At 71.5% G+C, this 57671-nt stretch carries 38 protein-coding genes and 4 pseudogenes (1 of these 42 running past the window's edge); 20 read left to right on the top strand and 22 right to left on the bottom strand.

The genetic code is table 11. The annotated features are described in order from the left end of the window. Positions 1-152 carry the 3' portion of an oxygenase MpaB family protein gene (locus tag ACZ4VK_RS30025; RefSeq protein ID WP_468358793.1) on the top strand. The gene continues 1012 nt to the left of window position 1, outside the view, so only the last 152 of its 1164 coding nucleotides appear in the window; its start codon lies off the left edge, out of view; it ends in the stop codon at positions 150-152. A 156-nt stretch (positions 153-308) separates the two neighbouring features. Here the strand turns inward: ACZ4VK_RS30025 and ACZ4VK_RS30020 are convergent, their stop codons facing one another. The 7 genes from ACZ4VK_RS30020 to ACZ4VK_RS29990 all read right to left on the bottom strand — a co-directional run bounded on the left by ACZ4VK_RS30020 (position 309) and on the right by ACZ4VK_RS29990 (position 10831). Next, the gene (locus tag ACZ4VK_RS30020) at positions 309-941 is read right to left on the bottom strand and encodes a hypothetical protein (RefSeq protein WP_468358790.1); all 633 of its coding nucleotides are present in this window, start codon (positions 939-941) and stop codon (positions 309-311) included. Then, positions 938-5473, bottom strand: coding sequence for an SNF2-related protein (locus ACZ4VK_RS30015; protein ID WP_468358787.1), 4536 nt, complete (start codon positions 5471-5473; stop codon positions 938-940). Before ACZ4VK_RS30015 ends, ACZ4VK_RS30020 begins: the two co-directional genes overlap by 4 nt. Before the next feature lie 274 nt (positions 5474-5747). Further along, positions 5748-6839: a FecCD family ABC transporter permease gene (locus tag ACZ4VK_RS30010; RefSeq protein WP_468358784.1), complete on the bottom strand. Its 1092-nt coding sequence runs from the start codon at positions 6837-6839 to the stop codon at positions 5748-5750. After that, positions 6836-7804 carry a FecCD family ABC transporter permease gene (locus tag ACZ4VK_RS30005; RefSeq protein WP_468358851.1) on the bottom strand — a complete coding sequence of 323 codons (969 nt, stop codon included), beginning with the start codon at positions 7802-7804 and terminating at the stop codon, positions 6836-6838. The genes ACZ4VK_RS30010 and ACZ4VK_RS30005 overlap by 4 nt, the downstream gene beginning before the upstream one ends. A gap of 79 nt (positions 7805-7883) precedes the next feature. Continuing rightward, positions 7884-8936: an iron-siderophore ABC transporter substrate-binding protein gene (locus ACZ4VK_RS30000; protein WP_468358781.1), complete on the bottom strand. Its 1053-nt coding sequence runs from the start codon at positions 8934-8936 to the stop codon at positions 7884-7886. 252 nt (positions 8937-9188) lie between these two features. Beyond that, the gene (locus ACZ4VK_RS29995; RefSeq protein WP_468358778.1) at positions 9189-9857 is read right to left on the bottom strand and encodes a MarR family winged helix-turn-helix transcriptional regulator; all 669 of its coding nucleotides are present in this window, start codon (positions 9855-9857) and stop codon (positions 9189-9191) included. 26 nt (positions 9858-9883) lie between these two features. Next, complete coding sequence (locus ACZ4VK_RS29990; RefSeq protein ID WP_468358775.1) at positions 9884-10831, bottom strand: methionyl-tRNA formyltransferase; 948 nt, start codon at positions 10829-10831, stop codon at positions 9884-9886. Positions 10832-11068: 237 nt separating this feature from the next. Here ACZ4VK_RS29990 and ACZ4VK_RS29985 point away from each other — a divergent pair, with 237 nt between their 5' ends. The 4 genes from ACZ4VK_RS29985 to ACZ4VK_RS29970 all read left to right on the top strand — a co-directional run bounded on the left by ACZ4VK_RS29985 (position 11069) and on the right by ACZ4VK_RS29970 (position 28571). After that, positions 11069-12436: a lysine N(6)-hydroxylase/L-ornithine N(5)-oxygenase family protein gene (locus ACZ4VK_RS29985; RefSeq protein WP_468358772.1), complete on the top strand. Its 1368-nt coding sequence runs from the start codon at positions 11069-11071 to the stop codon at positions 12434-12436. A gap of 111 nt (positions 12437-12547) precedes the next feature. Further along, positions 12548-13606, top strand: coding sequence for an iron-siderophore ABC transporter substrate-binding protein (locus ACZ4VK_RS29980; protein WP_468358769.1), 1059 nt, complete (start codon positions 12548-12550; stop codon positions 13604-13606). 131 nt (positions 13607-13737) lie between these two features. Then, positions 13738-28365 (top strand): amino acid adenylation domain-containing protein, encoded by a 14628-nt coding sequence (locus ACZ4VK_RS29975; RefSeq protein WP_468358767.1) that lies wholly within the window; start codon positions 13738-13740, stop codon positions 28363-28365. Continuing rightward, positions 28362-28571, top strand: coding sequence for an MbtH family protein (locus ACZ4VK_RS29970; RefSeq protein WP_468358764.1), 210 nt, complete (start codon positions 28362-28364; stop codon positions 28569-28571). Before ACZ4VK_RS29975 ends, ACZ4VK_RS29970 begins: the two co-directional genes overlap by 4 nt. A 159-nt stretch (positions 28572-28730) precedes the next feature. On the opposite strand, the gene ACZ4VK_RS29965 is transcribed toward ACZ4VK_RS29970, so the two are convergent. Further along, positions 28731-30686, bottom strand: coding sequence for an ABC transporter ATP-binding protein (locus ACZ4VK_RS29965; RefSeq protein ID WP_468358761.1), 1956 nt, complete (start codon positions 30684-30686; stop codon positions 28731-28733). Next, positions 30683-32380, bottom strand: coding sequence for an ABC transporter ATP-binding protein (locus tag ACZ4VK_RS29960; RefSeq protein ID WP_468358758.1), 1698 nt, complete (start codon positions 32378-32380; stop codon positions 30683-30685). The genes ACZ4VK_RS29965 and ACZ4VK_RS29960 overlap by 4 nt, the downstream gene beginning before the upstream one ends. A gap of 286 nt (positions 32381-32666) precedes the next feature. Between ACZ4VK_RS29960 and ACZ4VK_RS29955 the strand changes: the two genes are divergently transcribed. The 5 genes from ACZ4VK_RS29955 to ACZ4VK_RS29935 are packed head-to-tail and all read left to right on the top strand — an operon-like array spanning position 32667 to position 37594. Next, positions 32667-33764 carry a FecCD family ABC transporter permease gene (locus ACZ4VK_RS29955; RefSeq protein WP_468358848.1) on the top strand — a complete coding sequence of 366 codons (1098 nt, stop codon included), beginning with the start codon at positions 32667-32669 and terminating at the stop codon, positions 33762-33764. Further along, a complete protein-coding gene (locus tag ACZ4VK_RS29950; protein ID WP_468358755.1) occupies positions 33761-34864 on the top strand; it encodes a FecCD family ABC transporter permease in 1104 nt (367 codons plus the stop codon). The genes ACZ4VK_RS29955 and ACZ4VK_RS29950 overlap by 4 nt, the downstream gene beginning before the upstream one ends. Continuing rightward, positions 34861-35757 carry an ABC transporter ATP-binding protein gene (locus ACZ4VK_RS29945; protein WP_468358752.1) on the top strand — a complete coding sequence of 299 codons (897 nt, stop codon included), beginning with the start codon at positions 34861-34863 and terminating at the stop codon, positions 35755-35757. The genes ACZ4VK_RS29950 and ACZ4VK_RS29945 overlap by 4 nt, the downstream gene beginning before the upstream one ends. A gap of 26 nt (positions 35758-35783) precedes the next feature. Then, a complete protein-coding gene (locus ACZ4VK_RS29940) occupies positions 35784-37358 on the top strand; it encodes an amidohydrolase (protein WP_468358749.1) in 1575 nt (524 codons plus the stop codon). Positions 37359-37387: 29 nt separating this feature from the next. Further along, positions 37388-37594 carry a hypothetical protein gene (locus ACZ4VK_RS29935; RefSeq protein WP_468358746.1) on the top strand — a complete coding sequence of 69 codons (207 nt, stop codon included), beginning with the start codon at positions 37388-37390 and terminating at the stop codon, positions 37592-37594. A 244-nt stretch (positions 37595-37838) separates the two neighbouring features. Here the strand turns inward: ACZ4VK_RS29935 and argB are convergent, their stop codons facing one another. The 3 genes from argB to ACZ4VK_RS29920 form a co-directional block, all read right to left on the bottom strand. Beyond that, positions 37839-38732: an acetylglutamate kinase gene (gene argB, locus ACZ4VK_RS29930; RefSeq protein ID WP_468358744.1), complete on the bottom strand. Its 894-nt coding sequence runs from the start codon at positions 38730-38732 to the stop codon at positions 37839-37841. A gap of 188 nt (positions 38733-38920) precedes the next feature. Next, the gene (locus tag ACZ4VK_RS29925) at positions 38921-39652 is read right to left on the bottom strand and encodes a hypothetical protein (RefSeq protein WP_468358741.1); all 732 of its coding nucleotides are present in this window, start codon (positions 39650-39652) and stop codon (positions 38921-38923) included. Positions 39653-39798: 146 nt separating this feature from the next. Further along, positions 39799-40494, bottom strand: a complete 696-nt coding sequence (locus ACZ4VK_RS29920) for a beta-glucanase (protein ID WP_468358845.1) — start codon at positions 40492-40494, stop codon at positions 39799-39801. A gap of 253 nt (positions 40495-40747) precedes the next feature. On the opposite strand from ACZ4VK_RS29920, the gene ACZ4VK_RS29915 reads away from it, so the two are divergent. Then, positions 40748-41431, top strand: a complete 684-nt coding sequence (locus tag ACZ4VK_RS29915) for a hypothetical protein (RefSeq protein WP_468358738.1) — start codon at positions 40748-40750, stop codon at positions 41429-41431. A gap of 101 nt (positions 41432-41532) precedes the next feature. On the opposite strand, the gene ACZ4VK_RS29910 is transcribed toward ACZ4VK_RS29915, so the two are convergent. After that, positions 41533-43101 carry a pectate lyase family protein gene (locus ACZ4VK_RS29910; RefSeq protein ID WP_468358734.1) on the bottom strand — a complete coding sequence of 523 codons (1569 nt, stop codon included), beginning with the start codon at positions 43099-43101 and terminating at the stop codon, positions 41533-41535. Between the two features lie 513 nt (positions 43102-43614). On the opposite strand from ACZ4VK_RS29910, the gene ACZ4VK_RS29905 reads away from it, so the two are divergent. Next, positions 43615-43791 (top strand): hypothetical protein, encoded by a 177-nt coding sequence (locus tag ACZ4VK_RS29905; protein ID WP_468358731.1) that lies wholly within the window; start codon positions 43615-43617, stop codon positions 43789-43791. Between the two features lie 320 nt (positions 43792-44111). Here ACZ4VK_RS29905 and ACZ4VK_RS29900 read toward each other — a convergent pair whose 3' ends face one another. Beyond that, positions 44112-45257, bottom strand: coding sequence for an SMI1/KNR4 family protein (locus ACZ4VK_RS29900; RefSeq protein WP_468358727.1), 1146 nt, complete (start codon positions 45255-45257; stop codon positions 44112-44114). A 210-nt stretch (positions 45258-45467) separates the two neighbouring features. On the opposite strand from ACZ4VK_RS29900, the pseudogene ACZ4VK_RS29895 reads away from it, so the two are divergent. Next, a pseudogene (locus ACZ4VK_RS29895) lies at positions 45468-45749 on the top strand (IS5/IS1182 family transposase); the annotation flags it as partial. A gap of 17 nt (positions 45750-45766) precedes the next feature. Here ACZ4VK_RS29895 and ACZ4VK_RS29890 read toward each other — a convergent pair. Continuing rightward, positions 45767-46114, bottom strand: coding sequence for a hypothetical protein (locus ACZ4VK_RS29890; RefSeq protein WP_468358724.1), 348 nt, complete (start codon positions 46112-46114; stop codon positions 45767-45769). A 1-nt stretch (position 46115) separates the two neighbouring features. Between ACZ4VK_RS29890 and ACZ4VK_RS29885 the strand changes: the two are divergent. Continuing rightward, a pseudogene (locus ACZ4VK_RS29885) lies at positions 46116-46387 on the top strand (transposase); the annotation flags it as partial. A gap of 107 nt (positions 46388-46494) precedes the next feature. Here ACZ4VK_RS29885 and ACZ4VK_RS29880 read toward each other — a convergent pair. From ACZ4VK_RS29880 to ACZ4VK_RS29870, 3 genes and pseudogenes are all read right to left on the bottom strand, one after another. Beyond that, positions 46495-47004: pseudogene (locus tag ACZ4VK_RS29880) on the bottom strand (transposase family protein); the annotation flags it as partial. Between the two features lie 38 nt (positions 47005-47042). Then, the gene (locus ACZ4VK_RS29875; protein WP_468358722.1) at positions 47043-47639 is read right to left on the bottom strand and encodes a hypothetical protein; all 597 of its coding nucleotides are present in this window, start codon (positions 47637-47639) and stop codon (positions 47043-47045) included. A gap of 94 nt (positions 47640-47733) precedes the next feature. Continuing rightward, positions 47734-48183: a hypothetical protein gene (locus ACZ4VK_RS29870; protein ID WP_468358719.1), complete on the bottom strand. Its 450-nt coding sequence runs from the start codon at positions 48181-48183 to the stop codon at positions 47734-47736. Between the two features lie 559 nt (positions 48184-48742). Here ACZ4VK_RS29870 and ACZ4VK_RS29865 point away from each other — a divergent pair. Beyond that, positions 48743-49230: pseudogene (locus ACZ4VK_RS29865) on the top strand (GNAT family N-acetyltransferase). 188 nt (positions 49231-49418) lie between these two features. On the opposite strand, the gene ACZ4VK_RS29860 reads toward ACZ4VK_RS29865, so the two are convergent. Further along, positions 49419-49883: a MarR family transcriptional regulator gene (locus ACZ4VK_RS29860; protein ID WP_468358716.1), complete on the bottom strand. Its 465-nt coding sequence runs from the start codon at positions 49881-49883 to the stop codon at positions 49419-49421. Between the two features lie 173 nt (positions 49884-50056). On the opposite strand from ACZ4VK_RS29860, the gene ACZ4VK_RS29855 reads away from it, so the two are divergent. Together ACZ4VK_RS29855 and ACZ4VK_RS29850 are read left to right on the top strand one after the other, a co-directional pair. Next, positions 50057-50440, top strand: coding sequence for a VOC family protein (locus tag ACZ4VK_RS29855; protein ID WP_468358842.1), 384 nt, complete (start codon positions 50057-50059; stop codon positions 50438-50440). A gap of 506 nt (positions 50441-50946) precedes the next feature. After that, positions 50947-51657 carry a hypothetical protein gene (locus ACZ4VK_RS29850; RefSeq protein ID WP_468358713.1) on the top strand — a complete coding sequence of 237 codons (711 nt, stop codon included), beginning with the start codon at positions 50947-50949 and terminating at the stop codon, positions 51655-51657. A gap of 292 nt (positions 51658-51949) precedes the next feature. Here ACZ4VK_RS29850 and ACZ4VK_RS29845 read toward each other — a convergent pair whose 3' ends face one another. The 3 genes from ACZ4VK_RS29845 to ACZ4VK_RS29835 all read right to left on the bottom strand — a co-directional run bounded on the left by ACZ4VK_RS29845 (position 51950) and on the right by ACZ4VK_RS29835 (position 54070). Beyond that, complete coding sequence (locus ACZ4VK_RS29845) at positions 51950-52579, bottom strand: DUF4291 domain-containing protein (RefSeq protein ID WP_468358710.1); 630 nt, start codon at positions 52577-52579, stop codon at positions 51950-51952. A gap of 4 nt (positions 52580-52583) precedes the next feature. Next, positions 52584-53342, bottom strand: a complete 759-nt coding sequence (locus ACZ4VK_RS29840) for an IS5 family transposase (RefSeq protein ID WP_468358707.1) — start codon at positions 53340-53342, stop codon at positions 52584-52586. 116 nt (positions 53343-53458) lie between these two features. Beyond that, positions 53459-54070, bottom strand: coding sequence for an SMI1/KNR4 family protein (locus ACZ4VK_RS29835; protein ID WP_468358704.1), 612 nt, complete (start codon positions 54068-54070; stop codon positions 53459-53461). Positions 54071-54166: 96 nt separating this feature from the next. Between ACZ4VK_RS29835 and ACZ4VK_RS29830 the strand changes: the two genes are divergently transcribed. From ACZ4VK_RS29830 to ACZ4VK_RS29820, 3 genes are all read left to right on the top strand, one after another. Then, a protein-coding gene (locus tag ACZ4VK_RS29830) for an IS5 family transposase (protein WP_468358839.1) occupies positions 54167-54962 on the top strand; the annotation gives its coding sequence in 2 pieces (ribosomal slippage) (positions 54167-54504 and positions 54503-54962; 798 coding nt in all). Positions 54963-55196: 234 nt separating this feature from the next. Continuing rightward, positions 55197-56705 carry a DUF4246 domain-containing protein gene (locus tag ACZ4VK_RS29825; protein WP_468358701.1) on the top strand — a complete coding sequence of 503 codons (1509 nt, stop codon included), beginning with the start codon at positions 55197-55199 and terminating at the stop codon, positions 56703-56705. A 442-nt stretch (positions 56706-57147) separates the two neighbouring features. Continuing rightward, positions 57148-57522: a VOC family protein gene (locus ACZ4VK_RS29820; protein ID WP_468358698.1), complete on the top strand. Its 375-nt coding sequence runs from the start codon at positions 57148-57150 to the stop codon at positions 57520-57522. The last annotated feature ends 149 nt before the right edge of the window (positions 57523-57671 follow it).

Below are 57671 nucleotides of genomic sequence, written 5' to 3'. Positions count from 1 at the left end.
GCGACAACGCCAAGAAGGCAACCGGCGTCAACCCCTACGACAACATCCTCGGCATCGCCTCGAAGGCGTTCAACGAGGTCGAGAAGTACGCCCTGACCCACGACAAGGACGACCAGCCCCAGATGCACCAGGAACTCGGCGACAACCGCTGACCCCGAGCCGCCGGCCGCGGGCGGCCTGCCTGGAGCGCCAAGTTGGCCGTGTCGGAGGACGGGGTGGGCGGCCAGGGCCGGTTGCGTCGGTCCTGGCCGCCCTTTCCCGCGACGGTTCGGTGTCGGTGCCGCCCGCACCTGCCGTCCGCCCGCCCGTCACCTCCGACCGGGCGGCCTGAGGGCAGCGCGGGCCGCCCGGTAGGCCGTCGCCGGGTCCGGAGACGGCTCGGCGGCCGGGTGCCAGGTGCCGTACCGCTCGACGTACGGGTGCCAGCGGAGGTCGGGGCCGTACCGCAGCTGGACGCGGGCGGGCGGGTCGGTGAGACGGTTGTGGTGGCGTTCCACGGGGGCGGTGGGGGAGGGGCGGAGCGGCTGGACGGCGTGCTCGGCCGCGGCGAGGACGTCGGGTTCGGCTGGCTGCGGCGCGAGGCAGGTGGCGACGGCGGGCCGCCCCCCGAACCGGTGCGCCATCACGAGCAGTCTCAGCTGCCCTGCGGAGACGCCGAGTTGCGTGGCGGCGCGCTCCAGATGGATGTCTCCGCTCCGGGCGACGAAGCGCACGACATCGGCGGTGACGTCGTCGACGTCCCCGGCGTCGGGAGGGAGGGCGCCGGGGCACGCGGAGCCGTCGAGGAGGGCGGCCGCGCGGTCGGCGGCGTCGGCGACCAGCGCGCGCAGCGCGTCGAGGGCGGGGAGCGGCGGCGGGGGCGCATCGCCGAGGCCGTCCAGTACGGAACCGATGCCGGGAGGGTCCCCGTCGGGGAGCGGTCCTGCCGCAGAGGAAGTCATTCCCGGCCTCCGAGGCTTACGAGGTCCGCGAGCTCGCGGTCGCTGAGCCGGGCGAGTCCGGTGTCCCCGGCGCCGAGCACGGTGTCCTGCAAGGCCCGCTTGTGTGTGAGGAGTTGGTCGATCCGGTCCTCGATCGTGCCGCGTGTGATGAGTCGGTGGACGGTGACCGTCCGCCGCTGTCCGATCCGGTGGGCGCGGTCGGTCGCCTGGTCCTCGACCGCCGCGTTCCAGCTGCGGTCGAAGTGGACGACATGGCTCGCCCTGGTCAGGGTGAGGCCGGTGCCGCCCGCCTTGACCGAGAGCACGAACAGCGGTGAGCGGCCCGCCTGGAAGGTGTCGACGAGCTCCTGCCGCTGCCGGGTGTCCAGACCGCCGTGGAGGAACAGCGGGCGATGGCCGAGGTGGGTGAGGTGCTCGGTGAGCAGCCGGCCCATGGTGACGTAACTGGTGAAGACGAGCGCCGCCTCGCCCCGGCCGGTGATCGTCTCGACGAGCTCGGCGAGCGCCTCCAGCTTGGCCGAGCGGGCGGTGAACTCCGCCGTGCGGGAGGGCCCGGGGTGCTCCTCGCCCCAGTAGTGGGCGGGATGGTTGGTGATCTGCTTCAGTGCGGTGATCAGTTTGAACACCAGTCCGGAGCGGGCGAGGGAGGGGCGGTCCGCGAGCTGTTCCATCGTCTCGCGGACGACGGCCTCGTAGAGGGCGACCTGCTCGGCGGTGAGTTCGACGATCCGTCGGGTCTCGACCTTCGCGGGCAGCTCGGGGGCGACCTGCGGGTCGGTCTTCCGGCGGCGCAGCAGGAACGGCGCGATCAGCCGGGCGAGAGCCCGGGCGGCAGGACCGTCGGGGTCGCGTTCGGCGGCGGCCGCGTACCGGGACCGGAAGTTCTTCAGGGGCCCGAAGAGGCCCGGGTTGACCCAGTCGAGCAGGGTCCACAGCTCCGACAGGTTGTTCTCCACCGGCGTCCCGGTCAGGGCGAGCCGGGTGGCCGAGGCCAGGGCGTGCAGACGCCGGGCGGTGGACGAGGCGTGGTTCTTGGCGTGCTGCGCCTCGTCCGCGATCACCAGGTCCCAGTCGCGGGAGGCGAGCGCGGTGTCGCGGCGCAGCACGCCGTACGTGGTGAGGACGACGGTCCGGTCCCCGGCGGCGTCGAGGCTCCGCCGGGTGCCGTGGTAGACGGTCACGTCGAAGTGCGGGGCGAACCTGCGGTACTCCCGCTCCCAGTTGGTCACGAGCGACGACGGGCACACCACGAGGACCGGGCCGCGGTGCCCGTTCTCGTACCGGTGCAGGGTGTACGCGATCGCGGTGAGGGTCTTGCCGAGCCCCATGTCGTCGGCGAGGACCGCGCCGAATCCGGTCCCGCCGGTGTGCGAGAGCCAGGCCAGCGCCCGTTGCTGATAGGCGCGGAGCACGGCGCGGAGGCCGTCCGGCGCGGGAACCGGGGGCGCGTGCTCGCCCCGGCGCAGGACCTCGACGACACCGGCGAGGTCGCCGCCCGCCCGGCACGGCACCGTACGGCCGTCGACGTCCACGGTGCCGGTGAGGGCGGCGGTGAGCGCGTCGATGCCGGCGAGCGGACCGAGCTCCCTGCGGCGCACGCGCGCGACCGTGAGCGGATCGAGGAGCACCCAGCGGCCCCGCACCCGGACGAGGGGGCGGGCCGCCTCGGCGAGCGCGTCCATCTCGGCCTCGCTCAGCACGTCGCCGCCGAGGGCCAGTTGCCAGCGGAAGTCGAGGAGCGCCTGGAGGCTGAAACGGGGGGCGCCGCTGGTGAGGGCCGTTTCAGGGGGCTGGGGTCCACCGTCCGCGCCGACGCCGGTCTCCGGGTTGACACCGGTTTTCGGGCTGAGTCGGGTCTCTGGGCCGGCACCGGCCCCGGCGCCGGTCGCCGGGTTGAGTCGGGTCCCCGCGCCGGCACCGGTCCCCGCGCCGGCACCGGTCCCCGTGCCGGCACCGATCCCCGCGCTGGCACCGGTCTCCGGTCCAACGCCGGTCCCCGCGCCGACGACCGTGTGGGCCGAGAGTCGGTCGCGCAGTCCGGGCGGCCAGCGCAGCACGAGACCTTCGGCGGCCAGCTCGGCCTCGGCTTCCAGGAGCCCGACGATCCCCGCCGTGTCCGCGACCAGGCGCTCGGGGGAGGTGAGGAGCCCGGACAGGGCCGCGCAGTGGCGGACCGAGCGCTCGACGCACCGTCGTACCCGCTCCCGCAGCTGATACGGCTCGACGCCGCCCACCGCCTCCTGCCCCGTCCCGAGGCGGGACGCGGCGACCTCGTGGTCCGGCCCGGCGGGGTCCGCGACGACCACGAGGAGACGGCCGGTCAGCCGCCCCGCGACGGCCTCGTCCTCGGACGGTTCGGCGAACTCGACGACGAGCCCGGGGCGCGGGCCGGTGTCGAGCCGGTCCTCGACCATGTCCAGCCACGGCTGGACCTGTTCGGCCTCCTCCTCGGCGAGCCGGCCGCCGGTCGGGGCGAGGAACGGTCCGGTGCCGAAGAGGGCGGCCGCCGGGGGCCGGAGCATCGTGTCGGCCAGGGCGTCGAGGAACGCCGGTACACCGGCCACGGCGTCGGCGTGCGGAGCCGTACGGCGCATCAGTTCTTCCACGGCCCGGGCGGTGGCGGCGGGCAGCGGTCCCATCCGCCACCGGTCCGCCCCGTCCGGGGAGAGCGCCGGACGTACGCGCCCGGCGGCGACGGCCTGGAGCCCGAGGCGGGCCGCCTGTTCCCACGTCGACGCGGTCTGATGCCACCTGGCGTCCCGGTCCCGGCGCAGCAGTACGGGGAGGGCGTGGGCCAGCGGCACCCGCCACCCCGTCACCGGTGCGGACGCTGAGTCCTGAGGCGCGACCGGCGACCGGCGCGTCACGGACAGCGGCGCGGGCAGCTCGGCGTCCGGCATCGGAGCCCCGTCGGCCCGGTGGAGCAGCAGCCCGGCCGGTTCACCGTCGCCCTGGTCCGGGAGGAAGGCGAGGGCGCACCCCGCCGCGAGGGCCTCTCCGACGACCTCGGCGGCCGGGACGCGCGACACGGGGGCGGGGGTCGTCGCAGGGGCGGGAGGGGGCGGCACGGCAGGCGTGGGCCGTGGCCGGGGCAGGGCGGCGGGCGAGGGAAGGGGCACGGCGGGCGGCGGCGTCACGGTGGGACGGGGCGGGGTGACGGCGGACGGTGGAGGCACGGGCGGCCGCGCCGGGGCGCCGGCGGACGGCGGCGGATCCACGGCATGCCGCGGCGCGACGAGGGTGGCCGGTGGAGTACCGGCGGTCCGCGGCGGATTCACGGCGGCCGGGCCGTCCGACGGCTTCGTCGCCTGCGCCTGCGTCGGGAGCGTCCGCGCCGCGTCCGCCGCGACCAGCTCCTCCATCAGCGCCGACGCGGCGGCGATGCGCGCGTCCCCCCTCGTCTTCGCCCGGCGCGTGACGCGCACCTCCGCTCCCGTACGCACCAGCGTGCACGCGTAGGTGCAGGCCACGCTCTTCGGGCCGGCCGTGAACGTCGACTCCGGCCTGGAGATGATCTCCAACTGGGTGTACTTGTTCAGGTACTTCACCGGATCCTGGCCCGCGGGCACCGGCTGGATCCGTGCCGCAGGACGCGACCCCCCGTCGTCCGGGTCCCGTTCCTCCTCGGGCACGGGCAGTCCCGTGAGTTCCGCGAGGAGGGCGACCGCCCCGAGGTGGACGGCCTGCCGGCGGTCGCGTGCCGTGCGCTCGGCGCCCTCGACCGCGGGACCGTCCGGGCCGTCCCAGGTCCAGCGGCAGGAGAAGCCCCCGTCGGACGGGACGACCGTGTGCCGGGGCTCCGCCCCCCGTGCGTCCGCGTGCCAGCGCAACAGCGTGGCCGCCGAGGCCTGCATCCGCGCGGCGAGCCGCAGGGCGCAGAGGCGCGGCTCCCGCCAGGCGGGCCCCCGCGCGCCGAACAGCAGGACCTGGAGGTCGCGGTGGCGCAGCCGGGCCGATCCCGCCCTGCGGACGACCTCGGCCGTGAGGTCGTCGCCGGGTTCCCCGGTGAGGACCCGGGTGTGCAGCAGCGACTCGAAGGCCTCCGTGCCCATGCCCGGCACGGTGAGCCGCCCGCCCCCGGTCTCTCCCGCGGGTTCCTCGACGCCGGCGAGCCGGCGGAGCATCGCGTGGGCGGCGGACCGGCGGGCGAGCGACGCCGTCGGGGCGCTCCGCGCCGGGCCCGTCACCTGGGCGTCGGCCGGACCGAGCCGTACCGCCGCCGTGTGCCGCACGTGCCCGGTCTCCAGGTGCTCCGCGGACTCCTCGTACGTCAACGGCGGCCAGAACTCGATCTGCGCGTGGGCCGTGAGCACCTGCTGCGGAACCTCCGGCGCGTCCTCCAGGGCCCTGACCGCGAGCCGACGGGCGGTCAGCCATCCCGGGTGGTCGTCCGTCACCAGGAGCAGCATCCGCAGATCCGGTCGCGTCAGCCGTCCCGCCCGCGCCAGGCCCTCCGCCTCGGACGCGAGCCCGGCGTCGAACCGGCCCGCCACGACGGCCTTCTTGGCCCGCTCGTGCCAGGGGGGCCGCACGGCGGTTCCCGTGGGAGCACCGGACTGCCGGACACCGTCGGCCGGCTGAGGACGACCACCCAAGAGGAGAACCTCCGTACGCGGAACGTGAGGGAACGTGCGCGCACAGTATACGGAGCCGGGATGGACCTTGATCCGCCAACGGGCGCCGGACGGGCCCCGGTTGCCCGCGTTCCGGACGCTGTCCCACCGCCCGGAACGGCGGACCGCCCCGCACACCGGAGGGCGTACGGGGCGGTCGCGTCGATCGGCCCGGGACGGGCGGGGCACCGGGTCAGGCGGGGCGCTTCCACTCGCGGAGCAGCAGATAGCCCAGGTAGGCACCTCCGACGGCCATCGTGTACAGGCCGACCGGCAGGTCGTCGAAGAGCGGCAGCTGCTGTGCGGTGAGGTCGGCGAGGACCAGGAGCAGCGCCCCGAGCAGGGTGGACATGACGAGGTGCGGGCCGCCGCCGCGGGTGACGCGCTTGGCGATCTGCGGCGCCGTCAGGGAGACGAACGCGATGGGCCCGGCCACACTGACCGCGCCCGCCGAGAGCACGATCGACAGGACGACAGCCGAGGTCGCGGTCCGGCCGGGACGGGCGCCGAGACCGGTGGAGAGGTCGTCGCCCATCTCACCGACGCTCAGGGGCCGCGCCAGGAGGGCCGCGAACGGCAGGCAGACGAGCAGCACCGTCCAGATGGTCGCCGCGTCCTCCCAGGAACGGGCGTTCAGGCTGCCGTTGACGTACGCGGTCAGGGCGCTGGCCTTGTCGCGCTCGACGGCGTAGACCACGTACTGGGTCAGCGCCGTCGCCATCGCGGCCACGCCGATGCCGGCCACCACGAGCCGCCCCGGGCTGCGGAACCCGGTGCCGGTGGCCAGGAACACGATCGCCATCGCGAGGACCGCGCCGAGCAGCGCCCCGACGGCCACCGGCAGGACGTCGGGCAGGAAGAGGGCCGCGGCCGCGGCTCCCGCCCCGGCGCCGGCGCCGAGCCCGATCACATCGGGGCTGCCCAGCGGATTGCGCGTGACGGACTGGAACAGCGCCCCGGACAGGCCGAAGGCCGCGCCGGTGGCGATGGCCACCACGAGCCGCGGGCCGCGCAGCCTGTTGAGGACGAAGGCGTTCTTGCCCGTGGCGTCACCGGCGAGGGCCGACGGCAGGTCGGGCAGGCCGATGCCGAGCCTGCCCATCGACAGGGTGGCCACGGCCGCCCCGCAGAGCAGCAGCAGCGTCACCACGGCGGCGACGACGGTGGCGCGGCGCACGGGGACGGCGACCCAGGGGCCGATCCGCAGCACTCCGCGGCCCGCGGGCCGCACCCGCTCCGTCGTCACGGTGCTGTCGGGGGCGGCGGTCCGGTCGGCGGTCTTCATGCCGCTCCCCTCATACGGCGAACGGCGAAGAGCAGGGCGGGGGCGCCGACGAAGGCGGTGACCACACCGACCATGAGTTCCTGCGGGCGCAGCAGGATCCGGCCGACGACGTCGGCGAAGAGCAGCAGCGTGGGCCCCGCGAGGCAGGTGAACAGGATCTGGGCCCGGAAGTCGGCGCCCACGAGGACCCGCACCACGTGCGGGACGGCGAGGCCGACGAACGCGATGGGCCCGACGGCCGCCGTCGCGGCGGCCGCGAGCAGGGTCGCGGCGAGGAGCCCGGCACCCTTGACGCGGGCCGGACTGATGCCGAGGGAGGCCGCCTTGTCGTCGCCCATCGCCATGGCGTTGAGCCCCGGCGCGAGCAGCAGGGCGAGCAGCAGGCCGACCGCGGCGAACGGCAGGACCGCCCAGAAGGCGTCGGATCCGCGCCCGCCGAGCGCGCCCACCACCCAGTACCGGTAGGTGTCGAAGACCCTCGGGTTCGACAGCGCGACGGCCTGGATGAACGCGGCGAGGACGGCGGAGAGCACCGCGCCCGCGAGCACCAGGCGGACCGGTCCGCCACCGCCGCCCGCGGTGCCGATGACATGGACGACGACTCCGGTCACGAGCGCGCCGGCGAGGGCCCACCAGATGGTCTCCCGCTGTCCCGCGGCGCCCAGGAACGCGGTGGCGGCGACGATGCTCGCGGACGCGCCCGCGTTGATGCCGAGAAGGCCCGGCTCGGCGAGCGGATTGCGCGTGATGCCCTGCATCAGGGTTCCGGCGACACCGAGGCAGAGGCCCGCGAGCACGCCGAGGGCGGTGCGCGGGTAGCGGCTCTCGACGACGGTCCGGGTGTAGCCGTCGCCGTCACCGGTGATCACCCGCAGGACGTCGCCTGCGGACGTCGGCTTGCTGCCGAACATCACGCTGGCGAGGAGCGCGAGGGCGAGCAGGACCAGGCAGAGGACGGCGGCCATGACATGCCGGCCGAGGCCCCGCCGTACGACGGCGGGGCCTTGGCCGATCCGGGTGAGAGTGGTCACGCTGGGTCCGCTGTTACTTCCCGGCCTTGGCGACGGCCTTGTCGATCATCGGGAGGTAGCGCTCGATGCTGTACGGCACCGTCAGCGGGTTGATCATCGACGAGGCGGTGACGAAGGGCTGGTCGTGGCTGTAGACGAGCGCGTCCTTCTTGACGGCGGGGATCGCCGCGTAGAGGGGCTGGGCCTCGATCTCCTTGCGGGACTTGTCGTCCATGTAGAAGGTGAAGGCGATGTCGCTCTTGGCCAGCTTGTTGGCGTTCTCCAGGCCGATGAGCGCGGAGTCGGTGCCGTCGGTCTCCTTGAAGGTGTTCACGACCGGGTCGACCTTGAGGCCCAGCTTGGAGACCATCGCGACGCGCTGCTCCTCGGGCTTGAAGATGCCGAGGGTGCCGGGGCCGGTGTTGTAGATGTACGAGAACGTGACGTTCTTGTAGTTGGGGCGGGTCGCGGCGGCGTCGGCGAGCTGCTTGTCGATCTTCGCCGTGAGCTCCTTGGCCTTCTCCGGCTGACCGAGCGCCTTGGAGACGATCTCGATCTGCTGGTCCCAGTCGGTGCTCCACGCCTTGTCGGGGTAGGCGACGGTCGGCGCGATGTCCTTGAGGATGTCGTACTGCTTCTGCGTGATGCCGGACCACGGGGCCAGGATGACGTCGGGCTCCAGCTCGGTGATGGCCTCGATGTCGAGCTCCTCACCGCCGTTGAACTGCTTCGGCAGCGTGGCGCCGGACTTCTTCACCGCTTCGTGGATCCAGGGCAGGTAGCCGGTCTTGTCGCTGCCCCAGGGGTAGCTCTCGATGCCGACCGGGACGTTGCCGAGGGCGATGGCGGTCTCCGCCGAGCCCTGACCGAGGGTCACCACGCGCTTCGGCTTGTCCTTGATGACGGCCTCGCCGAGGGCGCTCTTGATGGTGACGGGGAAGGCACCCGCCGGGGCCTTGTTCGCCGACCCTGCCGCGTCGTCTTTCTTCTCGTCCGAGCCGCACCCGGTCACCATCAGGCCGAGCGAGACCGCGGCGGCGCCCGCCACGAGGACGCGACGGTGCAGGGGGGTGAACACAGAAGGCATGGTGGATCCTTGTCTCCGGGCAGGGATGTACGGAGCCGCCGACGGACCTCCCGCATGCGGGGCATCACCATCGCGGCTCTTGTTAGGTGAGCCTAACCTATTACTGTCCGGAGTCGAGCGCCAGGAGGTCACGGTGTGATCAACGCGGTGGTGCCGGTGCCGGAGGCCTCTCCCGCGGGCTCGCCGACGTCCGGAGGGGCGGGCTCGCCGACGTCCGGTGAAGGGGCGGGCGGCAGGGGCCGCCCGCCCCGGTCAGGGCGACGACCCGGGACGCTCGCGGGCCGGGTCGGCCGGCGCCGGTTCGAGATGGCCGTGCACACGGCGCAGCAGGGAGGCCAGTTGTTCGCGTTCCCCCGCGTCGAGAGGGGCCAGGATCTCGTCGTCCGTGGACGCGATCTCCGCGCTGAGGCTCCGGAGGGACGCCTCGCCCTCCTGTGTGAGCCGTACGACGACGCGGCGCCGGTCCACGGGATCCCGGACGCAGTCCACCTGCCCGGCACGGACCAGATCGTTGACGATCTTCACCAGGTCGCTGGCGTTCATGGCGAGCCGCCGCGCGAGGGCCGTCTTCATCTGCGGACCCAGGTCGGAGAGGAGCGCCATCACGGTGAGGTGCCAGAGACGTAACCCCCGGGCCTCCAGTCTCTCCGTCAGCCTGCGGCGGGCGGCCCGGCCGACGGCGTACATGAGGTACGCGTTGAGGTCGAGCACGCTGGGCGGCGTCATGCTCCGCGAGGGCGGAGTGACGCCCTGGGCCGGCGGGACGGCGCCGGCGCCCGGGAGCGGGCCGAGGGTCAGGCCGGCGTCCGCGAGGGACCGGAACACCTTCGCCCAGTCCGTCGGCCCGCTGGAGATGCCGACGACGGCGAACGTCGCCCCCGAGAGGTCGTGGGTGACACCGGAGACGACCGGCTGCTCCATCGGCTGCTCCTCGCTCACCCCGGCGGTCAGGGTCGGCTGGTGAGGTAGCCGCCCATGGAGGTGAAGTACTCGGTCGCCGGCAGCTCGCGGCCGTCCTCCGTCCGGACGCGGGTGACGGCCAGGCCGTGGTTGCGGCCCGTGCGCGCGTCGGCGCCGGCGACGATCACGACGCCGTCGCCCTCGCGGTAGAAGACACGTCCCGGCGTGCCGCCGTAACGCCCCTCGGAGACCACGGCGGAGAGGACTTCGAGGCGCTTGCCCCGGTGGAAGGTGAAGGCGCTCGGGTAGGGCGCCGACTGGGCGCGGACCAGACGCTCCAGGACCTCGGCGGGCCAGTTCCAGTCGATCCGGATGTCCTCCTCGGCCCGCTTGTGGAAGAAACTGGCCTGCGAGCGGTCCTGCCGGGTGAACTCGGCCTTCCCCGAGGCGATCTGGTCGAGGGCGCCGATCGTGACGGGGGCGATGAGGTCGACCGTCTTGTGGAAGAGGTCCGTCGCCGTGTCCTCGGGTCCGACGGGGACCGCCCGCTGCTGGACGATGTCGCCGGCGTCGAGCACCTCGTCCATCATGTGGGCCGTGACGCCGACCTCCGGCTCGCCGTTGATGAGCGCCCAGATCAGCGGGGAGAAGCCGGCGTACTTGGGCAGCAGCGAGTCGTGGATGTTCAGGGTCCCGTGGCGCGGCAGGCTGTAGATGTGCGGCGGGATCCACGTGCGCCAGTTGTTGGCGACGATGATGTCCGGGTCGGCCTCCTTGAGCCGCGCGAACAGCTCCTCGTCGTCGGGCCTGTTGCGGATGACGACCGGGACGCCGTGCTCCGTGGCGAGGTCGGCGACGGAGTCGCTCCAGATCTTCTCGTAGGCGTGCTCGCTCTTGGGGTGCGTCACGACGAGCACCACGTCGTGTTCGGAGTCCAGGAGTGCTTGGAGGGTGCGATGACCCCAGGTCTGGTAGCCGAACATGACGACCCGCATCGGGTTCCTCCTCGGAAGAGCGAATGACCGTCAGAAGTAAAGCAAGGCTTACCTAACAGCGCAACTGGCTTGATCTATGCGGTCGTTGAAAAGAATCGACTGCGGCTTGTCCGTTTTGACCCGTCGACAGCATCGTCAGATCAGGTTAGCTTTACCTAAGTTCTGCGCGGCTGCCGCAACTCCGGTGTGCCCGAAGCCCGTTCCCCCTCAGACTCTTTCCCGCACGATGGGAGTGACATGTCGCAGGTTCCTCCTGGTGACGCACCTCTGGTCCACGACCTCATAGGCATCGGCTTCGGGCCGTCCAATGTGGCCATGGCGATAGCGCTCAGCGAGCACAACGCACGCGTCGGAAGGCAGGAAGCGGTCACCGCCCACTTCTTCGAGCGCCAGCCCCGGTTCGGCTGGCACCGCGGCATGCTGATCGACGACGCGACCATGCAGGTGTCCTTCCTCAAGGACCTGGTGACGCTGCGGAACCCGACCAGCGAGTACAGCTTCCTCTGCTACCTGCAGAGCAAGGGCCGGCTGATCGACTTCGTCAACCACAAGAACCTCTTCCCGCTGCGCGTCGAGTTCCACGACTACTTCGAGTGGGCGGCGTCCAAGGTCGACGACATGGTCTCCTACGGCCACGAGATCGTCTCCGTCGAACCGGTCGAACGCGACGGCGTCGTGGAGTACCTCGACGTGACCGCCCGCTCCGGCTCCGAGCTCGTGGTGCACCGCGCCCGGAACCTCGTCCTCGGTACGGGACTCCGCCCCCGCATGCCGGAAGGCGTCGAGCGCAGCGACCGCGTCTGGCACAACTCCGACCTGCTCGCCAAGGTGGAGGCCCTGGAGGGCACGTCACCCGAGCGGTTCGTCGTCGTCGGCGCCGGACAGAGCGCCGCCGAGAACGTGGCCTATCTGCACCGGCGGTTCCCCGAGGCCGAGATCTGCGCCGTCTTCTCCCGCTACGGCTACAGCCCCGCGGACGACAGCGCCTTCGCCAACCGGATCTTCGACCCCGACGCCGTCGACGAGTACTTCACCGCCCCCGACGACATCAAGCGGAAGCTGATGGACTACCACGGGAACACCAACTACTCCGTGGTGGACATCGACCTCATCGACGACCTGTACCGCCAGGCCTACCAGGAGAAGGTCCTCGGCACCGAGCGGCTGCGCTTCCTCAACATCTCCCGGCTCACCGGCGTCGTGGACGGCCCGGACAAGGTCCAGGCCTTCGTGACCTCGCTCGTCACCGGCGAGGAGACCGTGCTCGACGCCGACGTCGTCGTCTACGCCACCGGATACAGCCCCGCCGAACCCCTCGGCCTCCTCGGCCCCGTCGCCGACCGCTGCCACCGCGACGACCAGGGCCGCGTGCGCGTCCAGCGGGACTACCGCCTCGCCACCGACCCCGAACTGCGCTGCGGCATCTACCTCCAGGGCGGCACCGAGCACACCCACGGCATCACGTCCTCCCTGCTCTCCAACACGGCGATCAGGGTCGGCGAGATCCTCGCCTCGGTCCTCGACCGGGGCCCGGCCACGGACTCGCCCGTCCCCGCCCCCGACGAGGTGCGGCCCATGGCCGACGGCGTCGGCACGGCGCGCTAGCGCGCGACCCCCGCTCCCCCCCCCCACGCCACAACGCCACGTCCCACCGGGCGGCCCCCTTCGCACCCGGCGGGCGTGGCACGCACTGTGAATCCCCCGAAAGGAACGTCCGTGTCCGCTGGTGCACGTCCCGCTCTGGCGCGGTTCGCCAGATCCGCTCCCCGTGTGGCCGCCGTCGCGGTGGCGGCACTCGCCCTCGCCGCCTGCGGCGGTGGGACCGAGAAGTCCGAGTCGCCGTCCGCCACCACCTCGGCATCGGCCGACGGGGGCGGCAAGTCCGCCGCGTTCCCCGTCACGGTCGAGCACAAGTACGGCTCCACGACGATCGACAAGGAGCCGAAGACGATCGTCACCCTCGGCCTCTCCGACCAGGACGCCGTGCTCGCGCTCGGCGTCAAGCCGGCCGGCGCCGTCGACTGGTTCAAGGAGAAGCCGTACGGCAAGTGGCCCTGGACCAAGGACAAGTGGGGATCCACCCAGCCGCAGATCGTGGGCGAGCGCGACGAGTACAACATCGAGAAGATCGCCGCGCTCAAGCCCGACCTCGTCATCGCCCAGTACTCGGGGATGAAGAAGGAGCAGTACGACACGCTCTCCAAGTTCACCAAGGTCGTCGCCCAGCCCAAGGACCACCCCGACTACGGCGCCCCCTGGCAGCTGATGACCCAGCAGATCGGCAAGGCGCTCGGCAAGGACGCCGAGGCCGGCAAGCTGATCACGGACATCGACGCCCGGTTCAAGGCCGTCCGTGACAAGCACCCCGAGTTCGCCACGAAGACCCTCGCCGTCGCCGACAGCTTCGAGGCCGGCAAGTACTCGGCGTTCACGAAGACCGACCCCAAGTCGATCTTCTTCTCCGAGCTCGGCTTCAAGCTGAAGCCGGAGCTCGACACCCTGGCCAAGCCCGGCTGGAACGTCGCCGAACTCAGCGCCGAGAAGCTCAACGTCCTCGATGTCGACCGGCTCGTCTGGGTGACCTCCAGCACCGAGGCCAACGACCGCATCAAGGCCGAGCCGCTCTACAAGAAGCTGAAGGTCCACCAGGAGAAGCGCGACCTCTTCGTGCCCTACCAGGACCCGGACATCGGCGCCGCGTTCTCCTTCAACACCGTTCTCTCGATCCCGTACGCCATCGACGAGATCGAGCCGCTGCTGGCAGCCGTCAAGTGACGCCGCCCGCCAGCTGACGCGCCACCAGCAGGAGCCGACCGGACCGACGGCGTGGCGAGGTTCCCGCCACGCCGTCGGTGTCCTGTGGGCCGTCTCCGCCCCGCACCCCCAGGGAAAGGCCACTTCGTACGATGTTTGACGTCGAGTCGGACCGGAAGCCCACCTCCGGCCTCCCCGTCACCGGCGGGCAATCCGGCATCTGGCTGGCCCAGCAGATCGAACCGGACAGCTCCGCCTACAACATCGTGTTCGCGCTGCACCTCCGCGGCGCCCTCGACCTCGACCGCCTCGCCGCCGGCGTCCGCCGGGCCCTGGAAGAGGCCGAGTGCCTGCACGTGAGCATCGCCCCCGGCGAGGACGGGCCGCGCCAGACGCTCCGTACCGTCCCCTTCGACCTTCCCGTCGTCGACCTGCGCGCCGCCGCCGACCCTGACGAGGCCGCCGCCGCGTGGATGGCCGCCGACCGCGACCGGCCCGTCGACCTCGCCCGCGACCCGCTCTTCGCCCACGCCCTGCTGAGGCTCGCCGACGACCGGGTCCTCTGGTGCCAGCGCTACCACCACATCGTGATGGACGGCATGGGCGCCGCCCTGATCACCCGGCGCGCGGGCGAGCTCTACACCGACGCGGGCACCGGACGTGCGGGCGAGCCCTACACCGACGCCGGCACCGGGCGTGAGGGCGAGCTCTACACCGCTGCGGGCACCCGGGACCGGGTCCCCGCGCCCCTCGACCGCGGCCTCTCCCGTCTCGTCGCCGCCGACCGCGCGTACCGCACCTCCGAGCGGTACGCCGCCGACCGTGCCTGGTGGCTGGAGCGGATGGCGGACCGGACCGAGCCCGTACGGCTCGTCGACCGGGCCGCAACCCCCATGACCCGGAGAATCCGGCGCACCACCGCACTGTCCACGGCGACCACCGAGCAGCTGACCGCCGCCGCCCGGCGCGCGGGCGTACGGCCGTCCCGGATCCTGCTCGCGGCCGTCGCCGCCCATCTGCACCGCGCAGGCGGCGAACAGGACCTCGTCCTCGGCCTGCCCGTCACCGCCCGCGAGGACGAGGTCTCCGCGCACGTCCCCGGCATGGTGTCCAACATCGTCCCGCTGCGCCTCACCGTCCGCCCCGCCACCACCGGCGCCGCCCTCGTGGCACAGGTGCGCGACGCCGTCGCCGACGCCCTCGCCCACGGGCGGTACCGCGCCGAGGACCTGGCCAGGGAACTGGGCCTCGTCGACGGCGTACCGGAACTCGTCGGCCCCACCGTCAACATCCTGCCCCGCTCCGGAGACCTGCGCTTCGACGACCACGAGGCCGAACTGCGCCCCGAGTGGCTCGGACCGGTCAGCGACCTGGCGTTCAGCTTCGCCGAGGGGCCGGACGGCCGGGGCCTCACCCTCCACCTCGACGCGGACGCCGACGTCTGCGACCAAGCCACGCTCGCGGACCACGAGCGCCGCTTCCTCACCCTGCTCGGCACCTTCACCGAGGACCTCGACCGTTCCGTGGGCCGTATCGAGCTCACCTCCGAGGCCGAACGCGCGCTTCTCATCGACCAGTTCGGCACCGCGCCCCGCGAGGCACCGGAACTGTCCTGGCCCGCCGCCTTCGAGCGGCAGGTCCGCCGCGCCCCCGACGCCGTCGCGCTCGTCTGCGAGAACCGGGAACTGACGTACGCCGCACTCGACGACGCCGCCGACCGGCTCGCCCGCCTCCTCCGCTCCCGGGGCGTCGGCGCCGAGGACGTGGTCGGCGTGGCCCTGCCCCGCTCACCGGAACTCGTCGTCGCCCTGCTCGCCGTGATGAAGGCGGGCGCCGCCTACCTGCCGCTCGACGCGGACCACCCCCGTGACCGCATCGCCTACATGCTGTCCGACGCCGGGGCGCGCACCGTCGTCACCGTGCGCGCACTCGCCGGAGAGCTTCCCGATACGGCCGGCGTCACCCTCCTCGAACTCGACGCCCCGGCCACCGCCGACGCCCTCGCCGCCCCCGCCGACCCCGAGCCGCTGCCGCAGGTCGCCCTCGACCAGGCCGCGTACGTCATCTACACATCCGGCTCGACGGGCCGCCCCAAGGGCGTCGTCGTCCCGCACGACGGCGTCGGCAGCCTCATCGCCACCGCCACCGACCGGATCGGCATCACCGCCGAGAGCCGGGTCGTGCAGTTCGCGTCCGTCGGCTTCGACGTGACCGTCTGGGACCTTGTCATGTCCCTCTGCGTCGGTGGTCGGATCATCGTCGTCCCCGCCGAGCGCCGTGTCGCCGGCCCCGCGCTCACCGAGTACATCGCGCGCCATCGCGCCACCCACATGATCCTGCCGCCCTCGCTGGTCTCCGCGCTGCCCCAGGAGTGCGAACTCCCGCACGGCGCGGTGCTCGTCGTCGGCACCGAAGCGGTGCCGAGCGAACTGATCGCCCGCTGGGACGGACGCCTCCGGGTCGTCGTCGCGTACGGCCTCACCGAGGCCACCGTCAACTCCACGCTCTGGCTCGCCGACCCCGACCGGCCCGGCCCCGCGCCGATCGGACGCCCCGACCCCAACACCCGCGCCTATGTCCTCGACACGGCCCTGCGGCCCGTCCCCGTCGGCACGGAGGGCGAGCTGTACGTCGCGGGGCGCGGACTCGCGCGCGGCTACCTCGGCCGCGAGGGCCTGACCTCGGAACGGTTCGTCGCCGACCCGTACGGCGCTCCCGGCACCCGGATGTACCGCACCGGTGACCGGGTCCGCTGGGGCGCCGACGGCAACCTGGAGTTCCTCGGGCGAGCCGACGGACAGATCAAGATCCGCGGGCACCGGGTCGAACCCGGCGAGATCGAGAGCGCCTTCATGGCCTGCCCGGGCATCGCCCAGGCCGCCGTCCTGGCCCGCGAGGACCACCGGGGCGTCAAGCGGCTCGTGGCGTATCTGGTCCCGGAGAGGGAGAACGAGACGGAGGCGGAGACGCTCACCGAGACCGAGACCGAGTCCGTCACCGTCACCGACACCGGCGCGGCGGTGACCGCCGCACGCGCGCGCGTGACGGACGCGCTGCCCGACCACATGGTGCCCTCGGCCGTCGTCGTCCTCGACGGCCCGCTGCCGCTGACCCCCAACGGCAAGCTCGACGCCAAGGCCCTGCCCGAGCCCCGCTGGACGTCCCTGACCGGCACCGACGCCCCGAGCACCCCCGCCGAGACCTCGCTCGCCGCGCTGTTCGCCGAGGTCCTCGGGCTGCCGGCGGTCGGTGTCCACGACAGCTTCTTCGAACTGGGCGGTGACAGCATCGTCGCCATCCAGCTCGTCAACCGCGCCCGCGAGGCCGGGCTCGCGATCACGCCCCGCGACGTGTTCAGGAACCGGACCGTGGCGGCCCTCGCCAGGACGGCCGGCGAGGCCGTCACCGCCCCGGCGCGGCGGGTGGACCTCGACGCGGACGCGCTGCCCGTCTCGCCGCTCCAGGAGGGCTTCTTCTTCCACGCGGAGTACGACCGCCGGTCCGCGGACCTCTACCTCGTGCAGGAACTCCTCGACCTGGCCGGTCCGGTCGCACCGGACCGCCTCCGCCGCGCCCTCCAGCTGCTCCTGGACCGGCACCCCCTGCTGCGCGCCTCGTTCCGCCAGCTGCCCGGCGGCGAGGTCGTCCAGCGGCTCGCCGACCGGGTGAGCCTCCCGTGGCGGGAGGCCGACACCGCCACGACCTGCCTGGACGACATCCTCCGCGCCGACCGCGCCGAATCGTTCCGGCTCGACCGGCCGCCGCTCCTGCGCGCCACCCTCATCAGGGAAGGACAGCGTCACCGGCTCCTGCTCACCCTGCACCACATCGTCGCCGACGCCTGGTCCGTCTCCGTCCTGCTGCGGGAGCTGACCGCCGCCTACCGGGGGGCCGAACTGCCCGCGCCCGCAGCCCCCGAGCCGTATCTCTCCTGGCTGGCCTGCCGCGACCTGGACGCCGCCCGCGAGGCCTGGCGCCGGGCGCTCGACGGCCTCGCGGATCCCGCCCGGCTCCCCGCGCTCTCCACGAGCGACGGCGCGGCCCGGACGCCCGCCCGTCCCGAACACGTCGACACGCGGCTGCCCCAGGACCTCACCGACGCGCTCACCGGCTACGCGAGGACCCACGGTCTGACCTTGAGCAGCGTCTTCCACGGCCTGTGGGGTCTGCTGCTCGGCGGCCTCACCGGCGGTCAGGACGTCGTCTTCGGCACCACCGTGTCCGGACGGACGACGGAGGTCCCAGGCCTCGGCTCCGCCGTGGGCCTGTTCATCAACACCGTGCCCGCCCGGGTGACCCTTCGCCCCGAGGAGACGCTCACCGCGCTCCTCCGCCGGGTCCAGGACGAACACTCCGCCCTGCTCGACCACCACCACCTCGGACTCGCCGAGATCCAGCGGATCGCGGGCGGCGGCGAACTCTTCGACACGCTCGTGGTCTTCGAGAACCACCCGACCGGGGATCACCCGACCGGGGATCACCCGACCGGGGATCACCCGACCGGGGATCACCCGACCGGGGACCACCCGGCCGGGCAGGGTGCCAACGGGCCGCTCATCACCGGCGTCGAGGTCCTCGACGCCGTGCACTACCCGCTCGCGCTCGTCGTCGAGCCCGCCGACACCGGTCTGCTGCTGCGGTTCAAGCACGACGCGGCCCGCCTGGACCAGGTGGAAGTGGCCGTCCTCGCCACCCGGTTCACGGCCCTGCTGCGGACCGTGGTCACCGAACCCGGCCGCACCGTCGCCCGCACCGACCTGCTCTCCGCCCGTGAGCGCGCGCACCTCACCGAGCTCAACGCCACGGCGCACCCGGTGCCCGAGGCGACCCTCGCCTCCCTCTTCGCCACGTGGGCGGCCCGCACCCCGGACGCCCCCGCCGTCGTCTTCGAGGGCACCACCCTCAGCTACGCCGCACTCGACCGCCGGGCCGAGACCCTGGCCCGCCGGCTCCGGGCACGCGGTGCGGGCCCGGAGCAGTACGTCGCCGTCGCCGTCCCCCGCTCGGCCGAACTGATGGTCGCGCTCCTCGGCGTCCTCAAGGCGGGCGCCGCCTACCTCCCCGTCGACCTCGACTACCCCGCGGACCGGGTGGCGTTCATGCTCGCCGACTCCGGCGCGCGCCTCGTCGTGACGACGGCCGAGGCCGCCGGCCGGCTGCCCGGCGTACCCGGCATGGAGACCCTCGTCGTCGGCGCGGAGGACGACGAGACCACCGCTCCCAAGACCACCGCTCGCGAGATCACCGACCGCGAGACCACCGCCACCGCGACCACCGCTCCCCACACCACCGCTCCCGACACCACCCCCGTGCGGGCCGCCCGCCCCGACCACCCCGCGTACCTGATCTACACCTCGGGCTCCACCGGCCGCCCCAAGGGCGTCGCCGTCACCCACCGGGCCGTCGTGAACCGGCTCACCTGGATGCAGAGCGCGTACGGGCTGACCGCCGACGACCGGGTCCTCCAGAAGACCCCCTCCAGCTTCGACGTCTCCGTGTGGGAGTTCTTCTGGGCCCTGACCGAGGGCGCGACCGTCGTCCTCGCCCGCCCCGACGGCCATCGCGACCCGGCCTACCTGGCCCGTCTGATGGCCGACCGGCGCATCACCACGACGCACTTCGTGCCGTCGATGCTGGCCGCGTTCGTCCAGGTCATGGAGGCCGCCACGGACACCCCCGACTGGGCGGCGGGCCTGCGCCGGATGTTCTGCAGCGGCGAGGCGCTCAGCGGCGCCGACGCCCGGCGCTGGTGGGAGCTGACCTCCCGCGTCCGCAGCACCCCCGTACCGCTGCACAACCTGTACGGCCCCACCGAGGCCGCCGTCGACGTCACGTTCTTCCCGTACGAGGGCGGCGGCGAGCCGGCCGTCCCGATCGGCCGGCCCGTGTGGAACACCCGGCTGCACGTGCTCGATCCCCTGCTCCGCCCCGTGCCGGACGGGGTGCCCGGCGAGCTGTACCTCGCGGGGGTCCAGCTGGCCCGGGCCTACCACGACCGGCCGGGGCTCACGGCCGAGAGGTTCGTGGCCGATCCCTTCGGGGCGGCGGGGGAGCGGATGTACCGCACCGGTGACCTGGTGCGCCGCCGCGCCGACGGGGCCGTGGAGTACCTCGGCCGCACCGACCGCCAGGTCAAGATCCGCGGCAACCGCGTCGAACTCGGCGAGATCGAGACCGCCCTCGCGGCACTGCCCGGCGTGGCCCGCGCGGCCGTCGTCGTCAGGGAGGGCGCCCTCGTCGGCTACGCCGTCCCGGCCCCCGGCGTCGCGCCCGCCTCCGGCGCAACGCCCGCCCCCGGCGCAACGTCCGCCCCCGGTGTCGCCCCCGCCTCCGGCACCACTCCCACCCCCGCCGTCCTCACCCCCGACGCCCTGCACACCGCGCTCACCGCCGCGCTGCCGGCGGCGATGGTGCCGAGCGCCGTCGTCGTCCTGGCCGAACTGCCGCTGACCCCCAGCGGCAAGCTCGACCAGAACGCCCTGCCCGCCCCCGAGGCCGCACCCCGGGCGGGCGGCCGCGCCCCCCGTGACGCGCGCGAGCGGGCCCTGTGCGAGATCTTCGACGACGTCCTCGGCGTGCCGGGGACGGGCGTCGACGACGACTTCTTCGTGCTCGGCGGCGACAGCCTCAGCTCGATCACCGTCGCCACGCGCGCGCGTGAGAGGGGACTGACGCTCAGCCCCCGTGACGTGTTCGAGCGGCGCACCCCGGCCGCCCTCGCCGCGGCCGCGACCACCCACGAGGACGCCGAAGCACCACCGACCCCCGACCCGTCCGAGACACCCGAGGTACCCGTGCACCCAGACGGCGTGACCGTCTCCGCCTCCGACGCCGGGCAGGCCGCCGCCGCCCTCCAGGCCGTCCTCGCGCTCCAGCAGCAGTCCGGCGCCGCCGTCGACCCCGCCCTGAAGGCGCTGCTCGACCAGCTGACCGCCGCCGCGCCCCCGGCACCCGAGACCCCGGCCCCCCTCGGCGGCCTCGACCTCACCCCGGAGGAGACCGCGCGCGTCCACACCGCCGCCGGGCTCCCCGTCGCGGACGTCTGGCCGCTCTCCCCGCTCCAGGAGGGCATGTACTTCCACGCCACCTACGACGCAGGCGACGCACTCGACGTCTACCAGTCGCAGGAGACCCTGGACCTCGACCGCCGGATCGACGCCGACCGGCTCCGCGCCGCCTGCCGGACGCTCCTCGACCGCAACACCGGGCTCCGCGCCGGGTTCACCAGCGACGGCCTGCCCCGCCCCGTGCAGTTCATCGTGGACGGCGCCGAGATCCCGCTCGTCGAGGCAGACCTCTCCGGGCTGCCCGCCGAGGAACAGCGGACCCGGACCGAGGAGCTGCTCGCCGCCGACCGCAGGCAGCGCTTCGACCTGTCCGCCGCGCCGCTCTGCCGCCTGCTCCTCATCAGGCTCGGCGACGGCCGCGACCGGCTCGTCGTCACCCACCACCTCATCCTCTGGGACGGCTGGTCCGCCTGGCTGTTCCTGGAGGAGCTGTTCACGCTGTACGAGCGGGCGGGTGACCCCACCGGGCTTCCGCTGCCCGGCTCGTACCGCGACCACCTGGCCTGGCTCGACGCGCAGGACACCACCGCCGCCCTCGACGCCTGGCGCGAGGCGCTCGCCGGCTTCGACGAGCCGACCCTGCTCGCCCCGTCCGGGCGCGACACCGGCCCGGTCATCCCGGTGGACTTCGACGCCCACCTCACGCAGGAGGCAGGCGAGCGGCTGCGGGCCGCCGCCCGCCGGCACGGACTGACGGTGAACACCGTCCTCAACGCGGCCTGGGCGCTGGTGCTCTCCGCGATGACCGGCCGCGCCGACGTCGCCTTCGGCACGGCGGTCGCCGGCCGCCCCGCGGACGTCCCGAACGTGGCCGGCATCATCGGCATGTTCCTGAACACGATCCCGGCCAGGGTGGCCCTCACCCCGGACGAGCCCCTCCTCGACCTGCTGCGCCGGATGCAGTCCGAGCGCGCGGCCGTCATGCCGTACGAGTACGTGGGTCTCGGCTCCCTCCAGCAGGAGTCCGGTCACCGCCGGCTCTTCGACACCCTGTTCGTGCTCCGCTCGGCCGACGGCGAGGAGCGGGCCGCAGCGCTCCGCGAGCGGCACGGCATCACCGGTGTGTCGAACGTCGACGGCACCCACTTCCCGCTCACGCTCATCGTCACCCCCGGAACGCGGACGCGGGTCACCCTGGCGGCCAGGCCCGACCTCTTCGATGCCGAGGCCGCCACCACGATCCTCACCCGGTTCACCACGGTCCTCGACCGCCTCGGTGAGGCCCTCGCGGGACCGGCCGCCGAGACCGCCCGAACCGTCGGCGTCGACCTGCTGCTCCCCGCCGAGCGCGCCGCCCTCGCCACCGGTCGGGAGGCCACCCGCGAGCCGGTGCCGGACGAGACCGTCGCCGACATGCTCACCGCCCAGGTCGCCCGTACCCCCGACGCGGTCGCGCTGGTCTTCGGCGAGCGCGCCCTCACGTACGCCGAACTCGACGCGCAGGTCAACCGGCTCGCCCGGCTGCTGCTCGCCCGTGGCGCGGGACCCGAGAAGGTCGTGGCGCTCGCGCTGCCCCGCTCCATCGAGATGGTCGCCGCGCTGTTCGCCGTCCTGCGCACCGGCGCCGCCTACCTGCCGCTCGACCTCGACCACCCCGCCGACCGGCTGCGGCTCATGGCCGAGGACACCGGCCCGCTCTGCCTGGTGTCCACGACCGCCGTCGCCCCGACGCTGCGGCGCGAGGACGGCCCCGTCGCCCCCGAACTCCTCCTGGACGACCCGGCCGTCACCGCGGAACTCGCCGCGCTCTCCGGCGACGAGATCAGCGACGCCGAACGGCCCGCGTTCGCCCACGGGATGCCGGACCGCCTGGACCACCCGGCGTACGTCATCTACACCTCGGGATCCACCGGCCGTCCCAAGGGCGTCGTCACGCCCTACCGGGGACTGACGAACATGCAGCTCAACCATCAGAAGGAGATCTTCGACCCGGCCATCGCCTCGGCCGGCGGGCGACGCCTCCGCATCGCGCACACCGTGTCCTTCGCCTTCGACATGTCGTGGGAGGAGCTCCTCTGGCTCGTCGAGGGCCATGAGGTCCACGTCTGCGACGAGGAACTCCGCCGCGACGCCGAGGCCCTGGTCGCCTACTGCGACGAGCACCGCGTCGACGTGGTCAACGTGACGCCCACCTACGCCCAGCTCCTCATCGAGGAAGGCCTCCTCGACCGGGACGAGACGGCGGGGAAGCACCGGCCCGCCCTGGTCCTGCTCGGCGGCGAGGCCGTGTCCGACACCGTCTGGACCCGGCTGCGCGAGACGGACGGCACCTACGGCTACAACCTGTACGGCCCCACCGAGTACACGATCAACACGCTCGGCGGCTCCACCACCGAGAGCGCCACCCCCACCGTCGGCAGGCCCATCCGCAACACCCGCGCCCACGTCCTCGACGCGATGCTGCGGCCCGTCCCGCCGGGCAGCCCCGGCGAGCTGTACATCGCCGGCACCGGCCTGGCCCGCGGCTACCACGACCGGGCCGCGCTGACCGCCGAACGCTTCGTCGCCGACCCGTACGGCGAGCCCGGCGAGCGGATGTACCGCACCGGCGACCTCGTGCGGCAGCGCCCCGACGGCCTGCTCGACTTCCTCGGCCGCACCGACGACCAGGTCAAGATCCGCGGCTACCGCATCGAACTCGGCGAGATCTCCACGGCCCTCTCCACGCACCCCGAGGTGGCCCACGCCGCCGTCGTCGTCCACGAGACCGCCGGAACCAAGCGCCTCGTGGGCTACTTCGTACGGGAGGAGGGCACCCGGACCGACGACGCGCTGTCGCAGCGGCTCCGCGACCACCTCAAGGCCCGCCTCCCCGACTACATGGTCCCGTCCGCCCTGGTCGCCGTCGCGACCCTGCCGCTGACCGTCAACGGCAAGCTCGACGTCAAGGCCCTGCCCGCCCCGGACCTCACCGGCACCGGCGCCGGCCGGGCCCCCCGCACCCCCCGGGAGGAGACCCTGTGCGGGCTCTTCGCCGAGCTGCTCGGTCTGCCCGCCGGCAGCGTCGGCATCGACAGCGACTTCTTCGAGCTCGGCGGCCACTCGCTCCTCGCCACCCGGCTCGTCAGCCGCGCCCGTACCGCGCTCCACGCCGAGCTCGCGATCCGCGACCTCTTCGAGGCGCCCACCGTCGCCGAGCTCGTGGAGCGCGCCACCGCCGCGCACGGCGCCGCCCGCCCCGCGCTCGTCGCGGCCGAGCGCCCTGCCGAACTGCCGCTCTCGCACGCACAGCAGCGCCTCTGGGTCATCCAGCAGATCGAGTGCACCTCGGCCGCCTACAACTTCCCGCTGGTCATGCGGCTGCACGGCACCTTCGACCGGGAGGTGTGGCGCGCCGCCCTCGCCGACGTGACCGACCGTCACGAGGCCCTGCGCACCCTGTTCACCGAGCGGGACGGCCAGGCGTACCAGCGGATCCTGCCCGCCGGATCGACCGCCCCCGCCGTCGAGCACCTCCACGCCACCGAGGACGAGGTGCCCGGCCTCGTGGACGCCGCCGTCCGGCGGCCCTTCGACCTCGCCGCCGAACTGCCGCTCCGCGCCACGGTCCTGGAGGTGGCGCCCGACGAGCACGTCGTCGTGCTGCTCCTCCACCACATCACCACCGACGAGTGGTCCGACCGCCCCTTCCTCCGGGACCTCACCACGGCCTACGCGGCCCGGCTCGACGGCACCGCGCCCGACTGGGATCCGCTGCCCGTCCAGTACGCCGACTACGCCCTCTGGCAGCAGCGGCTCCTCGGCGACGCGGCCGACCCCGACAGCCTCGCCGCCCGCCAGCTGGAGTACTGGCGGACGGCCCTCACCGGCGCCCCCGAGGAACTGGACCTGCCCACCGACCGGCCGCGGCCCGCACGCCCGGCGTTCACCGGCGCGGAGATCGACATCGCCTTCGATCCCCCCGTCCACGAGGGCCTCAGGCGCCTCGCCCGTGACACCGGCGCCAGCATGTTCATGGTCGTGCACGCTGCCGTCGCCGCCCTGCTCCACCGGCTCGGCGCGGGCACCGACATCCCCCTCGGCGCGCCCATCGCCGGACGCGGCGACGAGGCCCTGGACGAGCTCGTCGGCTTCTTCGTCAACACCCTGGTGCTCCGCACCGACCTCGGCGGCGACCCCACCTTCACCGAGCTCCTCACCCGCGTCCGCGAGACCGACCTCGCCGCCTTCTCCCACGCCGACGTGCCCTTCGAAGCGGTCGTGGAGAAGCTCAACCCGACCCGCTCCCTCTCCCGGAACCCGCTGTTCCAGGTGATGGTCGGCCACCACGCCCGTACGGACGACACCCTGCGACTGCCGGGGCTCCGGGCCGGCTATCTGCCCCACCGGATCGGCACCGCCAAGTTCGACCTCGTGTTCAGCTTCACCGAGCACACCACCGCCGACGGCGTCGGCGACTCCCTCGGCTGCCGCCTGGAGTTCTCCACCGAACTCTTCGACCGGGAGACCGCCGAGCGCGTCGGCGACCGCCTCCGCAGGCTCGTGGGCGCCCTCGTCGCCGCCCCCGACCAGCCGCTGTCCCGCGCCGCGATCCTCACCGACGAGGAACACCGTCTCGTCCTCGAAGGCTTCAACGGCCTGCCCCGCGACGTCGAAGAGGAGACCCTGCCCGCGCTCTTCGCCCGCCGGGTCGCCGAGCGCCCCGACGCCGTCGCCGTCGTCGAGCGCTCCCGCCCCGTGACGTACGCCCAGCTCGACGCCCGCGCCGACCGCGTCGCCCGGCTGCTCGCCGCACACGGCGTCGGCGCCGAGAGCGTCGTCGGTGTGGCCGTACCGCGCTCGGTGGACATGGTCGCCACGGTCCTCGCCGCCCTGAAGCTCGGGGCCGCGTTCCTGCCGCTCGACCTGGTCCACCCGGGGGACCGCCTCACCTACATGATCGAGAACTCGGGCGCTGCCGTCGTCGTCGGCACCGAACCCGTCGCCGGCAAGATCCCGGACGTCCCCGGCGTCCCGGTGCTGCTCCTCGACGCCCCCGGCACCGCCGCCGCACTCGACGCACCGCCCGGCACACCGCCGCCCGGCGGGCCGGTCGCTCTCGACCAGGCCGCGTACGTGATCTACACCTCGGGCTCCACCGGCCGCCCCAAGGGCGTCGTCGTCCCGCACGAGGGCATCGCCAGCCTGGTCGCCACCGCCGTCGACCGGATGGGCCTGCGACCCGACAGCCACGTCCTCCAGTTCGCGTCCATCGGCTTCGACGTCTTCGTCTTCGAACTCGCCATGGCGCTCTGCCACGGCGGACGGCTCGTCCTCATCACCGACGAGGCCCGCGTCGCGGGACCGGCCCTCACCGACTTCCTCGCGGAGCAGCGGATCACCCATATGATCCTGCCGCCGTCCCTGGTGTCGGCCCTGCCCGCAGACTGCCGGCTGCCCGAGGGGTCGACCGTCCTCGTCGGCACCGAGACCGTGCCACCGGACCTCTTCGAACGCTTCGGCGCCACGGCGGACCTGATCTGCGCGTACGGACTCACCGAGGCGACCGTCAACTCCACCCTGTGGCCCGCCCGCGAACACGGCGGCCGCGCCACCGGCCGGGTGCCCATCGGCCGCCCGGACCCCAACACCCGCTGCTACGTCCTCGACGAGCACCTGCGGCCCGTACCTCCCGGCGTGGTCGGCGAGCTGTACGTGGCCGGGCGCGGCCTCGCCCGCGGCTACCTCGGACAGCCCGGGCTCAGCGCGGAACGCTTCGTCGCCGACCCGTACGGCGCACCCGGCAGCCGCATGTACCGGACCGGTGACCGCGCCCGCTGGCGCGCCGACGGGAACCTCGACTTCCTCGGCCGGGTCGACACCCAGGTGAAGATCCGCGGCTTCCGCATCGAACTGGGCGAGATCGAGGCCGCCCTCGCGGGACACCCGTCGGTCGCCCAGGCCGCCGTACTCCCCGACCGCGCCGGCGACATCGTCCGCCTCGTGGGCTACGTCGTCCCCGAGCCGGGCACCGGCCCCCGGGAGCACCCCGACCCGCGGGAGCTGCGCGCCCACGTCGCCGCACTGCTCCCCGAGTACATGGTCCCGGCCCTCGTCGTCCCGCTCGACGGCCCGCTGCCGCTCACCCCGAACGGCAAGCTCGACCAGAAGGCACTGCCCGCCCCCGACTGGTCGGCGATGACCGGCGACGCCCGTCCCGCGACGGAGACACAGGTGCGGATCGCCGCGCTCTTCCGCGAGATCCTCCAGCTGGACGACGTCGGCGCGCACGACAGCTTCTTCGCCCTCGGCGGCCACTCCATGGCCTCCATGCGGCTCCTCGGACGCATCCGCGCCGAGTTCGGCGTCGAACTGAGCATCCGCGACGTCTTCGACGCGCTGACCGTCGCCGGCATCGCGGGCAAGCTGGACGGGGCCTCCGCCGCGCGTCCCGCTCTGCGGCCCGCCGCACGTCCGGCCGCCGACGGCGCCGACCTGACGGCGGCTCCCGTCCAGCGGGGGCAGTGGCAGGCGTACCGGCGGAGCCCCGGCTTCGACCACGCCCTCGTCCTGCGCTCGCCCGGCGGCCTCGACGCGGAGGCGCTCGCCGCCGCGCTCGCCGACGTGACGGCCCGCCACGAACCGCTCCGCACCGCCTTCGCCGAACACGGGGGAACCCTGGTCCGCCGCGCCGTCGACGCCCCGGTCCTGGCCCTGGAGGAGTGCGCGGACCTGGATGCCCGGCTCGCCGAACTCGCGGCCTCCGCACCGGACCTGGAGCGGGAGGCCCCCCTGCGGGCCCGGCTCCTCACCGGCCCCGACGGAGCCCAGGCCGTTCTGCTCACCGCGCACTACCTCGCGGTCGACGAATGGTCGGTGGTCCCGCTGTTCCGCGACCTCACCACGGCGTACGGCGCGCGCACGGCCGGCCGGACGCCCGACTGGCCACCGCTGCCCGTCACGTACACCGACTACGCCCACTGGGCGCGCGAGGTCCTCGGCGACCTCGCCGACCCCGAGAGCCGCGGCGGCCGGCAGCTGGCCTACTGGCGGCGCACGCTCAAGGACGTTCCGCGCGAACTCGCCCTGCCCGCCGACGCGGAGGCCTCAGCGCAGAGCGGCCGCCGGGCGGCGGGAGTCGTCGAGTTCGTCCTCGACGAGCGGCTGCACGCGGACGTGGACCACCTGGCGCGCGCCACCGGCACGAGCATGTTCATGGTGCTGCACGCGTCCCTCGCGGCGCTGCTCACCGCCCACGGCGCGGGCACCGACCTGCCCATCGGCACGATGGTCGCCGGGCGCGACGACGACCAGCTCACCGAGCTCGTCGGCTGCTTCCTCAACACGGTCGTGCTGCGCACCGACACCGCGGGTGACCCGACCTTCGCGGACCTCCTGACCCGCGTACGGGAGACCACCCTGAGCGCACTCGACCGGCAGGACGTCCCCTTCGACGAGGTCGCCCGGGCGGCCGGGCTGCGCCCCGACGGCCCCCAGGTGAGGATGATCCACCACGAGCAGGCGGACCTGGCGCGACTCGAAGGCGGGGTCGGCGCGCTCCTGGCCGTACCGACCGGGTCGACGCGGGCGGAACTGACCCTCAGCTTCCACGAGCCCCGTGGCGAAGGACCGGTGCACTGCGCGCTGATCCACGCGAAGGACCGGCTCGGCGCGGCGGGGGCCCGCCGGCTGGCCGAAGAGCTCCAGACCCTGCTGCGTACCGTGACAGCCGACTCCGAACAGCCCCTGTCCCAGCTGTTCGGCGTGACACACAAGAGGAGTGAGAACGCATGAGCACCAACCCGTTCGAGGACCCGCAGGGCCGCTTCCTGGTTCTGGTCAACGACGAGAACCAGCACTCGCTGTGGCCCTCGTTCGCCGAGGTCCCCGCCGGATGGCGGACCGTGTTCGGCGAGGACACCCGCGAGGGGTGCCTGGCCTATGTGGAGGCCCACTGGACGGACCTGCGCCCGGCGAGCCTGATCGCCACACAGGACTGACCCACGGCCGGCGCGGGACGTCGGCAGGACAGCCGAAGGGGGCGGCACGACAACGCGTCGTGCCGCCCCCTCCCGCGTTCGCGGAGGCGGACCTCGACGCGGAGGCGGGCCTCCACACGGCGGCGCGCACGCGGCGGGGCGGCCCTTTCTGAGCTCGCCTCAGTGGGTCGGCGCCACCGGGAGGTTCGCCTCCTCGGCGGGCCCGGGCACCCGCTCGCCCGGCTCCCGGCGGCTGTCGGACCAGGCCGCCCACAGGTCGGCGTACCGGCCGCCCGCCGCCACCAGCTCCTCATGGGTGCCGGTCTCCACGACACGGCCCTGGTCGAGGACGACGATCCGGTCGGCGGCCGCGGCCTGCGGCAGCCGGTGCGCGACGAGGAGACCCGTACGGCCCTCCAGGGCGCGGGCGGCCGCCTCCTCCAGGACCCGCGCGCCCGCGCTGCCCGCGTCGGCGGTGGCCTCGTCCAGGATCGCGATGGGCGGATCCGCGAGGACGAGCCTGGCCAGGGCGAGATGCTGGGCCTGGGTCACCGTCAGCCGGTGCCCGCCCTCGCCGACGACCGTGTCCAGGCCCTCGGGGAGCGCCCGCGCCCACTCCAGGGCTCCGACCCGGTCGAGCGCGGCGCACAGCTCCTCGTCGTCGGCCCCGGGCCGGGCGAGGCGCAGGTCGTCGGCGAGGCTCCCGGCGAAGACGTGCACCTCCTGGCTGATGAGCGCGACCGCGCGGCGGACCCCGGCCGGGCCGAGCTCCCCGGCGTCGACCCCGCCGAGGCTGATCGAGCCCCCGGTGGGGCTGTGGACGCCCGCGACGAGTTTGGCCAGGGTGGTCTTGCCGGCGCCGCTCGCGCCCACGAGCGCCACCCGCTCCCCGCTCCGTACGCGCAGGTCGACCTCGTGCAGTACGGGCGCCCCGGAGCCGTACGCGTGGCTGAGCCCGGACACCTCGACCGAGCCGTCGGCGAGGGTGTGGTGCCCGCTCGCCGCCCGCTCCGCCGGGAGGTCCGACACGCCGACCAGGCGGGCGAAGCTCGCCCCCGCCGACTGGGCGTCGTCCAGGAGGAACAGGGTCGCGTTGATCGGGTTGAAGAGGCTGTGGAAGTACAGCGCGGCGGCCGTCGCCGTACCGATGCTGACCGAACCGCGGTCGACCAGGACGAACCCGGTGGCGAGCATCGCGGCGAGCCCGATGAACTCGGCGAGGTTGAGCCGGGAGAAGAACCCGGTGACGATGTGGATGCCCCGAAGCCCCAGGTCCCGTGCCGCCTCCGACCGCCGTTCGAGCAGCTCGGCGTGCGTGCCGTTCAGGCGGAACGCGCGGACGGTCCGGACGCCGCCCACGCTGTCGAGCAGCTGGTGCTGCAACGCACCGGTGGCGACACGGTGTTCGCCGTACACGGGGGCCGCACGGCGCAGGTACCAGCGCACGGAGAGTACCTGGACAGGCGCCGCGAGCAGCGCCGCGAGCAGGAAACGCCAGTCGAGGAAGGCGAGTCCGGCGAGCGTGAGCAGGATCGTCAGGGCGGAGCGGCTGAACTCGGGCAGCGCCTGCCGGACCGACTTCCCGATCATCGACACGTCGCTGGTGACCCGCGAGACGAGATCACCGGAGCCGGCCGCCTCCACCCGGTCGAGCGGCAGCCGCAGCGCCCGCTCGATGAACTGCTCCCGCAGGGCCGCGAGTACGGTCTCGCCGAGCCGGGCCACGAGCGTGCTGCCGACGGCGGCGGCCACGCCCCGCGCGACCGCGACGACGACGAGGAGCACCAGCGGAAGCGTCAGGGCGGACGCGCCCTTCCGGTCCACCACCAGGTCGACGATGTGTCCGAGCAGGGGAGCGGTCAGGAGTCCGACGGCCGTCCCGGCGACCAGGACGGTCATCGCGGCCACGGCGAGGAGCCGGTGGCCGTGCAGCATGGAGCGGAGCGCCGCGAGGGACTGCGCACCGGTGGCGGTCGGCAGGAGCACGCGGTCCTGGCGGGTTCCGCTCATGGTCTGTTCCGTCCCTCTCGTACGTCCTTCGGTGGCATGCCCCTGCTCCTGCTCCTGGCCCGCCGGCCGCGTCTCGTCGGCGGCCTGACCCTGGCCGCCGGGCCGCGTCCCTTCGGCGGCCGTCATGCCAGGACCGTCGCTCGGTAGGCCGCGTCGGCGGCGAGGAGTTCGGTGTGGTGACCGGCGGCCCGTACGGCGCCGTCCTCCAGGACCACCACCCGGTCGGTGACCGCGAGGAGCGCGGGGCTCGTCGTGACGAGGACGGTGGTGCGGTCCCTGCGGACGTCGCGCAGCCGGGCGGCGATCCGTGACTCGGTCACGGTGTCCACGGCGGTCGTCGGGTCGTGCAGCACCAGGACGGGCCGGTCGGCGGCGAGCGCGCGGGCGAGCGCGACGCGCTGCCGCTGGCCGCCCGACAGGGACCGCCCGCGTTCGGCGAGCAGGGTGTCTCCGCCGTCCGGAAGGAGCTGGGCGACGTCGTCGGCGGCCGAGGCCCTGAGGGCGCGCTCGACCGACGCCGTGCCGTCGCCCGCGCCGGCCCGGACGTTGTCGAGCAGGGTGCTCTCGAACAGGTCGGCGTCATGGTGGGCGACCAGGACCACCCGGCGCAGAGCGTCGGGATCGAGTGAGGTCAGGGGCGTGCCGTCGAGCTCGACCGCTCCGTCGGCGGGGTCCGCCTCCCTGGCGAGGCAGACCAGGAGGTCGTTGGCCGCGGCCGGGTCCCGGGTGACGATCCCGGTGAGGCTGCCGGCCGGGAGTTCGAGGTCCACGCCCCGGAGCGCGCCGAAGGTCACTCCGCGCAGGGCGAGGTGTCCGGCGTCCTTGCCGGGGGGCACGTCGTGGCCCTCGGCGACGGTGACGGGCGAGGCGAGCACCTCGGCGATCCGCCGGGCCGACGCGCGCCCCTGGGCGAGCTCGGCGTTGACGTAGGTGAGGAGCTGGAAGGGCCCGAGGAGGAACTGCGCGAGGCCCACGGCGGCCACCAGGTCGCCGACGCTGATGGTGCCGTCCATGGCGAGGTAGGCGCCGACCACGCCGATCACGGCGATGAAGACGCCGGTCAGCGCGAGGACCGCGCCCTCGTGCCCGGCCCGGCTGCGGGCCGCCCGGAGCGCGGCGGCGAGCGAGTCCTGGCTGGTCGTGCGGTAGCGGGCCACGGCCGCCGACTCCGCGCCCATGCCCTTGAGGACCCGAAGTCCCGAGACGAGGTCGGCGGCGACGCCCGAGGCGTGCGCGGCGCGTTCCTGCTCGGTCTCGCTGCGCCGTTCGAGCGGCCGGCTGATGCGGTGCCCGAGCCAGAGCAGCGGGGGGATGCCGAGCAGGACGAGGAGACCGAGCGGGACGGAGATCCTGAGGAGCGCGACAGCGCTGATCACCAGGGCGGCGACCGCCGACACGCCGTACGAGATGACCGTGGCGACCGATCCGACGCGCCGGGCGTCGTTGGTGGCGATGCTGGTCAGCGCGCCGGGGAGCCGGTTCGCGTCGGCGCCGCCCCGGGGGTCGAGCACCCGCGCGGCCAGGTCGAGCCGGAGCCGGTGCGCGGCGAGTTCGCCGCTGCCCTCGGTGATCCGGGCGCTGGTGCGGTAGCAGGTCGACAGGACGAGGAAGAGCACCGCGAGGACCAGCAGCAGGCGCAGGAGCGCCTCGGAGGAGCCGGTCGCCACCGCCGTGTCGATGGTGGCGCCGATGACCACCGGCACCAGGGCCTCACAGCCCTGATGGGTCATGCCGAGCAGGGATGCCGCGATCACTCGGCGGCGTTGTCCTCTGATCGCTCGGCGGAGGACAAGTCCCCCCGTCGGTCCGCCCGTTGGCATGTGACTCCTTCACGGAGATGAGCGAATGGTTAGGTAAGCCTACTCTCACCGGGGCGCCGGATGGTGGCGTCCACGGGAGTCGGATGGCGGCGTCCGTGAGGAGTCGGGTGGTGGCGCCGTGAGGAGTCGGAGGGTGGTCCGCGCGGAGTCGGCGTACGGGTTCGAGCGCGTCCCGTCCGGCACGTTGACCGCTCGATACGGTTCGGTTAGCCTCACCTAAGTCGTGATCCGCCGGTCCGTGCGCCGTGGGGCTCTCGCCGTACATCTGAACCGCCGCCAGGGGGAGTTGTCGTTGTCCGTCGAATCCCGGGTGGTGTCGGGACAGCAGAACCACCCAGCGGAAGAGGCACCCGAACGGGCGGCGCCGCCGCCACCGTCGGGTCGCACCGGGGCCGCCTTCCGGAGCTTAGGACTGGTCCTCGCCCTCGCCGCCCTCGTCCTGGCCGGACTCCTCAGCATCTGGGTGGGCACCCGGGGCATCCCCTTCACCGCCACCTGGAACGTCCTGTGGAACCCGGACGGTTCGGAGACCTCGGTCATCATCCATGACTACCGCATCCCCCGGACCCTCCTCGGCGTGCTCGTCGGCATGGCGCTCGGCCTCGCCGGCGCCCTCATGCAGGCCCTGACGCGCAATCCGCTCGCCGATCCCGGCCTGCTCGGCGTCAACCTCGGGGCCTCCGCCGGCGTGGTGGTGGCCATCGCCTTCCTCGGCATCGCCGCCCCCCTCGGCTACGTCTGGTTCGCCCTCGCGGGCGCCGCCGCCGCCTCCGTCGGCGTCTTCCTCCTCGGCTCCTCCGGCCGGAAACTCGCGTCTCCCGAGCGGCTCGTCGTCGCCGGCGCCGCCGTGACCGCCGTCCTTTACGCCTTCAACTGGGCGATCCTGCTGCTCAACCCGAGGGCCTTCGACCAGTTCCGCTTCTGGACCGTGGGCTCCCTGGCGGGCCGCTACCACGACATCGTCCTGCTGACCCTGCCGTTCACGGGCGTCGGCCTGATCATCGCCCTCGTCCTCGCCCCCTCGCTCAACGCCCTGGCCATGGGTGACCAGATGGGCCGGGCCCTCGGCGTGAACGTCGGCCGGACCCGCGTCCTGGGGGCCGTCGCCGTGATGCTCCTCTGCGGGGCCGCCACCGCCGCCGCCGGGCCGATCGGCTTCGTGGGCCTCGCCGTACCGCACATCGCCCGGTTCGTCGTCGGCCCCGACCAGCGGTGGGTGTTCGCCTACTCGGCGCTGATCGCCCCCGTCCTCCTCATCGGCGCGGACGTCGTCGGCCGGCTGATCGGCGCCCCCGGCGAGGTGCAGGTCGGCATCGTCACCGCCTTCATCGGCGCCCCCCTGTTCATCGCCCTGTGCCGCCGCCGAAAGCTGGCCATGCTGTGACCGCCGTACGGGAGGCGAAGACCTCCGCGCCCGAACCAGCCGCTGGTGGCCTGCCCCGCGTCGTCAGCGGCCGGGTCGTCCGTACCCGCTCCGGCGGCATCTCCCTGCGCGTCCACGGCCGCACCGTCGCCGTCACCGCGGCCCTCCTCCTCGCGCTCGTCGCCGTCATGGGCGTCACCCTCACCACCGGCGACTTCGACCTGTCCGTCGGAGAGGTCCTCGCCGCCCTCACCGGCGACGGAACCGGAATCGCCGACTTCGTCGTCAACACCCTGCGCATGCCCCGCCTCGTGACCGCCCTCTGCGTCGGCGCCGCCCTCGCCGTGAGCGGCGCCATCCTGCAGAGCATCACGGGCAACCCCCTGGGCAGTCCCGACATCATCGGCTTCACCAACGGCTCCGCCGTGGGCGCCCTCGTCGTGATCGTCGTCCTGCACGGCAGCATGACGCAGATCGCGCTCGGCGCGCTGATCGGCGGACTCGCCACGGCCCTCGCCGTCCATCTCCTCATGCTCGGCAGGGGGATCCAGGGCTTCCGGCTCGTCGTCATCGGCATCGGCGTCAGCGCCCTCCTCCTCGCCGTCAACTCGTATCTGATCACCCGGGCCACCTTCCAGGAGGCGCTGGAGGCACAGGCCTGGCTGATCGGCAGCCTGGGGAACCGGCTCTGGACCCACGCGAACGCCATCGGACTCGCCGTCGCCGTGCTGCTGCCCCTCGCCTTCCTCCTCTCCCGCCGCCTCTCCATGGTCGAGATGGGCGACACCACGGCCATGGCCCTCGGCGTCGACGTGGCGCGGACCCGCACCACGCTCCTCGTGATCAGCGTCGCCCTCGCCGCGTTCGCCACCGCCGTGACCGGCCCCATCTGGTTCGTCGCCCTGGCCGCGCCCCAAGTGGCCCGCGGACTCACCCGCTCGTCAGGCCCCGCCCTGCTGCCGTCCGCCCTCATGGGCGCCGTCATGCTCGCCGTCAGCGACCTCGCCGTGCAGCGGCTCTTCGCCCCCGCACTCCTGCCGGTGGGCACCGCGACCGGCTGCGTCGGCGGGCTCTACCTCATCTGGCTACTGGTCTCCGAGTCGCGAAAGAGCCGCGCATGACAGCAGAGAACCGTCCGGCATCCCGCCCCGCCGCCCGCCTGCGCGCCGAGAACCTGACCCTCTCCTACGACCAGCGGACCGTGGCGACCGACCTCGGCGTCGAGATCCCCGACCGCTCCTTCACCGTCATCATCGGGCCGAACGCCTGCGGCAAGTCCACCCTGCTCACCGCCCTCGCCCGGATGCTCAAACCGCGCGCCGGTCAGGTGTACCTCGACGGCGCGGCCATCGCCTCCTACCGCTCCCGCGAGGTCGCCCGCCGGCTCGGCCTGCTCCCGCAGTCCTCGACCGCACCCGGCGGCATCACGGTGGGCGACCTGGTGGCCCGCGGCCGCTACCCCCACCAGGGCATCCTGAAGCAGTGGTCCGCCGACGACGAGACCGCCGTCGTCGAGGCCATGCGGCAGACCGGCGTGCTCGAACTCGCCGAACGGCCCGTCGACGACCTGTCCGGAGGCCAGCGCCAGCGCGTCTGGCTCTCCATGGTCCTGGCCCAGCAGACCCCCATCCTGCTCCTCGACGAGCCGACCACCTTCCTCGACATCGCGCACCAGGTCGAGGTCCTCGACCTCTGCGCCGAACTCCACGCCCGCCGGGGCCACACCATCGTCGCGGTCCTCCACGACCTCAACCAGGCGTGCCGCTACGCCACCCATCTCATCGTGATGCGCCCCGGCGGAGTGATCGCGGCCGAGGGCGACCCGTCGACCGTCATGACCGCCGAGCTCGTCGAGGACGTGTTCGGCCTGCCCTGCCGGATCATTGACGACCCCGAGACGGGAACCCCGCTGATGGTCCCGGCCGCCCCCAGGCGATACGAGCCGACCGGCACCGGCACGGCGGTGGACCCCGCCGCGGAGGAGACCGCCGCGGTGATGACCAAGACCTTCTGACCACAGCGACCGGGAACGGACTGCCCATGCTCTGTACGAGGCTGACGAACGCGCGCTTTCTCACCATGGACCCGGACCACCCCGTCGCCCACGACCTCGGCATCTGGCGGGGACGGATCGTGGGCCTCGACGCGGCGGCGACCTCGCTGCCCGCCCGCGAGGTCGTCGACCTCCAGGGCGCCACCGTCCTTCCGGGCTTCATCGACAGCCACGTCCACCTGGCCTGGGCGGGCCTGAAGGCGAACACCCCCAGCATCGCGCCCTGCGAGCGCGTCGAGGACGTCCTCGCCGTCGTGGCCGAGGCCGTCACCAGGAAGGCCGCGCCCGGAGCCTGGGTGGACATCGCCGGCTACGACCAGCGGGCCCTGGGACGCCACCTCACCGCCGCCGAACTCGACCGCGTCGGTCAGGGCCGCAAGATCTTCCTCATGCACGACTCCGGGCACGCCTGCGTCGTCAACAGCGCCGTCCTCGACCTGCTCCCCGCCGACGTGCCCCACCAGGACGGCTTCCTCGCGGAGAGCGCCATGGCCGCCGTACGGAGGCTCCGGCTGCCGTACTCCCAGGAGGAACTCGCCGACGCCATCGAACGCGCCGGCCGCACCTGCCTCGACGAGGGCATCACCGCCTGCGCGGAGGCGGGCATCGGCGGCGGTCTCCTCGGACACAGCCCCGTCGAACTCGGCGCCTACCAACTCCTCAGGGGCCGGGGCCGCCTGCCCCTACGGGTACAGCTCATGGCCGCGGGCGACACCCTGCGGCCGCGCGCCGCCCACCGCGACGACGGCATCCCGCGCGCCCTCGACCTCGGCCTGCGCACCGGCTTCGGCGACGACTGGCTCTCCCTCGGCGCCCTCAAGATCTACACCGACGGCGGCATGATGGCCCGTACGGCGGCGCTCACCGAGCCGTACGAGGGCATGTCCCACACCGGACAGTTCCAGGACGACCCCGAGCGGATCGCGGACCTCGTCGTCGACGGCCACCTCGCCGGCTGGCAGCTCGCCGTCCACGCCATCGGGGACCGCGCCGCCGACCTCGCCCTCGACGCCCTCGAACGGGCCCAGCGGCTACGGCCCCGCCCCGACGCCCGGCACCGGGTGGAGCACGCCGGCCTGATCCGCCCGGACCAGCTGCCGCGCTTCGCACGGCTCGGCGTCAGCGCCGTGGTCCAGCCCCACTTCCTGCGCTCCTTCGGCGACGACTACGCGGACGTCATGGGGGAGCGGCGGGCGCCCTGGATGTACCGGGGCCGCGGATTCCTCGACCACGGGATCACGCTCGTCGGCAGCTCGGACCGGCCAGTGACGGACGGATCGCCGCTGCGGGCCATCCAGTTCATGGTCGAGCGCGCCTCGTCCTCGGGCCGGCTCATCGGCCCGGACGAGGGCGTCACCGTCGACGAGGCCCTGCACGCCTACACCACCGCCGGCGCGTACGCCTGCCACTGGGACGACAGCGCGGGCAGCCTCTCGCCGGGGAAACGCGCCGACCTCGTGGTCCTCGGGGACGACCCCCGGCGCGTCGACACCGCACGCATCGGCGACATCGAGGTCCTGGCGACGTACGTCGACGGGCGCACGGAGAAGGGAACGCTGTGAGCACGGGAGAACGGGCGGAAGAGAAGCGCATGGCACGGTTCGCACCCCTGTGGGCCGCGCCCGCCGCGCCGCCGCGGTGGGTGATCTGGCACCCGGACGCGGAGACCATGGTCTTCGACAGGGAGCTCAACGTGCCCGTGGACGTCGACGACGCGTCCCTGGGCGAGGTCCTGCGCCGGATGCGCGAGGCCGGCGTACCGGAGAGCGACGAGTACCCGGGACGGGCCTGCGGATAGCGGCGCTGTCGGGGGAAGCGGGGCCGGCGCATGGGGCGCGGGGGGCGCGATGCGCGCCTGCGGTGCGCGCGGGGTGTGCGGTGCGCGCGGTTCGGGCGGCGCTCGCGGTGCTTGCGGTTCGGGCGGCGCTCGCGGTGCTTGCGGTTCGGGCGGCGCTTGCGGTTCGGGCGGCGCGCTCGCGGTGCTTGCGGTGCCTGCCGTGCCTGCGGTGCGCGGCGCCCCTGGGGGGCGCCGCGCAGGGCGGTCAGACGGGGGCGTGCTCGCCCACGGGCGTCGCGTCGGGCAGCACCGTGGTACCAGGACTCTCCTCGGTGAGGACGCCACGGAGGACGGCGTGTGGTGTCCGGCCGTCGAGGACGTGGACCCGCCCGACTCCCGACCGGACGGCACGCAGACACCCCTCCATCTTCGGCAGCATCCCGCCCGTGAGCGCGGGGAGCAGGGCGTCGAGCTCGCCGGCGCTCAGACGGGGGATCACCTCGGTGCTGTGCGGCCAGTCCGGGCAGAGCCCGGGGACGTCGGTGAGCATCACGAGCCGGTCGGCGCCGAGGGCCACGGCGAGGGCCGAGGCCGCGAGGTCGGCGTTCACGTTGTAGATCTGGCCGTCCGTGCCGCGTGCGACGGGGGAGACGACCGGGATACGGCCTCCGGCCAGGAGGTTCCGTACGGTGTCGGGGGCCACGGTCACGATGTCGCCGACGAGACCGATGTCGACGGGCCGGCCGTCCACCCAGGCGGGGCGGCGCACGGCGGTCAACGTGTGTGCGTCCTCGCCCGACATGCCGACGGCGAAGGGTCCGTGGGCGTTGATGGCGCCGACGAGGTCCCGCTGCACCTGTCCGGTCAGCACCATGCGGACCACGTCCATGGCCTCCGGCGTGGTCACCCGCATCCCCGCCTCGAACCGGACCTCGAGGGCGAGGCGGTCGAGCATGTCGCTGATCTGGGGACCGCCGCCGTGCACCACGACCGGATGCAGCCCCGCGTGCCACAGTTCGACGACGTCCTGCGCGAACGACCGCCGGAGAGCAGCGTCGATCAGGGTGCTGCCGCCGCACTTGAGGACGACGGTCCGGCCCTGCGACTCCTCCCCGGTCGAACAGCCACTGGCTTCGGCCACAGCGACCCGTAAGGCCATGCTTCCGTCTCTCCTGAAGAGTGGGGACGTGGGGACGCACGCCCGGGAGGGAACACCCACGTCGGCGCGCTGAAACTTAACTTAGCCTAACCTAAGCGTCCTTGAGGTGGAATCGGCCGCACGGTCGCACACCCGGGGGGTGAACGGCTGCAACTGCTCATCACCTACGACGAGTTGAGGGCGACGGCTCAGACGGGTGAGCCCCACGCCGACGTCAGGCCGTCGAGCCACGCCGGGGGCAGCTCGGCTGCGTCCCATTCCTCGTGCAGGGCCGACGGCGTCACGGCGAGGCGTTCCAGTACGGCGACGCTGGTGGGGGAGTGGACGAGGGAGTAGCGGCCGTGGATCGCGATCGGGCTGCCCGGCCCGTACTCCGCGTACAACCGCTCCAGACGCGCGCGGTGGGCCGAGGTGAACTCCGTGAGCCGCCCCGGATATCCGGCCCGCTGACGGGGGCTCATCGTGCGCAGCACGGCGCCGAGCACCTGCTCGGTCACCTCCGGGTCGAGGTCCGACACCTCGGCGAACGACAGATAGAGCGGCGTGACCGCCACCTTCGCCCGCTCCATCTCCGCCCGGCCGACGGGGGAGCGCTCGTCGGGCGAGGAGGCCGAAGGACCGGCGGTGACGGCCCGGACCAGGGCCCGCTCCGCGAGGGCCCCGAGGTCGTCGGTGGCGGCCCGGACGCCGTCGGACCAGCCGGAGGCGTAGAGCGCCCCCTTCTCCTCCGGGGCGCTCGGAGGGGTCTCGCCGAGCTCCGTGTGCGCGAGGGCGAGGGCGCCGGCCTCCACGAGCCCGATCAGCTCCTCGGCATCGCCGGTGTAGACCCCCGCGCGGGCGAGAAGCTGGAGGAGCGTGCTCTTGGCGTTGAGCACACTGGCCGCGTCGAGCTGCTGCCGTCCCTCGTCGGCGGTGTTCATGGGGAGTCCTCCTCGTCGTACGGACGCACGGTGCTGGCGCGCGGAACGCTCCGTCGGAGCCTACGCAACGCCCGTTCCCGGAACGCCCGCCTCCCCCTCGTGTTCCCGATCGAGGCCGGCCGCGGGTCGCCCGTACCGGAGAAGGCTCAGTCCCGGTACACGCGCAACTCCGCGACCTCGTACGACATCTCCGACACGCCGGGATCGGGCGCCGGATGGTAGCGGCCCGCGCACACCGACAGGTTCACGATGAGATGGGCCTTCCAGGAGTGCCCCACCCCGCGCCGGTCGTCGAAGACCCGGACCCCGTTGACCCACCACACCACGCTGCGGGCACCGAACTCGACCCGGAGATCGACCCACGCCCCGGGCTGGACGGCCGGGTCCCGGAAGTAGAGGTGCCGGCCCCGGACCCGGTTCGACAGCTCAAGGAGGTCCGGGTTGTCGGGGTGGTACTCGAAGACGTCGACCTCCTGTCCGCCGTCCAGCCAGGTCCAGATCGCCGGCCAGGCGCCCGTTTCCACCGGCAGCCGCACCCGCGCCTCCAGGACGTCGCCGGCCCGCACGAGGAAGCCCTCGGGACTGCCCTCCGTGGTGAGCAGCCCCGCGTCCCAGTTGCCGTCGGACCGGCGGGTCGCCCGGAACACGCCCGTCCTGCTGTACGCGGGGTCGGTCACGAGGTGGTCGAGCTTGTTGTCGCCCGGATTGGTCGGCCCGCCGCCGGGATACGCCCAGGACCGGCCGGCGGTCCACTGATCGGCGGAGGAGAAGTCCGCGTCGAGCACGAGGGTCCCTGGAAGTCGCGGGGGCCCGCCCGGCGACGCCGCCCTGCCACGTCGCAGCAGCCGGTCGAAGAAGTGGGACAGCACGGCACGCTCCTTTCGTCCCGGTACGGCCGGGCCGTACCGGTTCGAGGCTGCCCACCCCGTACCGCCCGCACGCGGCGAGCCGCCCGATGGCGACAAGTCGTCACCGGAGCCACGACGGCCCGGCCACCCTCCGGTGGCGACAGGTCGTCACCGGAGCCTCGGCGGCCCGACGACCCGCCTGGCGGTGACGGTGCATCCGTCACCCCGCCGGCTCGTTGACCACCGCATGAAGGAAGACATCACACCTCGTCCACGTCTCCGGCTCCGACTCCTCGCCGCGGGCGTCGCCGCGCTCGTGCTCGGCATCACGGGTGCGCAGAGCACGCACGCGACCTCCGACCCCGGCTGCCCGGCGGCGGAGATCTTCGCGACCGACAACACCGCGATCATCACGGACCCGGACGATCCCCGACTCAGCACCCGCCTGACCCGCTTCGACCACGAGGTGCGCGCGATCATCCGCGCCCACGGCGCCCGCCCGCGCTCCTCGACGCTCCTCGACGGCGTCTTCTGGTCCGACGACCTGCAGCAGGCCACGTACGAGCGGTCACGCGAGTTCGACGTCGACAGGGTGGGTCGTGACGGGCTCCGCCACATCGCCGGCGTCATCGCCAAGGAGTACGACCAGGAGGCCGTGCTCACCTTCCGCTGCCTGCCCCGGACGTCGCCGGAGACGGACGCGGTCGAGATCGAGGTGCCGGGCGTCGGGGCGAGCGGTCTGCGCGAGGCGCTCGTCGCGGACCCCGAGGCCCGCGAGAAGCTCGGCGGAGGCTCGGTCACCCTCGACGGCCGGCTCGTCCTCGTCGCCCCGATCGCCGATCTGCCGCTGGCGCGGAGGTTCACGGCCGCACTGGGGGCCGACTGGAACGAGGCGCAGGTGCGCTACGGCGACCGGGAGTTCGTGAGCTGAACGGGCGGTACACGCGCGCGCGTGAGGGTGGCGGTCCGGGGCCGGGGAGCCGGACCCGGACCGCCGACGGGCTGCAACCGCCGACGGTCCGGAGGAGAGGGCTATCCGGCGTAGGTCTCGAACTCGGCCACCCGGGGGGTGCCGGTCGAGCTGACGATCTCGAAGGTGATCTTCTGCAGCGCGGTGCGGGGCACGGTGATGACGCCCGCCCCGCTGCCCGACGCCAGTACGGCCCCGGTGTCGCCGTTCAGGACCCTCCAGGACCGGATGGCGCCCGTCGCGCCCGCCGCCTCACGGATGGCGAGGGAGGAGACGGTGGTGGTGGTGCCCCACTTGATCGACACGGACCCGGTCGAGCCGGCCGGTGACCAGTAGGTGCTCAGGTTGCCGTCCCGTACGTTGCCGTAGCTCGTACCGTCGGCCTTGCTCGAACCGTCGGACCCGGCCCCGATGCTGAGGTTGGTCCCGCCCGGCTGGGTCGGCCCCGGCGTGGGCGTGGTGGGGCCCGGCGTGGGGGTGGTCGGCTGCGGGGAGGGCGTCGTCGGGGTGGGGGAGGGCGACTGCGGCGAGCAGGTGCCGTCCGACACCTGAAGCCCCTTACCGGCGCCCGCCGTTCGGCTGACGACGTCCGGAACGCAGCCGGCGGCGTCGGAGGTGAAGGCGTACGGGATGGCGACGGTGGTGTTGGACTGCGGGTTCGGCCCGGCAGGGTTGTTGTCGGTGCCGGGGGCCGACCAGGTCACGTTGTCGAAGACGTTGCCACTGACCTGCCAGTACCCGGCCGCGTCCGTGTAGAAGGTGCCGAGGACGTCCTTGGAGTCCTCGAAGTAGTTGTTGTCCACCTTGGCGCGGGCGCCGGCCCGGGAGTTGATGCCGGACTCGTTGATCCGCACGTAGTGGTTGTTGTACATGTGGGCGATGCCGCCGCGGAGCAGAGGCGCGCGCGAGTCGATGTTCTCGTACAGGTTGTGGTGGTACGTGATGAAGCCGTTCGAGAGCTCCGTCTCGCTGGATCCGACGAGGCCGCCGCGGCCGGAGTTGCGCAGGATGCTGTACGACAGGGTGACGTACTGGGTGTTGTCCTTCATGTCGAAGAGGCCGTCGTAGCCCTCGGACTCGCCGCCCGAGGCCTCCAGCGTGACGTGGTCGACCCAGACGTTGCGGACGCCGCTCTCCATGCCGATGGCATCACCGCCGTTGGAGATGGGGGAACCCGACTTCTTGACGTTCTTGACGGTCACGTTCTGGATGATGATGTTGCTGGACTCGCGGATGTGGATGCCGAGTTGGTCGAAGACGGCGCCCGCTCCGACCCCGACGATGGTGACGTTGCTGATCTGCTTCAGCTCGATCACGCCGGCGGCGGTGTTGCAGCTGGTGCCGGACACCTTGGCGGTGTTGGCGTGGTTGACGGTTCCCTCGACCTGGATGGTGATGGGGGTGCTGCTGCTGGCCCGGCCGCAGAGGGCCGCGTGGATCTGGGTTCCGGTGGTGGCGCGCACCGTCTGTCCGCCCGCGCCGCCGGTGGTTCCGCCGTTCTGCGTCGCGTACCCACTGACGCCGCCGGTGGCCGCGGACGCCTCGGGCATCGCCAGCACCACACCGGTCGCGGCCGCCAGGGCCATCGCGGCCGTGGCCGCGTGGAGTCGCCGTACGACTGGTCGTTTCATGGTCGCCGTCCTTCTTGTCTTCGAACACTGGGGGGTGGGGATGGGGGTGGGGATGGCCGTTCAGTCCAGAAGAAACCGTCCATGGGCAGCCGTCGGAGAGACGCCCATGGACGGATGGAAAGCGCTTTCTGTCCCGGGACAATAGGGTGGCCCCTGAGGCGTGGCAAGACTTCGCGCAACGACGGATGCGAAGCACCGGGCAAAGGCCCGCGGCTCACCGAGGGGCTGGCCCGCAAGGCCGCCGGAAGCCCGGCGGGTCCTCAGCTTCGCCGTGGGGACGAGCGCTCGAAGACCATGGCACGTACGGAAGTTGACCCCGAACAAGAAGATCGGTGAGGCATGAAGCGTCCAGGCTCAGCGGCGTGCGCCCACGACCGCCGCGGCACGACGAGGACGAGGTCCTGATCGACCCCGGGCACCGAGGCCAACGGATTCCGCGACTACTGCCGGCCCCCGACCGACCGGGTGTTCGTCATCCGCCGGCTCCCGGAGTCCGAGCTGCCGGCGCGGTTGATGGCCGATCAGGAAAACCTGCCCGGCCTCACCGACGGAACCGACGGGGTCACGGATGCGGTGCGCGCGGAGTTCCCGCACGAGGTGCGGACCCATCGCGACCGCCTCGCCGCTCTCACCGAGCAGCAGGCGACACTCGACGCCCATCTACGAGAGGCCCGTCGGCCGGTACGGTGACGGCCGCCACTCGACCGCGCATGGAGATCGACGAGCAGCGGCACAGCGAAGAGCAGACGATACGGCCAGGGGGTCCTTCGGTCCCACGGGAACCGAAGGACCTGACTTCAACGCCCCCCGCGGGCGACTCCTTGATCCACGTAAGCGCCGCCGGTTCGACTTCGCCGACGTCACGCAGGACCGCAGCACCTACGAAGGCGGCCCGCAGGCGCCCTAGGCGGCGGGCTTCGAAGCCGCTGGCGAGATCGTGGGCATCGGCGGCGCTTCGTCTGGCGATGACCGCCGCATGAAGCGCTCACGCGGAACCGAAATCCCTGGGGTCAGTCCTGATCTGCGGTGTACTGAGCCGCGTACCAACTGGAGTCGATGGCGGGGTTGCGCAGCGCCCCCCAAAATCGGTCGTCAGGTATCGGTGGCAGTGGCGGATTGCCCAAGTCCGCATGCAGATCCGCACGCCAGTCGAGAGTGAAGTGGCTCCGGGTCTCCGCGCTCTCGCACACGGATCTGTAGGGGGATCCCCAGAGCCCGAGGGCTATCTTCTCCGCGGCCCACCTGCGAGTGACGTCTCGGCCTGTGTCGGCCTGTGCGAGCACCGCGCGGAGTCGCAAGGCGAGCGGGTCGGTTTGGTCCGGCCGCGGTAGGGCCACACCACGCTCCCACGCGTCCAGAGCTGCCTTTACCTCCGGGTAGTTGTTCAGCCCCGTTTCGACCGCCAGTCTGCGCAGCTGCTTCCGCGCGGCCTCAACCACCTGCTCATACGGCAGGACTGCGATCAGTGCACCGAGCTCCTCATGCCCGTCCAGGTGGCTCACGTGGAGGAGTTCGGTGGGACTGTAGGACAGATCCAGCTCTGGCAGCTGCTCATCCCTTCCGGGAAGGGGCTCGTCGGCACTGCACTCCGGCCTGGCAGGCAGAGGTGCCTCCCAGAACAGTCGGCCGTTGAAGGTGACGGCACCAGCCTCCTGGCCGCGCTCAAGCGTGTCGGCCAGTTCGGCCAGATACCCACCCAGCGAGTCGGCCTGCCCAAATCTGGTGCCGGTCTCGTCGAAGAACCGTCCGATCGCACCGAAGGAGTCCCGCTCAGTACGGCAATCCATCAGAAGACCGTCCGACGTCACGTCGTAGGAACCGAACTTCACGTAGTCGTGAAGCCAGTAGCCCTCGGTCTCCCCGTCGAGGCCCTGGTCGATGCCGCGCATGAACCCGGTGTCCCCGATGATTCCGCTTACTCCGAGCAGCCGGTCGCCCGTACTGAACCGGAAAGCCTCAGGTCCCTCCAGCGCCCCGTTGTGCCGTTGGAGGGAAGCGACCAGGTCCGGAGGAAAGGTGACCCCCAGTTCCTGTTGCGCTGCTGCGATCTCCTCGTCTCCTGCGGGCGGCCGAAGCATGGCAAAGGTGCGGGGCGCGTGCTCGAGCAGCCACGCGTCGATGCGAGTCCATGAGTCCTGGACCAGGTCTGATGTCATAAGGCCGACCTTAGAGCCGGCGGCTGACAACAGCTTGATCGTCGCTCACCGGCCTTGCCGCCGGGTTGGCGTTCAGGCCGGCAAGCTCGAGTGGACCCTTGTTCCGGCTCGGCAAGCTGCTGGCACGGGACGCTGCAGCTGCCCACGCGACGCTGAAGCGACGCTCAGTCGCATTCACCCGATCGGTGGCCAACTCGAAGAAGCTCGCTGAGCGCCGATAAGGCCTACAGATGCCGCCGGATACGCATTTACCTGCGCAGACGCCAAATCTCCCACACCATCCCGGAGAAGAAGGACCAGGTGGAATACCGGCTGGCCCGAGGCTCTGTAGGCGGCCGTCCACCCGCCTTTGATCGTGACGCATACAAGCGCCGCAATGAGGTCGAGAGCCTGATCAACAGGTTGAAGTGATTCCGCGCCGCAGCGACGCGCTATGACAAGCGGGCCTATGTATTCCACGGCACCGTGACCGTCGCCCCGATCCGTCTCTGACTCCGCGACTGATGACGTCATAGCCGTCCGAGCTGCGGCAGTCGGTCTGCAGCTGTGGGAGAGCGTCGCTCCTCAAGCCAGAAGAGATAGACACGGAGGTGTGATGCCAGCTCGCCGTTGAGGTAGGCGGCGTACGCCAGGGCAGCTGCGGCCAAACCCTGCCCCGCCTTCGCGTCGTCGGCCTCCCCATCGGCTCGCCGATTCACCAGGTACTCCCTGATCCGCCCTCGGTCGCGCCACCATTCCCGGACCGCTTCCGGCGTCCAGTGGGTGTCGCCATCACAGCCGTAGCCTGAGAAGACCTCGGCTTCTGCTGCGTCGACCAACTGCTGAAGCTCCTCCGGCGTCCGGGGCTGCCGGTACACGTACGCCTCCCGCAAGAACCGCGCTTACCTGCGTCGCCGAGGGATCCGCTGCACCATCCCGGACAAGGTCGACCAGGCGCGTCACCGCAAACAGCGCGGCTCTCGTGGTGGCCGGCCGCCGAAGTTCGACCCAGTCGACTACCGTGAGCGCCACGCGGTCGAGTGTGGGATCACCGCCTCAAGAGGTACCGCGCCGTCGCCACGCGATACGGCAGGCTAGCGGTCCGCTACGAGGCGAGCGTCCTCATAGCGGCCATCGGCGAATGGCTGTGACCAGCGCACATCAAGCGCGTCCAAAGCAAGCCCGCAGGCATGGATGTCCTCTCACTCCACGGCAGCACTGAGGAGTATCCGTTCCCTCATCGGCGATTACTGTGGTGCCCGACGGCCTCCTTGGCACCGGACAGCTCCCATGCCTTGCAGTCGTTGCGGTCGCCGGGCAGAGGTTGGTCGACCACGACGACGAGCCGGGTGTCGGCGTCGATGACGACCTGGTGATTCGTCGAGTACCGGCAATTCTTCGACTGCTCGGCCACCGTGTGGTCGCGGGTGGGGACCAGGGTGCCGTCCACGATGAGCACGGCGTCCTTGTGAAACCGCTTACAGGGCCGGGGCGCGAGAAGAGGCCCGAGGCGGTTGACGATGCGGTTGGCTGCGGACTTCGAGACGCCGAAGAGCGGGGCGAGTTGGCGCAGTGTCAGGTCGGTACGCCAGTAGGTGGCCACCAGGAGCAACCGGTCTTCCAGCGGAATTCCCCACGGCCGGCCTCGCCGAGCGGTGTCGGCGCCTTCGCGCCGCAGTGCACGTACCACCCGGGTGAACTGGCGCGGGGCCACTCCGGTGAACGGGGCTATCCAGGACGGCTCTGAGGCCGTGATCACACCAGGCACAGCAGAGGTCATTTACGACCGGCACCAGCTGGGGCATCTCAGCCGAGGAAGTCCTTCCAGAACGGCACGGACGCCTGCGGAGCCCAGGGCGCGTCCTCGTCGACCTCGCCGAACTCGCGGTCGATGTAGTCGGCCAGGTCGTGGCCGTAGTAGATGATGTCGGTTCCCCACACCGACAAGACCGGATGTCCCGGAGTGTCGTGACCTGCGGGTATGAAGCGGTGCGCGTAGAGGGGGACGAGTCGCGGCGCTCGTGCAAGTACCGCTCGGGCCAACTCCACGGCCTCTTCATCGGAGGTGGGACGTGCCCCCAGGGCCGGATGCCAGCTGCCATGAGCGACGTCGCCCAACACTTCCTGTACCGGCCACTCCAGCCGATAGCGCAGGTCGTCTTCCTCAGCGTGACGCCAGTCGGGCCAGGGCTGCTGCCACGTCGCACCTTCCTCGGGAGGCGAGGCGACCGGCAGCCCGGCCGCCAGGAAAGCACGATGCTCCAGGGAGAATTCAAACCCGTAGGTCGCCTCGATCCGGTGGAACTCTTCCTCTGTGAGCCCTGGAGCTATCTCGCAGCAGTCCGCCTCCGCCAACCGCCGCGCGGCCTCCGTACCCAACCAAGCACCATCAGTGTCGATCACTCCGGCACCGTACACACACTGCTCGCACGGCATCTCATCTTTTCGAGCCCTGGCGCGGGCCTCCGGGCCATTGCGGGACAGCCCTTAGTGCGGGTCAGCGGGAGCTGTGCGCTGCCTGGAGGGCCGCCCACTCCAGGGCGGGGAAGTCGTAGCCCCAGCGTCTCTGGTACCCATCTGTCCCGTGCTCGGAGAGAAGCTCCTCAATCATGGCCATGAAAGCCCCGACAAACGCCTCTGTTGGTAGCCGACCTGCCCAGACCAGCGTCGCGTCCGACCACCAGGACGACGGCTCGTTCAATGCCGCGAACTTCACGATCTGAACGAAGACCTTCGTTTCTGCTTGGTTGAAGAAGACTCTCGTCCCGCCCGGCTCGTCGAAGAACGTCACGAAGGTCGCACCGCACTCGAGCAGCAGATCCCGGACAGCGGTCATGAATCCGGCCAGGACCTCGGGTCCTACATAGGAGGCGTGCACCTTCTGTTCCGCAGCGTTCACCGACCACGACCAGGTGGCCCACCCAGACCCACCGAGCTTCCAGTGCATGCTCTGGCCCTGGGCCAAGGAAACGTCAAATGGGCTGTGAACCATGCCTTCCCCCTGCGCCAGGCAGTGCCGGCCCTAGAAATCGCCGAGTCGACCAGGACTCGCTCAGGAGCACGACGATGCCACAGACGGATCTGAGAGACAGGCTCCAGGGGGCGTCTCCATGGCCTTGCTGCGGGTGACTGATGAGCTTCAGGGGCCTTCCGTCGATCACTGCCCAAGAGCAGCAGCCGGTGCGGCCGGTGGTGGGATCACCACCGCCCCCTGCTGAGCATGACTAAAGCAACGAGCTTCCCGGTCGAAGAGATGCCTTCCAGTGAGCGAAAGTCCCCAGTCAGCGGCCCGGAAATCAGTCGCCCGCGCTGAGGAGCCGTTGCTAGCGTCACGCTGGCGCGACAGACGCGTGATCAATGGGACAGGGAGGTTGATGAATATGGCTGCCGTCGGCCGTCTTCAGCATGCCCTCGTCCGGCCCGCGCGATAGCAGAGTGCGGCCCGGGTCGTTCCAACGATCAGGAGAACACGTGTCTTCGTTTCTTCACCCGCCCACACCGACGTGATGACCAGGCGCCTGATCCTGCGGTCCTGGACCACGAGCGAAGCCACCGCGGTCCTCGAGGACACCAGGTGCACGCACTGGGCGGGCGACTTTACCGCCGAAGGCGACCGCGTGGTCTCGGACCTCTTCGACCAGCATCCCGCCTGGCTCGACCCATACGGCCACCGCTTGATCATCGAGCGCGAGAGCGGCTTGGTGTGGGCTCGATCGGCCTGTTCTGGCCGCCCAGCGAGGGCGTCCTCGACATCGGATACGGCATCGTGGCCTCCCGGCGCGGCCGGGGCTACGCCCCTGAGGTGACCCGGGCCCTGGCAGAGTTCGCGCTCACTGCAGGGGAGGTCCACACGGTGTCCGCCGATGTGGAACTGTCCAACTCGTCCTCGGTCCGCGTGCTGGAGAAGGCCGGTTTCCACCGGTGGGCCAGCGAAGAGAACGGGGAGAACATGGCCCGGTTCAGGATCACTCGTCCGGACCGCTCCCGACGATGATCCCCGGGGCCCTGGAGGTGTTTCCTCCAGGGCCCATCGTGGCGGCGGAGTCACGAGACAAACGGCGTCATCGGAGAGGCAGAAACTCAGCGGAAGTCAACGAGGCTCGTGCCGCTTGTGCCCGTCACTGTGTCGGAGCACCACAGGGCGATTCTGGTCGGCCTGCAGCGGATCTCTTGCGGCACCCGTCACACGGGCAGGTCGCCGTCGCCGCCCAGATTGGCGACCATGCGACGCAGAACGTTGATCGTGGTCACGAAGTCGGCTGTGTCAATGCCGTCATGCACCTGCCGATGCACGCGCACGTTGCGCTCCCGGGCCCGAAGGCGCCCGTCCTCTCCCGCTTCGGTCAACGTCATACGCCCTGCGTCCTCGGTCAGCCAGCCACGGTCGACAAGGTCGTCGAAGACACCGTTGAAGTCGATCCCGAGGTCGTCCCACTTCGCCAGTCGCTCGATCAACGCGGCTCGCGTCCACTTGTCCGGCTCCCCGGCAACGTGGTTGAGTGTCCACCAATGCGGCTGTGTGAGGTCCTCCACGGCCAACTGCTCACGGATGGCTCCGACGACGAGCCGGCGCGCCATACCTGTCCACGCGCCGATGGGCTGAGCTGCCAACTCCTCCTGCGAGTACTCCCTGAGCGTCACGCTCACGTGCCCCTCCTCCTTGTGTTCAACGGAACGTGAGGACCGTAGAACCTGAACTTCAGTTGAGGTCAAGGCGGTTCCCTTGGATGGCTTCAGCGTCACGCGGCAGGCTGAGCACCGAGGCGAGCCATGACGCAGCTCAGTGGCGTCCGGAGCGGAAGTCAGGAAAGCTGGTGCGCATGGTTTCGGTATTGCAGAACGTGGCGATTGACTGTGCGGATGCCTACGAGCTGGCCCGGTTCTGGAGCGCTGTGACGGGCCGTCCGATGGATCCGGATGTCAGACCGGGTGACCGGGAGACTCAGGTGCTCCTTGCGGAGGGCCCCGTGCTGTACTTCAACCAGGTGCCGGAGGCGAAGACGGTCAAGAATCGGATCCACCTGTGCTTGCGTCCCGAGACCTCGCGCGATCAGGAGGTGGACCGGCTGCTGGGCCTCGGTGCGACCTTTGTCGCTGATCACCGGAATCCTGATGGTTCAGGCTGGGCGGTTCTCGCTGATCCCGAAGGCAACGAATTCTGCGTTCTGCGCAGTGAGTCCGACCGAGCCGCTAAGGACGCCTGACGCTGATGGGCCACCCGTTACGACAAGCTCGCCGCCCACCACGAGGCGACGGTTCTCGTCGCGGGCGTCAAGGGTGGCTGTGACCAGCTGCGGTTCGCAACGGGCCAGGACTGCACGGTGGTTGGTTGAGTCTCGTGAGTTGTTCGCCCCCTTGATGGCTGCAGCCGTACACGACCCGGATCCCAGCTTCTGCCGCTGGTTCGTCGAGCCGGCGGTCTACGCATTCGGACGCCGCCGTGTGATGGCGGCATGGGTCGACCATCTACGGATCGGCACGGATGCTGAGCGAGCCGGCGCCGTGCGGGCCTGGTACTGCGCCCATGTGCCCTTGCGTGCGCATCGGTCCCCAGCGTACGGACCAGGCGGAGCACGCGATCCCGCTCCGGACGATTCACAGGACATCGAGGACGCGCGGCTCGTTGTGAGTAAGAACCGGGGGTCAGGTCCGTTCATCGCGGCCTGTCCTCGCCTTCTGCTCGTCAACAGCCAGCTTTAGGCTGGATGGTATGACTCCCGGTGAGCTGATGCGGCCTGGACCTGACGGTGACACAACCGACCTCGTATTCCGGGAGACCGGCGGTTCGCGCGGCCACGCGGTGCTGATCGCGCTCGCATCTCTGGTGCGGATGCTGATCCTGTTCGGCTGCTTGGGAGTCCTGATCATGATTTTCGTGGTCCTCTTCGGCGTCGACTTCCCCAAGGCGCTGATCGCGCCTGGCTTGGTGGCGGCGGCCGGCTCTCTGATCGCCGCCCCGTTCGTCGTGGCTGGTGCACTGCGCCGTGTCCGTCGCGTTCGGTTCGCCCTGGCTCAGGACCTGCCCCGGTTTCGTTTGATCCGGGCGGGTCGGCCGGATCCCTGGATGCCGATCACCGACCTGGTGCACATAGATCTGGTCGAGAGCATCACCGAGCCGTACGAGGGCGACCCTCTGCCGGCCACCCGAACCCTGAAGGTCGTATTGGTCGGGGGAGATGACTCGGCCGAGCTGGCTTGTGGCCATCCGAGGCATACGGACGGGCGGCAGCTGAAGGAGGCCCTGGATAGGCTCCTGTCCGAGGTCGGGGTCCCTGTTCATCTGCAGACACGGCGTACCCGGCGACCCGAACCTCCGCCGAAACCTCGTCGGTCAGGTTCGGCTCATGCCGGCGTGATCGCCAACACCGGAACGTCGGACGGTCCGGGATCCGGCAGCGTCACCGGCTCCGGCGGCTTCTGAGGACTGTCCCTGAACCGGCCTTGGCTACCGACGGTTCCGGCGTGAGGCCCGAGGTCGGCCAGCGCGGTACCACGTCCGGCGACCGCGTCGATCGGGAGATCTGCGGCATTCTCCAACGGCTGCCGGAACGGCACACTGACATCCGCCCGGGCCCATCCCGCCCCGCACATCCGTCGCTGCGCCGCCGCGGCAGACCACGACGCAGTCTGAGACCTACTTTCAGCCGCTCCTGACAGTTACGGGACTGCCCTTAGAAGTCGTCTTAGACATCATCTCATTTGGTGGTTTGTAGCTACCGGTACAGGTGAGCCAGAACCTCATCACTCACGGGGTAGGGACGTTCATGCGGTAGGAGTTGCTGGGCAGCGTCCAGCTCTCCGCCCTGCACATGGGCATGCACCAGGCGGGCCAGCGCTGTGACATCGGTGATGGAGACGATCCACTCGTCGGCGTAAAGGTGGGCGGCTTCATCAGCCAGGCCGAGCTGGAGCGTTCGGTGGGGAAGCGGCTGAAGGTGCAGGTCGCGTTCCGGGTCCCATTGCACGCGGGCAGGGGCCCGCTTCAGCTGGCGTCTCCACGTGTTGCGGTCGGTGTGGAGTCCGCGCTCATAGTGCGACAGGCAGGCGTGCCGCAGCGCCCACTCGAAGCCTTCGCGGGTGATCTCAAGGGCGAGGACGTGTTCCTGACCTTCCTTGGTGGCCCAACCGCAGCGGTACATCATCCACAGGAATGACGGCTTGATCCACGTCATCCGGTCCCGCCGCCACACTGCTGGGAAGCGGCCGTCCCAGGCCGCCGCCAGACCGATCTCCGGCGAGTACGCCTGGTAGACGGTGACCGTGGCGTCCGTGTGAAGGGCTCGGATCTGATGCTTGGGTTCTGTCACTGGATCAGGGTGATCACACCACTTCACGGGCGCCATCGAATTACCGAGGCGGGAGGCCGCCGAGTCTGCGGTAGCAGATGAGGGTGCAGGCGATGGCGGCGAAGGCGAGGAAGTGGTCGGCCTTGCGTTCGTAGCGTCGGTGGAGGCGGCGGCAGCCGGCGAGCCAGGCCATGGTGCGTTCGACGGTCCAGCGATGACGGCCCAGCCGCTGCGAGGACTCGACGCCCTTGCGGGCGATGCGGTGGGTAATGCCACGTTCACGCAGCCATCGCCGCAGATGGGAGTAGTCGTAGCCCTTGTCGCCGTGAAGCTTGCCCGGCTTGCGCCGCCGGGGCCCGCGGCGGGACCGGACCGGCGGTATGCCCTTCACCAGCGGAATCAGGGCCTGGCTGTCGTGCAGGTTCGCCGCCGAGATTCCGACAGAGACGGGCAGACCGGTCCGCTCGGTGATCAAGTGGATCTTCGAGCCGTACTTGCCCGGTCCATAGGATTCGGACCCGTCAGGTCCCCCTTTCATCGCCCGCATGTTCACCGAGTCGATCGCACAGCGGGACCAGTCCAACTCGCCCCGGGAGCCGAGCTCGTCGAGGACCAGGCGGTAGAGCCTGGCCCACACCCTGGCCTTCGTCCACTCCGAGAAACGCCGGTGGGCCGTCGCTCCCGATGGCCCGAACGACGCGGACGGCAACTGCTGCCACGTGCAGCCCGACGTGGCCACGAACACGATCGCGGCCAGCACCTCCCGGTCACCATGCCGCCGCCGACCACCACCCTGAGGTCGCGACGGCGCCTCCGGCACCACCCGCCTGGAACAACTCCCACAACTCGTCAGGCACCAGTCGCTCAACAATTCCCACCACGACCGACAGACTACCTACCCAACCAAATGAGATGACGTCTTACTAGGCGCGGACCTCACATGCCACGCTCTGGGCCGTATGCCTCGCGGGTCCGTTCCCCCGGTCCTGTAGGCAGGTACTCCAGCCGGACGGGTCCGGGGTAAAAGGTCGCGCTATCCCAGCCGGCCATCTCCTCGCCGATCAGATAGCGGTACAGCCACTCGGCGAAGGTCATGGGATGGCCGGCCCATTCCCCTTCTTCCCCCTGCACCACCACACCGTCGGGAAATCCGTGGACCTCTGGGGCAAGGAAGATGGCGGCTCCTTGGTCCGTGCCGGCGAGTGGGATGAGCCCGTCGGGGGTGCCGAAGGTGATCTGGGGGCGGTTGCAGATCATGCGGGGGTCCTCTTCGGGATCCAGGTCGTAGGACTCCCACAGGCTCTCCGCCCAGACCCTCGACGTCGACCGGATCTCCTCGCCCAGTTCCCGCCATGCACAAGCCGGATGAGATGAGAGGTAGAGGTGGCTGTTGAGTTGGACCGGTGCGTACGCGTCGATGATCGCCTTGTAGTCCGTAGGGAGCTCCCTGCCGAGTTCCTGCTCTAGGCGAAGCCACGCGGCGGGATCGGCATATCGGCTCTCCGCCGGACCGAGCATGTCGAAGACGGCCTGCAGGTAGTCGGTCATGGTTCCTCGAAGATGCTTGTCGGGCAACGTCTCCGACAGCATCGACCACATCCCATGGCCCCGGTCAGCCGGGGCCCTCGTCGTGATGGCATGGAGATGATGCAGCGGCTGGTACCGGACAAGCTGTGGGAACTCTTCCTGCGAGTGGCGCCTGAGGCGCCGGTCCGTCCTCAAGGGGGCGGACGTCGGAGAGCTGACGACCGCGGGGTTCTGGCCGCAATCCTGTTCGTCGCCACCTCCGGCTGCACGTGGCGGCAGCTTCCACCGGTCTTCGGGGCGTCTTGGCAGACCGTCCACCGGCGGTTTTCGCAGTGGACCAAAGCCCGTGTTTGGGCGAAGCTCCACCGCGTGGTTCTCGACGAGCTCGGTTCCGACGGCGTCCTCGACTGGTCCCGATGCGCCATCGACTCGGTCAGCCTCCGGGCTCTCAAAGGGGGGCTTGACGGGACCGAATCCGACCGATCGAGGCAAGATGGGATCCAAATTCCACCTCCTCACCGACCACAACGGACTGCCTCTCTCAGTCGGCATCTCCGGGGCGAACACCCATGACAGCCAAGGACTCGAGCCCCTCGTCCGGGGCATCCCACCGATTCGCTCGCGTCGTGGACCACGCCGACGCCGTCCTGCGAAGCTCCACGGAGACAAGGGCTACGACTACCCTCACCTGCGGCAATGGCTACGAGACCGGAACATCACTCCTCGTATCGCACGCAAAGGCATCGAGTCATCGGAGCGACTGGGCCGACACCGCTGGGTGGTCGAGCGGACCGTAGCCTGGATGAACGGATTCCGTCGCCTGCATCGCCGTTACGAACGTCTGGCAGATCACTTTCTTGGCTTCGTCGGCATCGCCGCAGCACTCATCTGCTACCGCCGAATCACCAACTAGGACGTCCTCTTAGGCAGGCGACGCGGTTCCCCCCGAGACAAGTGCGCCTTGCCGCACGTGCCTTGCGCGGCCGGATCCAAGGCCGGCACCCCCGGGCGAGGCGCGACCAGGACATCACGCGACCACCCCGGAGCCCCGGCTCCCTGACCCGCGCGGGCAGGGGGCGCGGCTGTGGTGTCAGTCTGCTCACGTATCCTTCCCGCCACCGCACACCGATCGGGAGGATCAAGAGAGTTGACTGGCCTGTCTGCTTTTCCGCTGCCGTTTCAGTCGTCCCGTTCCCTGTCGTTCGCCAAACCGCGAACGCTGAGGGAACTTGACATGATGCAGTGCAGCTCAGAGATTCGGGCGAAGCCCGGGTGGTTCGACAAGATGAACGATGACGACATCGTCGCCAGGTGGACGAAAGAAGCGGTCGCACAAGGGCTCACCGAAGCGCAGGTTCATTACGTGCTGGCCGAACTCCGGCATTACGCCGGACTACGGGACGGTCGAACCGGCGTCGAGGTGTCCGCCGTCGACGGAGTGTGGCAGTCGGACACACTGGTCGACGGAAAACTCAGCTCCCGGCTGCGCGAGGCGGTCCGGGTTCTGGAAGAGGTTCCCGAAGCGGAGAAGGACTGGCATCCCGGATCCGACGGCCAGGTATTGGATCTGGTGCACCCCTCACTTTTCTGCCTGGTGAGAGAGGTGAGCGGCGCGCCGGAGAAGGCTTGGGAGAACCCGACGAACCGCTATTCGAAGTACGAATTCTCGGAGAAGTTCCAGTGGCTGCCGACGGACGTCGACGTCGATGACGACGGGGACGTCGCCTTCCGGTCGTACGTCAACAACGTGCACCCCGAGAAGCACGAGGAAATCGCCTCCGTTCTGCCGGACTTGTTCGCGTGCATGCGCCCGCTCTTTGAGAACGTACTCACCGATCTGCGCCATCCCAGGCCCCTGCGGATCGACGCCGATCCTTATGGATGGTACGACTCGGAGCCGGAGCATCCGGACCGGTCCTCCTACAGTGATGACGGGGCCTACACGGAAGCTGTCCGTGCATATGAAGCGGCCCAGGACGACTGGTGGCAGAACCGCCGACCGGTGATTCCGGACGCTCCCGCCTTCACCCCGCCCGAGCTGCCCGACGCGTCGGACCGAGTCGACCTGCGCGGCCGCCGTCTCCAGGTCATCGTCAAGCTCGCCACCATTCAACTGACCCCGGACAAGCCCGAGTACTCGGGCGGTTCCTGGCATGTCGAGGGGATGCTGAACGAGCGAATCGTCTCGACCGGCATCTACTACTGGGACAGCGAGAACATCACGGAAAGCCGGCTGAGTTTCCGTACGGCACTCGACGACCCGTACTACGAGCAGAACGACGACAACGGCGTGCGTGACGTCTACGGCCTGGAGAACGAAGACGCGCTGAACCAGGTGCTGGGATCGGCGTCGACCCCGGCGGGCCGCTGCCTCGCGTTCCCTAACATCCTGCAACATCGCGTCAGTTCCTTCCGACTGATGGACCCCACGCGACCGGGACATCGCAAGATTCTCGCGTTCTTCCTGGTCGACCCGTCGGAACGGATCGTCTCGACGTCCGACGTGCCGCCGCAGCAACCGTGGTCGGACACCTCGACCATGACGCTTGATCAGGCCAAGGAATACCGCGAACAGCTCATGCGGGAACGCAAGTTCTTCGTCGACGAACACAACGAGCAGCTCTACGAGCGGGAATTCTCCCTCTGCGAGCACTGAACTCCACGGTTGAAACTTTGATCTCGCCCTGAGCTGGAACGACGACAGACCGACCGCCGCTTCGTACGAAGCGGCGGTCCTGTCGCACCCGATGGCGATGCCGCCGGACGTGCGGGCGACGATGCGACGGCCGGCAGCAGGCCGTGAACGAGAACCCGCCGCACAGGGACGGCCGCCGCGCGCACGTCACGACATCCGCGGTGTCGATCAGTTCCGGAGCCGACGCTGAACGCTCTTGTCACACCAGTCGTGATCACGTAGCGTCTTTCGACGTGAACACCGGACCGGCGACTCGACGCCATACACAGACGGGCCATCCGGTGGACGACTGATCGCTCGGTGGGTGCGTCGACAGCACCCCCTCGGTTCGGCACGCGGACCTCCCAGTGCGCAAGCACCGCGCATCCGTTTCCGTGTCGCATCACACAGCGAGGTCATCCACATGGCAGTCACGTTCAACCACACCATCATCGCCGCCAAGGACCGCCACGAATCGGCGAGGTTCTTCCGGGAGTTGCTCGAACTTCCCGAAGCGCCGTCCTGGGGCCCCTTCCTCAACGTCCAGTTGGCCGACGGCGTTCTCATCCAGTTCGCCGAGCCTCCGGTCGAGATCCAGATGCAGCACTACGCGTTCCTCGTCGACGACGAGCTCTTCGAGCGCGCGTACGGGCGACTCCGTGACCAGGGGATCGAGCACTGGGCCGATCCGCAGATGCAGCGCCCCGGCGAGACCAACACCGAGCACGGCGGCCGAGGGGTCTACTTCAAGGACCCCGCCGGGCACGCCTTCGAGCTGATCACCCGGCCCTACCTGTAGGCGCCGTCACCCGGCCCTACCTGTAGGCGCCGTCGGGGGGGGGGGGGCCCCCCCGGGGGGGGGGGCCGGCGCCCCGGGGGCGGGCCCGGAAAACCCCCCCCGGGGCCCCCCCGCAACCCCCGGGCCCCCCCAAGACCCGCGCGGCCGGG

Source organism: Streptomyces sp. NPDC028711, assembly GCF_055565415.1.
The sequence above is the reverse complement of the archived record's forward strand: the minus strand, read 5'-3'. Positions and strand labels throughout refer to the sequence as shown.

What these genes read in the sequence shown, in the direction of transcription:
- ACZ4VK_RS29945 (WP_468358752.1), top strand. Translation starts at nt 34,861, where the DNA reads ATGACAGCAGAGAACCGTCCGGCATCCCGCCCCGCCGCCCGCCTGCGC.
- ACZ4VK_RS30020 (WP_468358790.1), bottom strand. Translation starts at nt 941, where the DNA reads ATGACTTCCTCTGCGGCAGGACCGCTCCCCGACGGGGACCCTCCCGGC.
- ACZ4VK_RS29870 (WP_468358719.1), bottom strand. Translation starts at nt 48,183, where the DNA reads ATGCACTGGAAGCTCGGTGGGTCTGGGTGGGCCACCTGGTCGTGGTCG.
- ACZ4VK_RS29960 (WP_468358758.1), bottom strand. Translation starts at nt 32,380, where the DNA reads ATGCCAACGGGCGGACCGACGGGGGGACTTGTCCTCCGCCGAGCGATC.
- ACZ4VK_RS29850 (WP_468358713.1), top strand. Translation starts at nt 50,947, where the DNA reads ATGACTCCCGGTGAGCTGATGCGGCCTGGACCTGACGGTGACACAACC.
- ACZ4VK_RS29905 (WP_468358731.1), top strand. Translation starts at nt 43,615, where the DNA reads ATGGCCGATCAGGAAAACCTGCCCGGCCTCACCGACGGAACCGACGGG.
- ACZ4VK_RS29940 (WP_468358749.1), top strand. Translation starts at nt 35,784, where the DNA reads ATGCTCTGTACGAGGCTGACGAACGCGCGCTTTCTCACCATGGACCCG.
- ACZ4VK_RS30010 (WP_468358784.1), bottom strand. Translation starts at nt 6,839, where the DNA reads ATGAAGACCGCCGACCGGACCGCCGCCCCCGACAGCACCGTGACGACG.
- ACZ4VK_RS29900 (WP_468358727.1), bottom strand. Translation starts at nt 45,257, where the DNA reads ATGACATCAGACCTGGTCCAGGACTCATGGACTCGCATCGACGCGTGG.
- ACZ4VK_RS29910 (WP_468358734.1), bottom strand. Translation starts at nt 43,101, where the DNA reads ATGAAACGACCAGTCGTACGGCGACTCCACGCGGCCACGGCCGCGATG.
- ACZ4VK_RS29970 (WP_468358764.1), top strand. Translation starts at nt 28,362, where the DNA reads ATGAGCACCAACCCGTTCGAGGACCCGCAGGGCCGCTTCCTGGTTCTG.
- ACZ4VK_RS29985 (WP_468358772.1), top strand. Translation starts at nt 11,069, where the DNA reads ATGTCGCAGGTTCCTCCTGGTGACGCACCTCTGGTCCACGACCTCATA.
- ACZ4VK_RS29990 (WP_468358775.1), bottom strand. Translation starts at nt 10,831, where the DNA reads ATGCGGGTCGTCATGTTCGGCTACCAGACCTGGGGTCATCGCACCCTC.
- ACZ4VK_RS30000 (WP_468358781.1), bottom strand. Translation starts at nt 8,936, where the DNA reads ATGCCTTCTGTGTTCACCCCCCTGCACCGTCGCGTCCTCGTGGCGGGC.
- ACZ4VK_RS29835 (WP_468358704.1), bottom strand. Translation starts at nt 54,070, where the DNA reads ATGACCGACTACCTGCAGGCCGTCTTCGACATGCTCGGTCCGGCGGAG.
- ACZ4VK_RS29915 (WP_468358738.1), top strand. Translation starts at nt 40,748, where the DNA reads ATGAAGGAAGACATCACACCTCGTCCACGTCTCCGGCTCCGACTCCTC.
- ACZ4VK_RS29925 (WP_468358741.1), bottom strand. Translation starts at nt 39,652, where the DNA reads ATGAACACCGCCGACGAGGGACGGCAGCAGCTCGACGCGGCCAGTGTG.
- ACZ4VK_RS30005 (WP_468358851.1), bottom strand. Translation starts at nt 7,804, where the DNA reads ATGGCCGCCGTCCTCTGCCTGGTCCTGCTCGCCCTCGCGCTCCTCGCC.
- ACZ4VK_RS29935 (WP_468358746.1), top strand. Translation starts at nt 37,388, where the DNA reads ATGGCACGGTTCGCACCCCTGTGGGCCGCGCCCGCCGCGCCGCCGCGG.
- ACZ4VK_RS29855 (WP_468358842.1), top strand. Translation starts at nt 50,057, where the DNA reads ATGGTTTCGGTATTGCAGAACGTGGCGATTGACTGTGCGGATGCCTAC.
- ACZ4VK_RS29820 (WP_468358698.1), top strand. Translation starts at nt 57,148, where the DNA reads ATGGCAGTCACGTTCAACCACACCATCATCGCCGCCAAGGACCGCCAC.
- argB (WP_468358744.1), bottom strand. Translation starts at nt 38,732, where the DNA reads ATGGCCTTACGGGTCGCTGTGGCCGAAGCCAGTGGCTGTTCGACCGGG.
- ACZ4VK_RS29995 (WP_468358778.1), bottom strand. Translation starts at nt 9,857, where the DNA reads ATGGAGCAGCCGGTCGTCTCCGGTGTCACCCACGACCTCTCGGGGGCG.
- ACZ4VK_RS29845 (WP_468358710.1), bottom strand. Translation starts at nt 52,579, where the DNA reads ATGGCGCCCGTGAAGTGGTGTGATCACCCTGATCCAGTGACAGAACCC.
- ACZ4VK_RS29975 (WP_468358767.1), top strand. Translation starts at nt 13,738, where the DNA reads ATGTTTGACGTCGAGTCGGACCGGAAGCCCACCTCCGGCCTCCCCGTC.
- ACZ4VK_RS29965 (WP_468358761.1), bottom strand. Translation starts at nt 30,686, where the DNA reads ATGACGGCCGCCGAAGGGACGCGGCCCGGCGGCCAGGGTCAGGCCGCC.